The sequence below is a fragment of the Glaciecola sp. HA4-3 genome, assembly GCF_055693685.1.
The window spans coordinates 2,915,857-2,973,527 of sequence record NZ_CM146340.1; the positions used below are offsets into that span (position 1 = coordinate 2,915,857).

Consider the following 57,671-nt stretch of genomic DNA (forward strand, 5'->3'; position numbering starts at 1 on the left):
GTAATTCGGGATCAATATTCACTATCTTGTTCGGCGTATTCTCAATCTTAATATGTATTCGATTTCGAATATTTGGCAAGAATGCTGCCTGAGGTTCAGGTACTAATTGAGCTTTTTCTTGCTGTTTACGCTCGAGCTTGAGTGACAAACTTTCTAAGCGTCGACGAAAATTATCATTAATTCCATCTACCGCTACTTTTGATAGTGTTTTTGTTTTAGCGCTAATCTCTTCATTGACTTGTGATCTGACTTGTTCAATTAAAAGGAACTGAACACCGCTAATCAACACGATGAAACATGTTATTAGTAAAAATAAGTATTTTTTTAGTGACATTTTTTCCCCATATCATCAGCGCTTTAGCATTTTTGCTTTTAACTGCTGTTAATATAATCGCTTATCAATACAAGCTTTTTACATAACGAGTATCAAGTTTCAAGCCAATATTTGCATACCGCTAAACCCATCAATTTATTATGTTTTTATGTCGGTACTGTAGCGTAAATCGTTTGTTAATTCCTCAAATGAGGAATCTTCTTCCTGATATAGGGAAAACCAACTGAGCAAAAACAAAATGATATTCACTCCTTTAGTAATTAATCAGTTGTTTTTATTGATATTTATAGAAGTGGTATGAAGATTGTAATAGAGCCTGTCAAAAGCGCAATTATTAGTGCGTTCATTACTCAATACGACTTAGTTATTACAATTATCATGGAGCAAGTATGAAAATCACCAACACAATCGTCTCAAGTGTACTAACGGCAGGAGTTTTGTTTACCTCTTCTTTTCACATTAGTGCATTAGAAGAAAAGCAAGATGCGATCAAAAAAGAGCTTGAACATCGAATTATCGAGATTCAAAGGAAATCCAACGAACCAACCGTTATTGAAATTGAAAACAACGGAGAAGTCCAAATTGTTGAACTTCTCCCTAGTGATATCGAGGACATAACTGTTTTGCGCAGCAAACTTGAAGAATTAGATGAAACATCAAAAGACTTGGTGATTAACATCATGCAAGATAGCGAATTTATGACTGAGCGCTTATCGATTGAATCTGAACGCTTATCAAAAACACTTGAGAGTCTAAATTTAGAAAACCTTAGAGCGCTTGAAGAACTTGAAGAGCTCAAAGTTTTACAAGAACTAGAAGGTATGGAAGGGCTAGAACAAATCGAAAGGGAAATCGCAATACACATCGAAGGAACTGAAAATGCCAGATTTTTTGACGGCAATAAAAAGGTCGTTATTATCAATGATGGCGAAGAAATGCGCTTCACTGGTGCATTAGCAGGGCACCATAAAAGTATCATCAAGCTCATCGAAAAAGGTAAATTTACACGAGAAGAGCTAGTCGAGATTCAAAAAGCATTGGACGCTAAATTCTAAACACTCAACTTTTATGGCCAACTATGCCTGCCCAAAAGATTTCCCTTTCGCATAGTTGGTCTTTTTATTTCAGCTCAAACAAAAAAGCCCTCTTAATTAGAGGGCTTATACACTTTACATTACTAGGCTATATTTCTATGCGGTCTAGAATGGAATATCGTCATCAAATCCTGAAATATCAGGTTCATTCATTTGTGCTGGTGCTTGCTGCTGAGGTGGTGCAGAAGGTTGGCCTTGGTTAAACCCGCCTTGCTGCTGATTATTTTGATAACCACCTTGTTGACTGCCACCTTGAGCTTGATTGTTCTGATATCCGCCTTGCTGTGAACCACCTTGACGCTCGTTACGACCACCAAGCATTTGCATGTTGTCACAAATCACTTCGGTGGTATAACGGTCGTTGCCGCTTTGGTCTTGCCATTTACGGGTTTGCAGTTTGCCTTCTAGATACACCTGTGAGCCTTTTTTAAGATACTCACCAGCTACCTCTGCTAAACGTCGATACATCGTTACTTTATGCCATTCGGTACGCTCTTGCTGTTGACCTTGTTGATCTTTCCAGCTTTCACTAGTGGCGATGCTTAAATTTGCAACCGCATTGCCATTTGGCATATATCTAACTTCAGGATCATTACCCAAATTACCTACTAAAATGACTTTGTTTACACCTTTTGAGGCCATTGTCTTTCCTTTAAAATCTTATTATTGGTTTCAATATTTATACATTTAAGCGGTCTTTAGCATCTTCTAAATTGAAGGTTTTAGCATCAACCTTTAAGTATACAGCTTTGTCAATCTGATCTGTTACCACTTCAACCACGCCTGCAACAGCCTGAAGTTGTGAGCGAATAAGGCGTAATTGCTGTTCAGTAGCTTCACGCATAGGCAATGGTAAGGTCACTCTTTTTATTCTTTGTGCACCTGCCAAGCCTCTTGTTGTAAAGCTTAACAAAAAGATGACTATTACACACATAATAAACACATATTCTTTCGAAAAATAACTGTTCAAGATACCTGATAGTAAACCACCAAGAAACGCACCAAAAAACTGGTGGCTTGCATAAATCCCCATAGCAGACCCTTTGCTACCCGCAGGCGCAATCGAAGACAACATAGACGGCATTTTAGCTTCCAAAAAATTAAACCCAGCGAAGAATAGAATACCGGCGCCTATTAAATGCCAATAAACAAGACCTTGTTGACTGAGTATTACCAAGCTAATCGCCATCAATAAATAGGCAATTTTAAAACTAATGCCCGCCGGCATGTTATCAGCAAGTTTAATCATCCCAACTAAGCAGATGACAGAGCTCACTAGAATAATTGAGTACGCTTGCCAATGTTGCCCCAAGGCAACATCCATTGAGATTAGCATCACTGGTATTTGGACAAAGAAACACGTAATTAACATATGTATGCTAAGCACTGAAACATTTAAACGCCAAAGGTGGGGGTGTTTGTATAATTGTCTAAGTTGCTTGACTCTAGGTAATGCATCGCCTGAGGCTTGACGATGGTATTGCGATGGCATTGCGATACCAAATTTAACAAGTGGTAAACATAATACGGCCAACAAGGCCGTCATTAGGAAAATACCACTGAGCCCAAAGGAGTTAGCAACTAATGGCCCTATCAGCAAGGCTAGATAAAATGAAAATCCAATTGAAACGCCAATTAAGGCCATAATTTTGGTGCGTTGAGATTCGCGAGTAACGTCTGTGGCTAGCGCCATAATTGCCCCGGCAATAGCGCCAGCACCTTGCATGATCCTACCAATAGTAAGCAAGTACATACTATCTGCCAACCCTGCTATTAAAGAACCTGCGGCAAAAAGTATCAAGCCTAAATAAATAACAGGTTTACGGCCCCAACGATCTGATAATAAACCCATAGGAATCTGAAAAATGGCTTGTGTTAATCCATATCCGCCCACAGCAAGACCTACCCAAAGGGGTGAATAATCTGGGTATTCTAGTGCCGCAACCGCTATAACCGGTATGACCATAAACAAACCAAGCATGCGCAATACATAGATACTTGCTAAGCTAATCCCAGAGCGCCATTCAGAAGAGTTTAGGGAATCCTTACTCATGTTTACCTCAATTAAAAACAGGCGCGTAGTGTAAACCCTCGACACAATTATTAATAGTATGATTTGTTTGTTAGATACCGATTGATGATCTGCACAGGTTTGTGCACGTAAATATTCCTTTACTTAGTGCTAAATCATGTCAGATTATGGCATACTAACCGATTACTTTGACGGGATACATTTAAGCCAAATATGGATAATATAGAAGTCCGCGGCGCTCGCACGCACAATCTTAAAAACATCGATATCACCTTACCAAGAGACAAACTAGTGGTCATCACAGGCCTATCGGGGTCTGGAAAATCATCTTTAGCGTTTGATACCTTATACGCAGAAGGCCAGCGCAGATATGTTGAGAGTTTGTCTGCCTACGCTCGCCAATTTTTGTCAATGATGGAAAAACCAGATGTTGACCATATAGAAGGCTTATCACCCGCTATTTCTATCGAACAAAAATCTACGTCACATAATCCTAGATCAACCGTTGGCACAATTACCGAGATATATGATTATTTAAGGCTGTTATTTGCACGAGTTGGCACACCTACTTGTCCAGAGCATAAAGTACCTTTGGATGCGCAGACCATAAGTCAAATGGTCGATAAAGTACTTACTTTCCCTCAAGGCACCAAACTCATGTTGCTGGCGCCTGTCGTGCAAGAGCGAAAAGGAGAGCATATAAAAACGCTCGAGAGCCTTTCAGCACAAGGGTTTATAAGAGCGCGCATAGATGGTGAAGTTTGCGACCTATCTGACCCTCCAGATTTAGACCTTCGCAAAAAGCACACTATTGAAGTTGTCGTAGACCGCTTTAAAGTCCGTGATGACTTACAACTTCGCTTGTCTGAATCTTTTGAGACCGCTCTGGCCTTATCATCAGGCACAGCGAAAGTCGCATATATGGACGAAGATAGAGACGAAATCGTATTTTCTGCTAATTTTGCTTGTCCACATTGTGGCTATAGTATTACCGAATTAGAACCACGCATATTCTCGTTTAACAACCCTGCTGGCGCATGTCAAACATGTGACGGCCTAGGTACTAGGCAATTCTTCGACCCACATAGAGTTATCGGTAACGAAGAGTTGAGTTTATCTGGCGGCGCCATCAGAGGGTGGGATAAACGTAGCTATTATTATTTTCAAATGTTGATGTCAGTGGCTGATCATTATGGTTTTGATTTAACGATACCTTTTCAAGAGCTGGACGAGAAGGCCAAAAAAATCGTATTACATGGTTCCAATGGTGAATCCGTCAAATTTAGATACATCAACGAACGTGGCGATATCATGGAACGCAAGCACGCGTTTGAGGGAATTATTCCCAATATGGAAAGGCGTTATAAAGAGACAGAATCTAATACGGTGAGAGAAGAGCTTGGGAAGTATCTTAGCCATCAGCCCTGTCAAACCTGTTCTGGCTCGCGCTTACGACTTGAAGCACGTAATGTATTTATACAAGAAACGAACCTGCCTGACATTGCAAATATGTCAATTGCCGGCGCCCATGAATTCTTTACCCAGTTATCACTAACGGGTCAAAAAGCAGCAATCGCGGACAAAATCCTAAAAGAAATAATGGATAGACTCCAATTTTTAGTTAATGTTGGTCTTAACTATCTTTCACTCGAACGCAGTGCAGATACGTTATCTGGTGGAGAAGCGCAACGAATCCGTCTGGCAAGCCAAATTGGTGCTGGTCTAGTAGGAGTGATGTACGTATTGGATGAGCCATCCATTGGTCTTCACCAAAGAGATAATGAACGTTTGTTAAAGACCTTACGACATTTGCGTGATTTGGGTAACACCGTCATTGTTGTTGAACACGATGAAGATGCAATTCGAGAAGCCGATTATATTGTTGATATAGGTCCAGGCGCTGGCGTACATGGCGGCCAAATAATTGCTCAAGGTTCACTAGAGGATATCACTGGATGTGAAGACTCACTGACTGGAAAGTATTTGTCTGGAAAAGAATCAATTGAAGTTCCGAAAAAGCCAAACCCAACCAAAGGCAAACCATGGTTGGAACTAAAAGGCGCTAGTGGGAATAACTTAAAAAATGTCAATTTGCGTATTCCTACGAGTTTAATGACCTGTATAACGGGTGTATCGGGCTCAGGCAAATCCACCCTAATTAATGACACTTTTTACAAAATAGCACAGCGCGAACTTAATCGAGCGACCGTTAATGAGCCTGCGCCCTATGTATCAATGACAGGATTAGATAAGCTCGACAAGGTAGTCGACATTGATCAAAGTCCAATCGGCCGAACCCCTCGCTCAAACCCCGCGACATATGCTGGTATTTTTACACCTATACGCGAGATTTTCTCTGGTACGCAAGAAGCTCGCTCAAGAGGCTATAAACCTGGTAGATTTAGCTTTAATGTAAAAGGGGGACGATGCGAAGCTTGCCAAGGCGATGGTGTCATTAAGGTAGAGATGCACTTCTTACCGGATGTTTACGTGCCATGTGATGTGTGTGCGGGTAAACGTTACAATCGTGAAACATTAGAGATTAGATTCAAAGATAAAAATATCCACGAAGTGTTAGAAATGACGGTTGAAGACGCCAGAGAATTTTTTGATGCTATCCCATCAATATCTCGCAAGCTTCAAACACTAATGGATGTAGGTTTGTCTTATATTAGATTAGGACAGTCTGCTACTACATTATCAGGTGGCGAAGCTCAGCGAGTCAAACTAGCAAAAGAGCTCTCTAAACGAGATACTGGTCAAACACTCTATATCTTAGATGAGCCTACCACCGGCCTACACTTTCACGACATCAAACAACTTTTGCAAGTCTTACACAGGCTTCGTGACCATGGTAATACTGTGGTGGTAATAGAACACAACTTAGATGTTGTAAAAACTGCTGATTGGATCATTGACTTGGGACCTGAAGGGGGCTCTGGCGGTGGTATGATAGTTGCGCAAGGAACGCCAGAACAAGTATCGAAAAATCTTGACTCGCATACAGGTAGCTTCTTGGCCCCGATGATAGGTGTAGAACGATAACAAGGAACAATCATGTTAACTGAACAATTTAAGGTACGCTTTTACGAAACTGACGCCTTACAACATGTGAGCAATACAGTGCTGGTCGCGTGGTTCGAGTCGGCGCGTATGCCAATTTTCAAAATGTTTACGCCAGAGCTGGATTTACAAAATTGGCCATTGATCTTAGCTAATTATAATGTTGATTTTCTCAAGCAGATATTTATGCAAAGCCCTGTCACCATTAAAACCGGTATCAGCAAGGTTGGACGAAGTTCTTTTGTTGTTTACCAAGAGTGTTGGCAAGATGATGAATTAAAAGCTAAAGGCACAACCACCTTGGTGCACTTTGATTATCAAACTCAAGCGTCCAAGCCCATTGGAGAAGAAATTCGAAAAGCGTTTGACGAAATGATGGTGCCTGAGCCTTTATAAAGTAAAGGTCTATTTATTTTTATATTCAGTCATTTCTAGAATAAACTGACAGTAAGGGAAACTTAGATTTACCAAAATTAATGGTAAGGGTTAAGGTTTCCCCGCCTTTAAAATTGTGCGATGCACTAATAGGGCGAATTCTTGCTCCAGATGCGGTTAAGGCCATGAGCTGAGATGCCGCTAATACTCTGTTACCTCCAGATGTATTTTTAATTGTACATACGGCCCATCTCTCGCCTTTTTCATTACTCATCAGTATTGTATACAACACTTCAAAATCGCTTTCTTGTGGCTGTATATCCTGCTCATTCGGGAACAGTAATTCAACGTCATTAGGAATCGTGCGATCAAGAGTAAGAGCGTCTTGATTAGCAAACGCAAATGGTGAAATCAATAAACATAAAACAATCCTTATTAACATAGCTTTCATTCCTTTAAGCAAGCAAATAAGCACTATAACGCATCAGGTAGATAGTGAGAATAGCAGATAGTGAGAATAGTAAATATCTCAATTAACTCTTACCACTGATAATTCTTATGCTATGGACCACTAGTTTGTTTGCGTGGCGCGTTTATCACCCAGCTCAATTTCAATTTTATCCATTAACTTTTTATCTAGCTTATAGAACAGTAGCAGTAATCCGCCCACAATAAAGAAACCAGCAGGGATTAATGTCGCCATTACTCTAATGCCCATAATGGCAGTATCCGTTTGTACTTCGTTTGCTACAAACCCAACTGCCGCTAGTATAAACCCAGAGCAATGCACCACCAAGTGCCGCACCAAATTTCAAAGCAAACATAGATGCAGAAACGGTTAAGCCAGATGCTCGTCTACCTGTTTTCCACTCACCAAACTCTGCACAATCCGTAAACATCGCAAATAACAAAGTAATTTGTATTCCAAATGCCGTTATACCCAAGAAATGAAGCGCAACACTTGTCCAGTAAAACTCTGGCGGTATAAAAAAACTAATGATTAAAAACAATGCATGCATCAAGCTTGCGACAAGAACAGTGGTGTGTTTGTTGAATCTAGAGGTCAAATAAGGCGTACTTAACGCACCGACAACCTGACCAAATAAACCAATCGCCATAAACAAAGCTGGGCGATCAAAAATCAGGAAAATCGGCAAACCTTCATCTTGCATATAATATTTAATATAAAAAATGATGGAGCCGAAACGAGTAACCAAGCCGACCAATAAAACGACACATGCAATCCCTAGGACCACCCATGAGGTATTTTTAAGTAGTAGTGTAAAATCAACCGACACTCTAGTGTTATGCGGTTTAAGCTTTATTCGTTCTTTTGTAGACCAAAACGTAAACCAAAACAAAGCAATCGATAAAACGGCAAAAATAGCCATGGTTAATCTAAAGCCAAGAACATCGTCTCCGCCACCTAAAATGTTTTTCAATGGTGTGGCCAGCGCTGCCACTAATATACCGCCTAAACCAGCGCACACAAAACGATACATGGTCGCCTTATTTCGCTCTTCGGCTACTGGGGATATTACCGCTAGTAAAGCTGAATACGGAACATTCATAGCGGTAAACGCAAGCATGACGCCAATGTAAGTTACATATGCATAAATAAGCTTTCCGGTATTGGAAAAGTCCGGCCCAAAGAAAATTGCAAATCCTAACAAGCCGTAGGGAATCGCTCCCCATAACAAGTAAGGGCGATAGCGTCCCCATCTAGATTCTGTCCGATCAGCTATCGCTCCCATTGCCGGATCGCTAACTGCATCTACAATTTTAGATATTAACATCATCGCGCCAACCGCCGCCGGCGCTATTCCATAAATATCAGTATAATAATAAAGTAAAAAAAGACCGAAAAAACCAAGGTAAAAATTGGAGGCCATGTCTCCAACGCCGTAACCGACTTTTTCTTTAAATGATAAGGGGGCATTATCTGCAGTATTTGACATTATTTATTGATCACTATTAGGTCTTATATTGAAAAGACATTGACTAAAACGAGCTGTTAACATTACGTTAACTTAAACGTTTAAGTAGCATAAAGCAAGTAAAGAAATAACTCTGCATAAAAAAGGCCAATGTAATAGTTTACATTGGCCTAAAAACACGTCTATAGACTAAATCTTTGCTTAATATTTAAACTGGCGCATAATCCGACTGAAATCTTCAGATAAGCTCTCTAGTTCGGTGCTAACCGACGTTAGTTGCTCTGAACTTGACGCGGTGTCTTCGGTTCTTGCATTGATATCATCCACATTATTTGAAATAGACATTGCAACGCTTTGTTGTTGGCCAGTAGACTGCGCTATTTGATCATTCATTTGCGTAATTCTGGCAATTGTCTCAGTAATCGCGCCTAAACTTCCGCCGGCTTTATTTGCCTCTTCGACACTTAAGGAAGCCTGCTCGGTGCCTTTCGCCATTGCGCTTACTGCTGAATTAGCCGCATTTTGCAATGATTCAATCGTCGCTTGAATTTCTTCTGTTGATTGCTGAGTGCGTGACGCAAGCGTTCTTACTTCATCAGCAACAACGGCAAACCCTCTGCCCTGTTCACCTGCTCTTGCAGCTTCAATAGCTGCATTAAGTGCAAGCAAGTTAGTTTGTTCAGCAATGCCTTTAATAACATCAAGCACGACACCTACTTGATTAGAATCTTCCTCTAACTTTTTAATCACTAATGCTGTTTCATCTACGCGTGATGCTAGATTCTGAATACTGCTAACAGTATCGTTAACAACGCGTTGACCTTCATTTGCAGCACTAGATGCCTCACCTGCTGCTTGCGCTGCTTCTGATGCGCTTTTTGCTACCTCATCAACGCTTTGTGTCATATTATCGACCGCATCTTTTGCATCTGCTGCTGACAATTGCTGGGCACTAATTGTTTCCCGTGCACCATTAGATACCTGATGTAAATTATCTGCCAGCATTGCCAATGGTTTGCTAGAGTTGCCAATGTCTGTCACTACGCCTTGTAGTTTTTCAACAAACTGATTAAACCAATAGACCAAATCACCTACTTCGTCGCGATTACGGGTTCTGATTCTTTTAGTCAAATCACCATCTTCTTGCGCCATTTCTTTTAATGAATTAACCACATCGACAACTGATTTACGCAAACTATGAACAATTGGGAACGCCGCTGCAAACAGTATAATGGCAGTAATAATGCCCATTAATATTCCAGTCCAGCTCAAGTTCTTAGCATTATCGTTAGCACTTTGGATAGCGTTTTCGAATACCGCGAGCTGATTGGCGTTAAACTCACTTAGTCTTGACACGGCCTCATCAAAGTCATTGTTCATCGTTTCATTGACGCGACCTATTTTTTCAAAATCAGGTGAATTATTGACAAACGATTCGCTGATTTCAAACGCCATTTCATAATAACCGTCGAACTTGTCTTTTATGGGATTAATCTCGCCGGCAAGCTCGCTATTGAGCGCAACAATAGCGCTTAGGTTTTCGTCAGCTTTTTGCGCTTCAGAAGCTGCTAACTTTAATGATTCCTCATCGCCTGTTGTAACCGCAGAGCTCAAGTTAGAGCGCGTATTTTCCATGCTTACAAGTGCATTTTTTGAAGCCATTAAAGCAGGAAATTGCATTGAACGAGCAGATTCAAGCAAAGCAACGTTATTGCTTGCCGTTAAAACCGTAATAGTCACATAAATGACAAAGCTTGCAACAGCAATGAAGGGTATCAAAAATAATTTTTGCGCGATTGACAACCTTGATAGAAATTTCATAGTCCACCTAAACTCTAAATAATATAAGTTTAAGCCCACTATCATCCTAAAATGCGCTTAAACTAACTCCTGAAAGACTATATCCAACTGATGCGATATCACCTTCCCAGCGGTTTGTAGATAAAGTTCCCGTAACCCAAACCGCGTCGTATAGGTTTTCTATCGGCACGCCTTCAGAAAAGCTTACATAAACTATTTGATTTGATGGGGGTGGAGGCACGTGAATACATGCGCCAAAGAAAGGCACCAGCAAAAACTCCGTAATTGAGTCCATATCTCCTTCTAATGGCACAACAAAACCAGGGATTTTAACGAAGGTATTATTTAACTCCTCAATCACTGGCGCATTAGGAGCGACTTGTGCCATTGACGTGGTATGTTCCATCGTCACAGGCGGCATATTAAAGCCTTTAGGTGCTAAGTCTTCCCAATACAACTCCTTGGCTTCTTGCTCTTGTGCTGAAGCATTCGCAAGCCAAAAAACTAAAATAACTAGCGCAAAGGGTTTACAACTTTTTTGAAAAAACATAGTAGCTTCCTTAAAAAAACAAAAAGCTCGCATCGCGAGCTTTCAAATAGCATTAATATAATTATAACGCTAAGCTATTTAATTAGCACCTTTTTGGTAGCGCTCGGCACTTGATACGATTTCTTTTTTGGCTTCTTCGATGCCAGCCCAACCGTCAATTTTGACCCATTTGCCTTTTTCAAGGTCTTTGTAATGAGTGAAAAAATGCTCTACTTGATTTTTAGTTAGTGCTGGCACATCTTCAATGTCTTTCACATCGCTATAAATTGGTGATAACTTATCTACAGGCACTGCGATTACCTTCGCATCTTGGCCAGACTCATCTGTCATATTCAACACACCTACTGGGCGCACTTTGATTACCGAGCCTGCTAACAATGGATGTGGGGTCATCACCAATACGTCAACCGCATCTCCATCATCAGACAAGGTATTATTCACATAACCGTAATTGAGAGGATACTGCATGCAAGTGCCCATAAAGCGATCCACAAACAATGCGCCCGTATCTTTATCGACTTCGTATTTAATAGGTGATGAATATGCAGGTATCTCAATTACTACATATACTTCATCAGGCAAATTGTCACCCGCAGGTACATTACTTAAACTCATCTTATTTCCTTTCGTTAACTAATTATTAATTCTTTTGGTAGTAACTTAAACAGTTGTTGACTTCATTTTTAGAGCCTATTAACACCGGCACTCGCTGGTGAATTTCCTCTGGCATGACTTCCATTATTCTGCCTTCGCCCGTTGACGCCAATCCACCGGCTTGTTCGATTAGAAATGCCATAGGGTTTGCCTCATACAGCAATCTCAACTTACCCTTTTTCTTAGGATTACGCTTGTCAAAAGGATACATAAATATGCCACCTCGACATAATACTCTATGAATATCACCTACCATCGCGGCCACCCAACGCATGTTGTAGTCTTTTTTAAGTGGCCCTTCACTGCCTGCAATTAGGTCAGCAAAATATTGTTGCATAGGGGGTTCCCAATGACGCTGATTTGATGCGTTAATGGCAAATTCACTAGTATCAGAAGGCAAAGACAGGTTAGCTTGAGTTACCAAAAAGCCTCCGTGAGTTTTGTCTAAGGTGTATAAATGCGTGCCGCGACCTGTTGTCATGGCAAGCATGGTAGAGGGCCCATACAACACATAGCCAGCCGCTACCATTTGCGTGCCCGGTTGCAAAAATGCACTAGGGTCATCTGGCTTCATCCATTGTGGCGCGTGCGCGATTGAAAATATCGTCCCTATTAAACTATTAATTTCGGTATTTGAAGAGCCATCAAGTGGGTCAAAGCTTACTAGGTAATTGCCGTCCTCTGAGCAAGGCACAACACTTTCTTCTTCTTCTGAAGAAATCGCTTTTACGTAGCCTGATTCACGCAGCGTATCTTTAATAATTTGATTGGAAATAACATCTAATTTCTTTTGTGTCTCACCTTGAACATTTTCACTTAGTGTTGAGCCGAGTACTCCTGCTAAATCACCTTGACTGACACGAAATGATATTTCTTTGCAAGCGGCAAGTAGCGTTCTTATTAGTAAAATCAATTCAAGTGGAGCGCCATCTTGTTGCAACTGGGAGTTGAGTCGTTTCATTAAAAGCTTATTCCTTGTGAGATTGTCATAAATAGTAAGACTAAGCGCACACAAGCATACTCGCAAACCTACAGCAAGTTAAATGCCCCTTTAGTCTATCACCACTATATTGTAACTGGGTTGAAGCGGGATTAAAAACAGTTATTTACCTCAAATGTTCTGATACACTCAATTTAATAATGAATTCAAAGTTAAAACAAAATGCATGTACATATTTTAGGTATTTGTGGCACATTTATGGGTGGAATAGCCGCGATTGCGAAAAGCATGGGCCACAAAGTAACGGGTAGCGATGCAAATGTCTATCCGCCAATGAGTACGCAACTCGAAGCATTGGGGATATCGCTCACACAAGGATACGACACATCCCAATTTGAACCTTCTCCTGATATGGTCGTGATTGGCAACGCGATGGCCAGAGGCAACCCTGCGGTAGAATATGTACTAGACCGTAATTTACCGTATACCAGTGGGCCTCAATGGTTGCTTGAGCATCTTCTTAAAGACCGTTGGGTGCTTGCCATCTCGGGAACACATGGTAAAACCACATCATCAAGCATGTTAGCTTGGATTTTAGAATATGCTGGCTTAGAGCCTGGTTTTTTAATTGGCGGTGTACCCGAAAATTTCGGTGTCTCTGCCCGCATCGGCCAATCCCCGTTTTTTGTGATAGAAGCAGACGAATACGACAGCGCGTTTTTCGATAAACGCTCGAAGTTTGTTCATTATCGACCAAAAACACTGGGTATAAATAATCTGGAGTTTGACCATGCTGATATTTTTGAAGACTTAGATGCTATTAAAAAACAGTTTCACCATCTCATCAGAATGGTACCTAGTAAAGGGAAAGTGATTTTCCCCATCAGTGATGACAACATATCCGGTGTTATCGAAAAGGGCCTTTGGAGCGAAAGTAGCACCCTCTCAATAGATGCCAATGCCGATAGTCAATGGCTAGCACAAAAACTTGAGCAAGATGGCAGTCGTTTTGATGTGCTTTATGAAGGCACAAAACAAGCGACGCTAACATGGGAGCTTATTGGCGACCATAATATTAGTAATGCCATGATGGCAATCGCCTGTGCGTATCATGTTGGTGTCAAACCAAATATTGCAGTGCAAGCCTTGTGTGAATTTAAAAGTGTTAAACGACGTATGGAGCTTAAAGGTGATGTGGATGGCATTAAAGTATTTGACGATTTTGCACACCACCCAACTGCTATTGCCACCACTGTAAAAAGTCTGCGCGATAGCGTGGGAGATGCAAAAATAATCGCGATACTTGAACCCCGATCAAACACAATGCGTATGGGAATACACAAAGATGCATTATCTACATCATGGGCATTGGCCGATGAAGTACATCTGTTTCATCCAACTGCATTACAATGGTCTATGCAAGAGATGATTGAAAATAGCACTGTGCCTGTCAAATCATACCAAAGCGTAGATGACATCATCAACACAGTGAGCCAAAGCGCAAGTCGCGGCGATACTATTTTAATTATGAGCAATGGTGGATTTAACGGTATTCATGACAAACTACTACGCGCATTAGCCAAGACAGGAGAGCAAACCACTTGAATGATAAGAACAGACGCAATATCAAGCCGGCAATAACATTGGCGGTGACAGGTGCTTCTGGCGCACCATATGCATTGTCACTGCTAAAACAGCTCGTGTTATCAGGGCAGGACGTTCATCTGCTAATGTCGTCAGCCGCTAGAGTTGTTTTTGCAACCGAAGAGGACTTAAAAGTTCCCGCAAATCCTGAAAGTGCCACCTCATTTTTTACTCAAATGATGAAAGCCAAGGAAGGCCAAATACGGGTTTATGGCAAAGAAGAATGGTTTTCAGTGGTCGCATCAGGCTCATCATCTCCCAATAAGATGGTCATTTGCCCATGTTCGACTGGAACGCTGAGCGCCATCGCCACAGGGGCAAGTGATAATTTAATCGAGCGTGCAGCAGATGTGATCATAAAAGAAAAAAAGCAACTTATCATTGTCCCTCGTGAAATGCCGCTTTCTAGCATCCACCTTGAAAATATGCTGAAATTGTCTAATCTTGGCGTAACGATTATGCCGGCAGCCCCGGGGTTTTATCATAATCCGAAAACAATTACTGACCTAGTTGATTTTGTTGTCGCTAGAATCCTTAATCATCTAGACATTGAACAAAATTTGGTAGAGCCATGGGGTTACACCAAATAAATACAGTAGGAATATGACCATGACCTTATTACGAACCTTAAGTTTTGCCTGCGCACTCGTTGTCAGCTGCACTGATTATGCATATGCATGGGGACAAACTGGTCATCGAGTGACAGGAGAAATTGCGCAACAATACCTTAGTGAAGAGGCAAAGCTTGCAATAGCAAACCTATTAGACAACGAAACACTTGCCGAAATCAGTACCTATGCTGATGAACAACGTTCAAACCCAGCACACTTTTGGCAAAATGTGGCCGGACCATATCACTATGTAACCGTGCCCAAAAACAAGCAATACAAAGATGTGGGTGCACCCGAGGAAGGTGATTCAGTCACCGCCATTGTTCAATTTACCGCGACATTAAAAAACCCTGATGCTAGCCGAGAAGATAAACAGTTAGCCTTGAAAATGCTTGTTCATATTATTGGCGATTTACATCAGCCATTGCATGCAGGAGACGGAACTGACAGAGGTGGTAACGATTTTAGAATTGAATTTTTCAGGGAAGACTCTAATTTACATCGTATCTGGGATTCAGGTCTTATCGACCGCCGAGGCCTATCATATACAGAATGGACTGCGTTTTTGGGTAGCAAAATTACGCCAGAACAAGTTAAAGCGTGGCAAACAACCGACCCGTTAGTTTATATACAAGAAAGCGCACAAATAAGAGATACAATATATCCTAAAGAAGACACTGAATACTTATCATGGCAATACCTTTATGATCATATACCCACTGTGCAAAGGCGATTACAGCAAGGCGGTGTAAGAATAGCAGCACACTTAAATGATATATTTGCTAAACAATAAACCGATTAACTACGTTTGTTAGGCGATAAACACTATCGCCTAAATTAGATGTTGTTTGGTCGAGCTAATTAAATATCTAAGGCTTCTGGCGACAGCACAATTCCTGTGTTATCAGCATAGATATGATCTTCAGGTAAAAATGTCACACCTGCAAAATTGATTGCTAAGTCAAGTTCACCCACCTCTTTACTTTCAGCTGACACGGGGATGCAGTTGACAGCGAATATAGCCATATCAAACTCAACAAGTAAATCTACGTCTCTTACTGCGCCAAAACATATAATCCCTTCCCAATTATTATCAATGGCTAGTTGTATATTTTCTGCATCAATCAGCGCTCTTCGGTGTGAGCCTCCGCCATCAATAAGCAAGACCTTACCTAAACCATTTGACGCAAGAACTTTATCGACTAGGCCCCGGTCTTCAAAGCATTTTACCGTTGTAACTTCACCGCAAAAACTGTCTCCTGCACCATAATTAGTGAAGATTGGTTCAAGAACATCAACGCTTTGAGCAAACATATCGCAAATTTCAGAAGTGTTAACGTGCATAGTCATACCTTAATTTAATTGCAGTAGGCTAACATTAGCAACAAAAGCCGCGCAAAACACTAGTTTTTATAACGCTGTCATAAACTCTTCGTATTTATGAAATAAATCATTCATACACATTACCTACCATTTGGCTAAATACTTCCTTAACTATCGAGCCAAACATATGAAACGTATTACTAGCATCGATGAAAGAATATTTACATGGGTCGCAAGTAGACCACAAAGCCAGTCAACTAGCAGATGCACACACGTGTTTAGGCTTATTTCTAAAACGGGTGATGGCCACTTATATATTTGCCTAGCATTCATTCTTTTTTATTTTGATACCGAGCATGGCGCGTTGTTTTTTGCTGTCGCACTAATGGCATATGCCTTTGAAATTCCAATTTATTTGTTGCTTAAACATATATTTAAACGTAAACGTCCGTGCGACCTCATTTCGCACATGCAGGCCTATATTGTGCCTGCTGACAAATTCAGTTTACCTTCTGGGCATACTGCTGCGGCATTTCTAATGGCAAGTTTAATTGGCCATTTTTACCCGCCTCTTTGCGTTATTGTTTATATTTGGGCAACGCTTATTGGCCTTTCTAGAGTAATACTTCGTGTTCACTTTCCACTTGATGTCTGCATTGGCGCGATACTAGGTATGGCAGTCGCATTTGCAAGCATCAAGATACTGGGATAACAAAATACTGGGATAACAAAATGAGAATTTTATACGGTGTGCAAGGAACAGGAAATGGCCACATAACTCGAGCGCGTCATATGGCTAGGGATTTTGCTAATTTTGATAATGTCCATGTTGATTACTTGTTTTCAGGACGGGACAAGCAAGGTTACTTTGATATGCAATTATTTGAGGAATTTGATACACGACGAGGCCTAACATTTGTTACTGAAAAAGGACAAATAAATAGATGGAAAACGCTTTGTCAAAACAATGTTATTCAAGCCATTAGAGATATTAAAAATCTTAATATCAAGCAATATGACTTGGTCCTTAATGATTTTGAGCCTATAAGCGCTTGGGCAGCAAAAATTCATAATATCCCTTCGCTATCGTTAAGCCATCAAGCGGCATTTTTACACAATGTCCCGACAAAGGAACAAGGTGTCGGTGACAAACTCATTACTCGATACTTTGCGCCAACTCAATATCAGCTTGGTACTCACTGGTATCATTTTGGACATCACATTATTCCGCCTGTAGTGAAACTGCACTCACAAAATGGTCGCTTAGAAAAAGTGCTGGGTTCATTTAACAATCGTCCTGTTTTAATTTATCTTCCTTTTGAAACCTTACAAGATATTATTGAGCAGTTTTCTGTACTTGGCGAAGAATCATTTGTTTGTTTTCACCCAGCAATCAAGTCTTATACTAAGATAAACAATATTCATTTCTATCCTCTATCGCTTAGCAATTTTGCTGATCATTTACATATTTGCGCTGGAGTGGTCTGCAACAGTGGCTTTGAATTAGCAACAGAGTGCTTAAGTTTAGGTAAACCTTTGCTCGTTAAACCTTTACTAAAACAGTATGAACAAATATCAAATGCTTTCACGCTGCAGCAAATGGGACTTTGCCAAGTGATGTCATCACTCAATGCAGAAGATTTAGACGAATGGTTACAGGCTAAAACCAGTATAAAAATAGAGTATCCTGAAGATTGTAATGCCTTTATTAATTGGATTATTGATGGTCGATGGGATACACAAGCGTCAATTTGTCAAACTTTATGGCAAAAAGTAAAATTTCCAAAACATTTAGAAGCAACACTGGCATCGCTTGAGACAGCATAAACCTTAAATTAGATGTTGCTTTTTCTATCGCCACAGGGCAAGGTTAGGCAAATATTGTTGAATAAATAAGAATGCTATGCGCCAGTTTAAAAAAGTCGCTTTTCTCAGCGTCCTTTTGTTGATCGTCACCGCCTGTGGACAGCGCGGTCCCTTGTACTTACCTGAAGAACCTGCACAACCTGCTAAGCCAGACAAACCCTCCGAACAATCATTAAAATTGATGAAAAAGGAGGGATAAAACAAATGGATTATTTTAACTTTAAAAATGGTCAATTATTTGCCGAAGACTTAGCCGTTGCTGATATCGCTAAAATCTATGGTACACCAAGCTATATTTATTCACGCGCAACATTAGAAAGGCACTGGCACGCATTTAACAACGCAGTAAGTACTCACAATCATTTAATTTGTTATGCGGTGAAAGCAAATTCTAACTTGGGCGTATTATCAATATTGGCACAGCTAGGGTCTGGATTTGATATTGTTTCTGGTGGCGAGCTTGCGCGTGTTATTGAAGCTGGCGGAGAGCCAAGTAAAGTCGTGTTTTCTGGAGTAGCAAAAACGCAACAAGAGATCGCGTTTGCCTTAGAAAAAGGAATAAAGTGTTTTAATGTTGAATCAATTCCTGAACTAGACCGCATCAATAGCGTAGCACAAACGCTCAACATCAAGGCCCCCATCTCATTGCGTATTAATCCTGATGTGGACGCTAATACCCACCCTTATATTTCAACTGGTCTTAAGGCGAATAAGTTTGGCATTGCACGCGATGAAGCAATTAGTGCTTATCAATATGCCAATCAATTATCTCACCTTGACATTCAAGGAATGGATTGCCATATAGGGTCTCAATTAACCGATTTATCACCTTTTGTTGATGCTTTAGAGCGTCTGCTTAATTTAATTGATGAATTGGCGGAACTTGATATTCATATATCCCATCTAGATGTTGGTGGTGGCTTGGGCGTTACTTACGACGATGAAACACCGCCACACCCTAATGATTATGCTAAAGCGATGGCAGCTAAAATGAAGGGACGTGATGATCTAATGCTGATTTTAGAGCCTTAGCAGAGCAATTGCGGCCAATGCGGGTATATTGATTACACAAGTAGAGTTCGTCAAACAGGGCGAAGAGAAGAACTTTGCCATCGTTGACGCTGCAATGAATGATCTTCTGCGCCCAGCCTTGTACTCCAGCCTGGCAAAAAATAGAGAACATCATACAAAAAGAAGGCGAAGAAAAGGTTTATGATGTTGTCGGCCCAGTTTGTGAAACGGGTGATTTTTTGGGTAAAGAGCGTAAGTTAGTGCTAACACCGGGTGATTTTTTGGCCGTTCGAAGCGCAGGTGCCTATGGGTTTGTCATGTCAAGTAATTACAATAGCAGATGCCGCTGCGCCGAAATAGTCGTTGACGCTAATCAACATTACTTAGTTCGAGAACGTGAAACACTTTCTGACCTATGGAAAGGTGAGCATGTGATGCCTTCTCAATCAACTGCAAAATCAAATGAGTCATAGCATGCAAGCTCAACACAATCATTCAAATCGGGCGAATAAAAAGGTCTTAGTAAACTTCTCTAAGATGCATGGCTTAGGGAACGATTTTGTTGTAATTGATAACCTTACGCAAAATGTGTTCTTTTCAAAAGAGAGAATTGTCGCACTTGCTGATCGTAATTTTGGTATCGGCTTTGATCAACTCTTGGTGGTTGAACCGCCTTATGATCCCGAGCAAGACTTTCATTATCGAATTTTTAATGCAGATGGAAGTGAAGTAACCCAGTGTGGCAATGGTGCAAGGTGTTTTGCTCGCTTCGTGCGAAGCAAGGGTTTGATCAATCGCAACAAAATAAATGTCAGTACAAAATCAGGCCGGATGATTTTGTACATTGAAAAAGACAACAACATTACTGTAAATATGGGAAAACCTGAATTTGAACCGCAAAAAGTTCCTTTTCAAGCAAATAAGCAAGAAAAAACCTATATTATAAGAGACAAAGAGCAAACCTTTTTTTGTGGTGTGGTATCGATGGGCAATCCGCACTGTGTTGTCGAAGTAGACGATATTGATAATATTGATATCGAAACAATTGGCCCGACATTAGGTAAGCATGAACGCTTCAGTGAAGGCGTTAATGTTGGATTCATGCAAATAGTCAATAAAAATGAAATTAAACTGCGTGTATTCGAGCGTGGCAGCGGCGAAACGCTCGCATGTGGCAGTGGCGCATGTGCCGCCGTCGCTATTGGTCAAGTTCAGGGGAAATTGAATCACGATGTAAAAGTGCATTTACCTTAGTGGTGAATTAAAAATAAAATGGCAAGGTGGCGAAAGCATGCTCAAAATGACAGGCCCCGCAGAACATGTTTATGATGGACAAATATATTTATGAGTGAATCAATTAAAGCACATAACCCAAACGATGCTATGACTAATGATGTAGACAACTTACCGCCTGCAGTCAACGCACAATCAGTGGCTGATTACTTGTTAGCTAATCCAAGCTTTTTAATTGAGAATCCCGACCTACTGACACAAATACAAGTTAACTTAACTGAAAATGGCGTTGTATCCTTAACTCAGATACAAAGCGATCAATTCAGAGACAAAATAAAACAACTAAAGCATCAACTTGATAAGCTATTGGTCAATGCAAGAAAAAATGAGCTCATTTATAAAAGTTATGCACAGTTAAACATTGATATTTCGGTGTGTAATGATGGGAAAGGTCTACAAAAGGCACTCGACAAAAACCTTGTTGAATCTCTAAACCTAGATAGCGCTAGCTTATTATTAATTGAAAAGCGCGCCGATATTCCTCAATTGGTGCTATCAGAAATCGAACATCACGCTATTTTTGATAAAAAGCTTGGTCGTCAACCTTTCTTCTTAGGGCGCTTGAGTAAACTCGAAAAGCAAGCTTTGTTTCCGAAACGTGATGTAGCGTCAGTGCTGTTGATTAAAATCGGTGAATATTCGCCATTGGGGCTTTTGGCCGTATCAAGTCAAGATCCTATGCACTTCACGCCAGACATGGATACCATGTTGTTAGAGTACTTACGTTTGGCATTAAACGCGCATGTAAGTAGGCTTAGTTAGCAAAAATGCTACCGATCCGCGCACTTTTGCCCATGATTGACCGCTACATACAAGAGTGTGAAATCGAAAGGCAATTATCGCCACACACTATCAAAAATTACAAGCGACAACTTGAAACCGTCGCCGGCGATATTGAAATAAAACGTTGGGAAGACCTAGATACTACAAGTGCAAAACGTGTACTACAAAAAGCTCATCGCAGAAAATTATCGTCTCGTTCAATAAACCTGCGCTTAACTGTTTTTAGAAATTTTTGCCGATTTCTAGTTACACAAAAAATACTAAAGCACAATCCATTGAACGCAATCCATTCGGTTAAACAGAATACACCCTTACCAAAACACTTAAATGTAGACGAAATCACAGCATTATTAAACTTCGAAGGTGACGATTTTTTATCGCTCAGAGACAAATGTATATTTGAACTGCTATATGGTAGTGGACTGCGCTTATCAGAACTGACAAACCTCAATTATATAGACATCCTTGACGAAGGCAGTAGCTTAAAGGTGACCGGTAAAGGTAATAAACAACGCATATTACCAATAGGAAGCCAGTCACAACAAGCGATAGCTTGTTATTTACCATTTCGTGAGGATTTATTAAGTTTTGAACAGGAGCCTGCCTTATTTATATCCATTCGTAGGCGACGATTATCAAATAGGCAAGTAGCTACGCGTCTTCAAAAGTGGGCTCAAAGCCAAACGCTATTTCAAAAAATAAGTCCGCACACACTGCGCCATTCTTTTGCGACACACGTATTGGAGTCTAGCAACGATTTACGCGGAGTACAGGAATTGTTAGGACATGCAAACTTATCTACCACACAAGTCTATACGCACTTGAATTTTGAGCACTTAAGCGATGTGTACGATAAAGCACACCCAAGAGCAAAAAAGAAGTGATTCATTACAGAGCATTGGGTCCTATCAAAGCAATGAGTTTTGATTTGGATGACACACTTTATGACAATATGCCTTACATATATGCTGCTGAAAAAGCATTGTCGGAATACATGCATACCCGATATCCTGAGTCACAATCTATTACCAATTATCAATGGCGTGAAATTAGACAGTCGCTCTTGATAAACAAACCTGAATTAAAAGACGACATCGGCCAGTTAAGAGTGTTAACACTTAATAAAGGATTTATTAGTGTTGGCTTTACGGTACGACGCGCTGAGGATGCCGCAAACGATTGCTTTGCCTACTTTTATCAAAAACGAAGCGATTTTAGCTTAGATAAGAATGTTCATACCACCTTGAAGGCTTTGTCACAAAAAATGCCGATAGCCGCAATTACAAATGGTAATGTTGACTTGTCGTCGATTGGCATTGAAGACTATTTTACTAGTGTTATTCACGCTAGCTCCGCTTATAAAATGAAACCCGCACTTGATATGTTTGCGCATACCAGCAAAGTGCTAAAAATCGACCCTCGGCACATTTTGCATGTGGGAGATGATTTAGAAAAAGATATTTTTGGCGCCATTCGCGCCGGATACAAAAGCGCATGGCTGGCTGTGAATCGCAAAATGCATATCGATGATGAGGATGTGAGTGTATTGCCTCACGTCCAGTTGACTAAGCTCGAGGATTTACTACTTCTATAAAATAATTTGTTGCTTTATCTATAATAATACTTTGCTTGATACTCGATTACGGCCTTCATTTTTTGAACGGTACAGTAAGTCATCTACTGCTTTCAAAATAAATTCTAATGGCTTATTTCTCTTACCGTTGATGGTTAAACAACCGATACTAATAGTGACCACCTTTGCAGCGTCAGAAAACTCATGTCTAATACCTAAAGCCTCAACTTTCGCCCTGATAGATTCTGCTAATTGCTGTGCTCCATCAGATTGTGTATTTGGTAGTAGACAGATAAACTCTTCTCCTCCAAAGCGCGCAACTGCATCTGATGGCCTTGCAAGTTGAGACGAGATAGCCTCAGCAATAGCTTGTAGACATTCATCACCTTTCAAATGGCTATAATGGTCGTTGTATTCTTTAAAAAAGTCGACATCTATCATCAAAATTGACAAGTCCTCAAATGCAAGCTTCGCTTTAGCCCATTCGATAGCAAACTTTTCGTCAAACCAACGTCTATTTGCTAGTCCGGTTAAACTGTCTTTTTCTGAGATACCTTTTAGTACTTTGTTCTGATCTTCTGAATACTTGATTCTTTCCATCATATAGTTTATTTCTGTGCTTAATAATGCGAGCTCGTCATCGCCCGAAACCATTATCTGCTCACCCTTAACACCACTATTTTTTCTTATCTGTGATAGCAGATCTTCAAATCGATTAATAATCAGCTTTTGATTTACAATGCGTAAAACAAAAAAGGTCAAAAGGCCTATCAAAATAGTGATGATAAGCAGTGATAATTGCACTTTCAGCTTAGTTTTATCAAGTAAACTATCATCAAATATAACCTGTAAATAGGCTTGTAAACCTGCTTTTTGGTAACTTTCCAACTCGACCAAAGTCAATATGCTATTAGGGTTGTGGCTTGGGTCATACTGGCCATTAAATAACTGAGTGACTAAGGTATCGTCGATAAGATTACCTGGATTGAATAGAGACCAATGGTCTGCTTTACTCACAATGAACAAATCAATTTCTTTGATATTAGGGTACTTGGCTTCTAACTTAGATACATAATCTCCAAAGAGATAATCAGCTAGTTCGTTACTATCCTCTTGCATTAAACGCGTTTTTACATCAATGTCCGCATTAATAATAATATCGCTACCATAGGCACTGTAATACGCATATTTTTTCACTTCTCCGCTAACGGTTGACAATGAAGATCCATGGGTAAAAAACTTATCTTGACCAATAAGTGAATAAAGATTTTTTGAATAGTCTGCACTAAAACCAGACATATCTAGACCAACTTCTGAGGCTGAGGTACTAGCGTAAAGCAAGAGATCTTTATTAATAAGATGTAAATCTGATATTTGATGCTGATCTCGCCAAGAGCGCAAAACGTCATCAGAAATAGCTTCACTTTGACTAATTGAAGAGGCTATTTGCTGGGAAATACTTTTAAGAGAAAGGGCTAATTCTTCATCCCATTGCTGCTCTACCATCTTCTGCAATCGCTCAAACACCACAATATCCTGCATAATACTGTCGGTCAGCGCTTGTTTTTGCGTATCGTTGGCTTTCTCTAAGTAGTCATTTAACACCAATAGAATTACGGTGTATGTGATAATAGCGGTTACTATACCAATCGACGACATTAACAAATTAATTTTTTGTCGAAGTAGCATCGTAGTATCGCCTCCATAATCAACGGTCTGAAAGAATAGCGCAAAACCCACTTAGACAAAAGTATAATTTTTGGGCGCAACTTGTAAGCGTCAGTTTGTATTTCAATTTTACCATTTTGACTTGCCTGCTTAGTCAGTAGCAAAATTGAGTGAAATCGACTACAGTGAAAATATATAATGTTTTTGAATGTTTATAGGGCCTTGCACGGTCTACATGTCTATATGTCATCATTGTAATAATAGGAATTGTGAATGAGCAAAAATCAATACGTCCCACCAAAGGTGTGGACATGGGACAAAGCTTCAGGGGGCAAGTTTGCAAACATTAATCGCCCCATCTCAGGCAGTACGCACGATAAAGAGCTCCCAATCGGTGAACATGCATTACAGTTGCACTCACTAGCCACACCCAATGGGGTAAAAGTGACTATCATGCTTGAAGAGCTATTGGCAATTGGGGTGCAAGAGGCCGAATATGATGCCTTTATTGTCAATATTCAAGAAGGTGATCAGTTTGGAAGTGATTTTGTCGCCATTAATCCTAATTCGAAAATACCTGCATTGTTAGATAGGAACACTTTTCCAGAACCTATCCGGATTTTTGAATCAGGCGCTATTTTAATTTATTTAGCTGAAAAGTTTGGTCACTTTTTACCGCAAGAACCTGCACAGCGAGCCGAAGTAATGAGTTGGCTTATGTGGCAAATGGGAAGCGCTCCGTTTTTAGGTGGTGGTTTTGGCCATTTTTATGCCTATGCACCAGAAAAATTTGAATACCCAATCAATCGTTATGCAATGGAAGTCAAACGCCAATTGGACGTGTTAGATAAACAGCTTGCCAAAACACAATTTGTTGCCGGTGAGGAATATACGATTGCTGATATGGCTATTTGGCCTTGGTATGGCGTGTTAGTCCAGGGTTTACTATATGAAGCTAAGGATTTTCTAGATGTGAGTTCATATAAAAATGTTCTTAGATGGGCGAATCAACTAAGCGAGCGTGAAGGCGTTAAGCGAGGCCGGATTGTTAACCGAGTCTGGGGAGAAGAGAATGAAAAGCTCCCTAATAGGCATAGCGCTGCGGATATAGACGCTGTGTTTGCAAAATAAGTAAGTCACCATCAAGTCTTAAGCTAGAAGCTTAAGACTTGTTCACAATCCATATCATTTTTTGGTAATGCTTGAGCTGATAATAAACCGTAGCTTTGTGAAAACGATGCATCATCAGAATGCCATGTCGCTTGCTCGTTATTTAAAGAAAAACTAAACGTACCATAAAGCTCATTTGGCATGCGTTGAAGAGCCGGAACTTGTTGCTCACTGGGTATATCAGCGCCAATAGTCTCGCCTAATACCTTCATGCTGATAACAAAACCTTCCGCCGACAACAAAATAGTGTTTTGATTGTTTGGATTTGAAACTGACCACCATCCCTCAAAGCGCTTACTGTCTATATTATCAGTCGTGTCTTGTGGATTTTGATAAGCAACACACATAATTAATGGCCCTTCTGTTTGCATTTGTTGCGTGCCATCAAAAAATACAACAACTTGCCCCTGTTCATTGCCATCAATTCTTCCCGATAAGCTTAAACGGTTTCCTAGCCAAAGATTTTGTTGCTCAGCGCTCCCTAAATCTGCACTTTGCGGCACATCCAAATCTCGTATCGCTTGATTTAATTGCTCGGTATCCTCTACTTGCTCAATAAGCCTAGTTAGATCATTTACTAAACCAAGTAAATCAATGGCAGATTGCCCGTTAGACCCGCCATCACGACTTGCGTTTGTGTCAGTAATTAACATCACAATTTCGTTTGCCTGCTGTGCAAGCGTGCTTGATAACCTTTTTTGCAAGGCTTTTTGTTCGTTACTCACACCTGAAAAAGCATCTAATTGGTTAATGATATTAAGTGTTTGAAACAATGAAATGGGATCATTTTGACTCTCAATTTGATTACTTATCGTGGTATTTTGATCATTCAAAAACGCTTTGAAACTTTGATCAGTATTTAAGTTACTTAAGCGCACAGTACTAATATTGCCAAGCACGACTTGCAGGTCACTTAGCTGTAATATAAACCGTTGTATTGCAGCATCCAAAATACTATCACTGTTAAAAACAACATTGCCGCCTTGCTTACTATTTTGCTTAAAAGAATGTTCGAAATTTGTCGCGGTGACGCTTTGTGCAAATAACGCCAAGGCGATTGATTCATATACAACATCTGCTGAACTCAAGGCTAAGCCGTCTTTTCCTAAATCCAAGAACATTTGCTCTAGTAAGACCTCGTCCATGTTAATACTCAAGGTGTCCGCCAGTGCACTGATTCCCACCGAAGCCCTAAATAATTCACTTGAAAGGGCCTGCGTTTGGTCATTTTCACTGGTTAAACCCGCAATATAGTCGGTATTTAATATACGGCTTTGTGGTGTATCGACACCAAAGGTAAAACCTGCTGAAGCTAATACCGACAATACATCGGTCTGAACAGGTAAATAATAATCAATCGTGGATAAGGGCGAAATTTTAGGCATGATGCTATCAAGTTGCGACTGCCACAAGTCAGTATTTCCAGTAGGAGCTACTCCGATAGCACTGAGCTCGTTCATTTGTTGTTTAGCTTGTGCAATACTCGTTTTTGACGTAAAGACCGATTGACTTCCCTCGCCTGTTAACAGCTCAAAGCCATTGGCCGCCTTGATGATAAGCTCACCACTAGGCAAACCCGTTGATAAACAGAACCTAGCTAGTTCAGCTTGGTCTGCCTGACAATAATTAACACCGGTATTAGGGTTGTAAGTGACATAACCTTCACTATCACTATAAGCAAATGCTTCAAAGCCATCGATGGCGTTATTTGGCCTTGTATCAATCCATACTAGCGCGTTAGCTACATAACCATTCATCACTAGTGCGGGTATAGGAGTCTGTTGACTATTTGGCGCTTGCCCACGTTCATCAGACACAAAAGAAGATGTATCCTAGGATTCATCTCCTCCACAGGCTTGCAGTAATAAACAACACATTAAATAACAGAAGGTTTGCGTCTTAAATGACATAGAGAAGTGGCCTTTTTCGAAGCTTGAAAGTTAAATTTCAATTGGTTCAATACAGTTGTAATTACTATCGGCTTATAAGAATAAAGCTATAGGAAGACCGCCCTCTCAATACATCATATTTGGAAATATAAATCATATATTTATATAATTATTTTTATTGATTTACTAGCGCTATAGTTATCATATCGAAGCAAACATTAGCGGATACATAGCCATGAAACTTTACCTTTTTTCAAAAACAGCCAAAGAAATTATTATATCAAGCATTGCTGCACTTCTTTTATTTAGTCTACTTGCCGTTAGCCAAGCAGTAAGCGCTCAAACAAGCGCTAATGACTTATCTTTGGAAGCAAATCAGCAAACTCAGATATCAAAGAGTATTGCCTTGTTAAGTCACTTAGAAGATAACTTACAAGTTAGTCGCGCACATTTGAACACACTTGAAAATCAATATGATTCAGGTGCAATTACTAGTGAGACATTATTTGTCGCAAACGTGAAATATTTCGAGATAGAAGCCGCTTACATAGAAGCGCAGAAGCAGCTTCTTGCGTCAATCTCTGAATTTGAAACATCAAGCAACAATCAATTAATTGCGCAAAATTAGTACGCTCATATCTACGGTTATACATACACCCTCCCTAGTGTATTCCCTTAATCCCCTTGCACATTTGACTCGTGTTGGGGGATTTTTTTGCATAGGGCTCGTTTAGTTGTTAGCAAAGTATGGGGCAATTACATGAAATTCAAACTTAGTAACACCATTTCTCAACAAGCTACTGTATTGTTTGTATTCTGGCATAGCTTGCAATTTTGCTAAGCCATCTTCTTCATCCCACTCCACAAAGGTAATTTGGTTAGGCGCAAGATTATTAGACGCATGGGTCTCTATCGATGGCTCATACATTTTTAAAATAAACCGAGCACCTACTTTTTCAAGTAATGGCGCTACCTTTGTCAAATACGTGCGATAGTCTTCAGGGGATTCTGGATTGAACCACGCAAAAGCAGCTGTATAAGTTTTGTCTTGAGAAAACCGTACGCTTTGCTTAAGGTCTGCTTCATCGTTAAAGAGAGTTAGCTCTTCCCAACCATCAGCGCGCGACTGTTTTAAGGCAGGCCAACTAGGATGACTTTCAAATCCCTTTAGCGCTTTTATAGAGGGCCATTTTGCTAAAATGAATGCTGTTGGCTTATTATCACCCACTAAAGTTCGCTCTATATTGAGTTGACCAATATTGTTAAAACCATATTCCTGGGCTAGTGGTATTGCAGTGCGATAATAGTGTTCACGCTCCTTTTGTTTCTCAGGTATCGATAACGGTACGATGAGTTGCACTACTTCGCCAGGCGCCAGATTTAAGGCGATTTCATTCACTTTTTCAGCGCCTTTTTGATAGGCTACTGCATCATTAGGCAAACACAAAATTGCTATAATAAGTCCAATAAAGCAAAGTAAAAAAGCCCATATTCTTGTCATTGTATTCATCTTTATCTCATTAATTTACTAGTGAGACACAACTTTATAAGAGCAAGGTAGTCAATTCGAGGCTTGATTTTTATTTGTAATGGTGCAAAATCGTTCCAATGGAAGATTGGAATGAATATCAATTAATACTCGCTTTACATCGAGCTAAAACGCTTCGAGGCGCGGCAGCTATGCTCGCAACTACGCACACCACAGTATCACGCCGTTTAGAATTATTGCATCACCGCCGTAAGAGCGCAGTATTTGAAAAGATCATTGGCGCATATCGCATCACTAAGGCAGGCGAGCCTCTTCTTGCACTCGCTCGTCGCATGGAGCAGCTTGTTATCACGGCAGACCGCAGTCAAGTACACTTTGGTGGCGAACAATTTGCAGGCCCTATAACGCTTTCACTTGGTGAACCTATGGCCCAGTTCTTGTTACTAGAGGAACTGGTCGAATTTACTCGCTTGTATCCGGACATCACGCTAACAGTGAATTGTTCAACCACATTCGCCAATTTAGATAAATCTGAAGCAGATGTCGTAATACGACTAGCTAATACCCTACCAGAACACCTTGTCGGACATCGCCTATTTCCGTATAGCTTGTGCTATTATTCTGATCGTGAATATTTAGCCAATACCGCGACAGATGCCCTACGTTGGATTGCACCAGCTAAAACAGAACAATGGGATGATTTAATCGATGGGTCTCCTTTTCCAAATGTACCTATTGGTATCACCTTTGACGATATTGTTACGCGCTTTAGAGCTTTATCATCTGGTCTTGGTTTGGGGCGCGCAGCTTGTTTTATGGCAGATAACGTGGATAACTTAACGCGTTTGGACAATAGTAAACCGCTTCCACAAACCGATATATGGGTCCTTACTCATCCTGATTTGCGACACACTGCTCGAATAAAACTACTAATGCAGTATTTAGTTGATTGTATCCGAGATAAACGTGAACTGATTCAAGGCCTTTCGTAGTCGCATACGTGATATATTTTACACAATAAACAACTAACGAATTTTGGTACTTTATGCAATACAACACAGTCACGTCTTTGTTTAATGACTTAAGCAATGCACAACTATATAAAAGCCTTAAACTACGTAGCGATGTTTTTGTGGTAGAGCAAAATTGCGTTTATCCTGATTTAGATGACAAAGACCGCCTAGCTGAAACTCGACATATATTAGTAATTGATAACACCAGCAACGATACTCCATTAGTTGCTTATGCCCGCTGCTTGGCGCCTGGAGTATCGTTTGATCAAAGCGCAAGTATTGGTCGCGTGGCAGTTAACCAAGCCTATAGAGGAAAAGGCTTGGCAAAACAAATTATGCATAATGCAATTCGTTGTTGTCATCAATACTGGCCCAAATACACCATTACTATTGGCGCTCAAGTTTATCTAATCGATTTTTATCAACAACTAGGCTTTGTTTGTATTGGCGAGCCTTATGACGAAGATGGCATTATGCATATCGACATGAGACTTAGAAATTAGGACGGTAGTCATAATTATCAAGCGTGCCTGATTGATGAAAGTTTTCAAGCTTATCTTTGCGCGTAAAAAGCTTATTTACAATGTTAAATGGCACCATTTCTATAGAGTTATTAAAGTGTTCAACCGCACGATTAAATAAGGTTATCGCGGCTGCCACATTTTCGTTTTTGTCGCTTATTTGTTCCATCAGCTCTTGTACTAATTTCATCGCACCTAACTCAGGGTAGCTTTCTGCCGTTGCTTTGAACGATGAAAATACGGCGTTTGACTGCTCTTCAACTTTGCCAAGCGCTTCAACATCAATGTTGTCGTTATCAAGCAGATTAATAGATTCGCGAAGTGCCGTTACTCGCTGCACAAAGTCACTCTCAAATTCAGTAAACTTGTCGCTCAATTCATTTAATTGAGGAATAAGCTCGTGTTTGAGTTTTTCATAAGTGATGACATCTGACCAAGCGCGTTTCGCACGATTAAGGTTAGCTATTATCTTGTTATAAATAACGATAATGCCAACTAGCATTAGCACAGTAATGGTGATAGTAATCATATAGAATCCTTATTTGTTGTCATTAATGAAGCGGATTAGTTCTTTTGCTCTATCTAAATAAGGCAAGTCGCTTGGAGACTGTAATTGCTCAATATAATCTTCGCTTTGACGCAATGATGGCGTGCGTACTTTAGTCGGAAATACATCTTTTGGTAACTCAAAACAGGCAACAGAATTAGCCATTACATCCATCGATTTGATCAAACTAAACTTATCAACAAATGCCAGAACCGCTTTAGGGTCGAAAAACTTCGCAGTTTTTATCTCGTCGGCGCATCTGACTTTAAAAAGTCGGTTGAATTCGGCGCTTGACGCGTCCCACTTCGAAGAAAAACGGCGGGTGTTTAGTGAGAAATAATTAAAATCGCTGAACTGAACCAACATGGCATATTTATATTTTGTCTGTCGTGTTTTGCGCTGTTTACCATTAGAAAAATGACGCGAAACCACCACATATTTAAACTCAATCAAAGTAAAAGGTGTTGGTGTACCATTATCATCACCTTAGCACACCGCCTAAATAGCGAACACTGATTTCTTGACCTTCATCTCCATCATCAAACATCAAAAAAAGATTACGTAATTCACGCCAATATGCTTTACCATTAAAATCATAATCTCTTACTACACCCGCATTAATCGCGACTGAGCGAATGTATAGCGCATCACCTATTTTTTTAACGTGAGAATAGCGTAGATATAAAAAACCTGCGCAGCAAATCGCAACAATCGCACCGCCAATTCGCATATTCATCCGCAAGTCATAACTAATGTGAGCAGGTCCACCGAAAGACATCGCTACAGCGAGTAAAGACAATACTACTGAGATCCATAAAAAAGTGTTGTTATGCAAAAAGCGATGCTGTTTGGCATAGTCTTTGATAAGCGCTGCGGCTTTGTCGATATCGGCCCTTGTTTTAGACGTTATAGCAAAAGCCTGTAAGTTATCAAGATGCTGTTTGATTAGCTTGTTTTTAGCCATCAGAGGCGCTACCTTGCTGGCTATCCACTAACACGTTTTGTTGCATCGATTCACATGGCATGTTGCAATCTGGCTTGCCGACGATTTTAGCTGGCACCCCAACAACAGTCACACAGCAAGGCACCGAATCAAGTACAACACTGCCTGCACCAATCTTTGAGCCCTCACCCACTTCAATGTTGCCTAATACTTTTGCACCAGAGCCAATCATTACGCCGCGACGTATTTTGGGGTGTCGATCACCTTGTTCATTGCCTGTGCCGCCAAGAGTGACTTCTTGTAAAATAGATACATCATCTTCCACCACGGCCGTTTCACCGATGACTATGCCGGTTGCATGATCTAGCATTACTCCCTTACCAATTTGCGCGGCAGGGTGTATATCAACTGAAAATACTTCGGAATTGCGGCTTTGAATAAACAGGGCAAGTTCCTTGCGTCCTTTATGCCATAAATAATTTGCTAAACGATGTACTTGAAGTGCTTGAAACCCTTTAAAATGTATCAACACCGTTAACAACGATGACACTGCTGGATCGCGCGCGGTAACCGCTTGAATATCATCAATTGCGGCATCTAGCATTACTGGGTTAAGTAAATATGCTTCATCAAACATTTCTCGAACAGATATCGCGGGCATTACCTCATCACTGACTTTATTTGATAAAATAAAGCTCAACGAGGTTTCAAAATTATGGTGATTCAGCACGCAGGCGTGCAAATAACTCGATAGCAATGGCTCTTCATTAGAGACAGCTTGGGCTTCTTGCTTTAAGCGTAACCAAAAATTTTGTGCACATAACTTAGTCATCATTTTTCCTTTAGTAATCAACTTGACAACTTTTAATATTAGCTTGCCATGTAATCACACATTTTTTTAACTACCGATAGACGCTCTGGCGTGTCTTTATATATATAATCAATACTTTGCACAGATTCGTTTTTTTCAACCCTATCAAGAAAGAAAATACCATCTAGATGGTCGACTTCATGCTGTATTAAGCCAGAAAACTCGCCCTGCATTTGCATGGACTTTTTAGTGCCTGTCGCATCAAGATACGTCACTTCGACTTTTTGAAAACGTTCTACCTTCGCTCGCATTTGATAAAAGCTAAAACATTCTTCATCGAACATAAATGCATCTTCAGACAAGGGACGTAAACGAGGATTGATAAAAGCCTCAAAGACACCATTAATTCTAAGGACAACCAGTCTAATCGCGACCCCTACTTGAGGTGCACTTAATGCATTTCCATTTTCATCTGAAATAGCTTTAATGCCGTTGAGAATATCTTGCATCATTTGGATTGTATTGTTCACGGTGCCATTAGAGAAATCGATTTGCTCGACGTCCTTAGAACGTTGCCGCAAAATAGGATGTCCAACTTGCTTAATTTTCATGCTCTTTATCTCTGTACTGTATCCAAGTTTATATAGAATAATGGCTTGCCAGCGGCGGCGCAAATACAGATTGTAAATTATCCAATATTTGGCATAATTTTCGTCTTTAACATTAAGCAAACCATCAAACTATGAATATTAAACATTACAAAAAACCAATGTATATCATCTTACTCGCTTTATCGGTTGCAAGCATAAGCGCATGTGCTCCTGAAGTTGGTAGTGTTAAATGGTGTAATGCAATGGATGAAAAACCCAAGGGTGATTGGAGTGCTAATGAACTTGGTGATTACACTAAACACTGTCTTTTGAAAGACCGTGACGAAAACTGATTGCATTTAAGCGCACTGGATTTTGGTATATATGCTGTATAAATAGACAGCTTTTTTAGTGGTATCCTGATAGAATCCTTTACTAATACTCAGTTTTGGGACTAAACAAAACCTATAAACTGCAAGCAACCACTCTATTTTCGCTTAAAGGTTTTTAAATGGATGTATCAGTACTTCTTGATGAACTAAACGACAAACAACGTGAAGCTGTTGGAGCGCCTAATCAAAACATGTTGGTATTAGCAGGCGCTGGTAGTGGTAAAACACGTGTTTTAGTCCATCGAATTTGTTGGTTGGCGGAAGTAGAAAAACTGTCTCCATTTAGTATTTTAGCCGTTACATTCACCAATAAAGCAGCCAAAGAAATGCGCTCTCGTGTTGAGAGCCTTATGCGTAATTCTATATTTAATATGTGGATTGGCACCTTTCATGGACTGGCGCATCGCTTATTACGCCTGCATTATGAAGAAGCAAACTTACCGCAAAATTTTACTATTTTAGATTCAGACGACCAACACCGCTTAATCAAGCGGCTAATAAAAGCACTTAATCTTGATGAAAAACACTGGCCACCTAAACAAGTTCAGTGGTACATCAATGGTAACAAAGATGAAGGTTTACGAGCAGCGCAAGTCGAAACGCACGATGACCCGAATCAAAAAAAGATGCGCGATATTTACAAAGCTTACGAAGAAACCTGCAACCGGTCGGGTCTTGTTGATTTCGCAGAGCTATTGCTAAGATGCTACGAAACCATCAGAGACAACGAGTCACTAAAAAAGCATTATCAGCAACGATTCAAAGCGATTTTGGTAGACGAATTCCAAGATACCAACAACATACAATATGCTTGGCTAAAGCTCTTATCCACCAAACAAAACAACATGATGATTGTCGGCGATGATGACCAATCTATTTATGGCTGGCGCGGCGCTAATGTTGCCAATATTTCACATTTTCTCAAAGATTTTCCCAACTCGCAAACTATACGACTGGAACAAAACTACCGCTCTACAGGTAATATACTCAAAGCGGCCAACGCGGTCATTGACCATAACAGAGGTCGATTAGGCAAAGATCTATGGACAGATGGGGAAGATGGTAACAAAATCGCCTTATATGCGGGTTTTAATGAAATCGATGAAGCGCGGTTTATCGTTTCGCGCATAAAAGACTTTTTTGATGACGGTGCAAGTTTATCAGACTGCGCAATTTTATATCGTAATAATGCCCAATCTCGAGTGCTCGAAGAAGCACTATTACATCAACGACTACCCTATCGCATATATGGTGGTTTGCGCTTTTTTGAACGTCAAGAAATCAAAGATGCATTAAGCTACCTACGTTTGATAAGCAATCCTATAGATGATGCAGCATTTGAACGAGTAGTGAACACGCCCGCGCGTGGGTTGGGCGACAAAACATTGAGTAATATAAGAGCGTATGCGCGTGAAAACCAGCTATCAATGTGGCAGGCTGGCCGCAACATGCTCAACGAGAAACGCTTGTCAGGGCGTGCAGCAAATGCTTTAGCTAGCTTCTTTGATATTATCGATAACATGACAAAAGATACACATGACATGTCTTTGCATGAACAAGCCGACGCTGTGATTAAGTCTTCAGGCTTATTTGCCATGTATCAAAGTGAAAAAAGTGATAAAGCTCAAGCTAGAATTGAAAACTTGCAAGAGTTAGTCACTGCTGTTAAACAATTTGAAATCCCTGAAGATGCTGAAGAAATGTCACCTTTGGCTGCTTTTCTGGCACATGCAAGCCTGGAGGCAGGCGAAGCTCAAGCAGACGAAGATCAAGATGCCGTGCAGTTAATGACCATCCATACTGCGAAAGGCTTAGAGTTCCCATTAGTGGTATTAGCCGGTGTCGAAGAAGGCATGTTTCCTAGTCAAATGAGCAATGAAGAACCCGATCGTTTAGAAGAAGAGCGCAGGCTTGCATATGTGGGTATGACCCGCGCAAAAAAACAGTTAGTCATTACTTATGCCGAGACACGTCGATTGTACGGCCAAGACAAATATCACACGATATCTCGTTTTGTAAGAGAAATCCCAAGCGACTATATCGAAGAAATACGTTTACGCTCACAAGTAACGCAACCCATACACAACCGATTTAGCAAGCAAGCTACGCACAGCGCTTTTGTCGATAGTGGTTTTGCACTAGGACAAAGGGTTACACACGTAAAGTTTGGTGAAGGCACCGTTCTTAATTACGAAGGTAGTGGCGAGCATGGCAGGGTACAAGTACATTTTGATGATGTGGGCCCAAAATGGCTAATGCTCGCCTATGCTAAATTAGAAAAGTGCTAATACTAATAGGTAGATAGAGCTTGCGAGGTAAACAACAAAAGTACCGAGCATACCAATGGGTCGTGCGATAAACGGCCCCATTTTACTTAAGCCTAAGTAATGCAATAAACGTGAAATTACCAGCGCGGCACCAATAACGTGCAAAGCCCAAGGTTGAGCACCTATTAACTCGAGACATATAAGCATAATTGCCGCTAGTGGCACCGTCTCGATAAAGTTAGCTTGGCTGCGAATAAGACGAATCATTCGTTTATCACCACCGTCGCCAATATCAATCTTGTTTCGAACGCGATATAAACCAACAACCAAGGTCATTGGCACAAATAACAGGCCTAACAGACCAATATACAAAGCTGAAACACCTAAAGTGTTAGTTAAGTCAAAATCCACAATTATCCTTACTTTTATTATTTTTAGACGATTTACAGTTAAGCACAGTCTGTGTGAAATGAATACCGGATTTGTTACAAATTTTACAGCAATTGCTCAGAAACAAACTAAACTTTATTTAACCAAACTTTTTCTCCCCTACGACAGTAAAACTAGCTGTTCACATCGATTCACAAGGAATTTATCATGTTGCTGTTCAAGCGCTGGCTCATCACCATATTTACTCTTTTGGCATTAATTGCGGGACTGGGTTATGTCAAGTTTAACCAAGTGATGGCAGCAATCGCCTTTGGGGAATCTTTTCCTGAGCCTAGCGAAACGGTTGAAGCGGTTAATGTTTCATGGAGTACTTATCAGCCTAAAGTAAGCCTTGTAGGCCAAGTGCGCGCACAACAAGTCGTCGAATTACGAAATGAAATTGAGGGTGTTTTAACGCAAGTAAATTTTCAATCAGGAGACCTTGTAGAGTCAGGTCAGGTGTTAGCACAATTAAATGTTGATGTTGAACAGGCTCAATTAGAAGCCATTGAAGCTGAAATTGCGCTATCGGCTCTTGACGTAAAACGATTTACCGATTTACTTGATGTAAGGGCATCATCAAAGGAACAACTAGATCGCGCTAAAGCGCAATTAGCGATTAACAAAGCAAGAGCAAAAGCTTTAGAAGCAACGATTGCGCGCAAGACCGTTCTAGCTCCGTTCACCGGTAACGTAGGCATTCATGATTGGCAAGTAGGCACTTACTTATCTGCAAACACTCTAATAACCAATATCACGGGCACACTTGATGAAGTATGGGTAGATTTCAATTTACCGCAAGCATATGCAAATATAGCACTAAATACTCCCGTAACGATCGTAACGCTTAATAATGACAATAAAATCCGGGCCGAAATTGTCGCGATTAATCAACAGTTTAATGTGAGCTCTCGTACTTTGCAGGCGCGAGCAACGTTAGTAAATCCAGAATTAGCACTTATACCAGGGGCGGTAGTCTCTGTTTTACTTCCGCAAGGTCAAGCAATCGATGTTGTCCCATTGCCAAATCAAGCGATTAGATATGACGCATTTGGCAGTTACGTCTTTGTTTTATCACCCGATGACAAAGGTGATATTCGAGCAAAGCGTAGACCGGTTAAAGTGCAGACCAAAGAGCAAGAGCTAAGTTACGTGTTGATGGGCTTACAAGAGGGTGAAACGGTTGCCAGTGTTGGCTCTTCAAAACTGATTGACGGTATGTTAGCAAATATTGCTCAATCAAATTCTTCGCCGCAACAGCCATAAGGAATAAGTATGTCTAACAAACACCACTTAGACGCCGCTGAGGCAAATGCAGGGATACTTAATAGACCTTCAATAATGGACATTTTTTCAAAACGTCCTGTGATCGCAATCGTCATTTCTATTGCGATTGTCATTATTGGTATTCGAGCGGCGATTAACATCCCGGTGCTACAATTTCCCAAATTAAGTAGCGCATCTATTCAAATTACAACACCCTATGTGGGCGCTTCTGCTGAAGTAGTGCAAGGCTTCATTACCGAGCCAATCGAGCGCGCAGCATCTGCCGTTCCCGGCGTAGACTATGTTGATTCCAATACCACCCTAGGCCTGTCAACGGTAACGGTTTGGTTGCGATTAAATGAAGATATTGGCAGTGCTTTAGCGGAGTTATCGACACGTATCGATCAAATTCGTTTTGAGCTACCAGAAGCTGCCGAAGATCCAGCTATTCAAGTTGTTAGAGCAGATAGACCGTTTGCCATATTTTATCTGACGGTTAATTTTGATGAAGATCTTGCCGATATGTCGCGTCTTGAGGTTACTGACTATTTGTCGCGTAATGTGTCGCCAGCACTAGCGTCTATACCGGGTGTTCAGCGCATTGGTTTAGAAGGCGCGCGTTCGCCATCTATGCGAATTTGGTTAGACCCAAAAAAAATGGCATCTTTGAATATTGCTGCTGATGATGTTTCAAGAGCACTTCGAGCAAATAACCTAATTGCAACAATCGGTAACGCTGAAAATACCCAACAACGAGTTTCGCTATTAACAGATACTAGCTTAACTACAGTAAGCGAGTTTGAAGACTTAGTAGTAAGGGATGACGGCAGTAGTCAAATTCGTATCAGTGATATTGCTACCGTTGCCTTAGACGAGGAAGAAGGCGTAACCACCTCTCGTTTAGACAAAGAAGTGGTGTTATATATCTCGGTTTGGCCTTTGCCTTGGTGCTAACGAAATCGAAATTGGCGATCGTCTTTATGTCATGATTGACGAGATAAACGCTACCCTACCAAAAGGCCTTAGTATTACTGATGGGTTTGATGGCACGCTGTACATGCGAGATTCTTTGCGCGAAATATTTATTACCTTAGGCGAAACGGTGTTGCTTGTTGGTATTGTTGTATTAGCGATGATGGGTTCGTTTAGAAGTGCATTGGTGCCGCTAGTCACCATTCCCATTTCGATTTTGGGCGCTATTGCCGCTATGTCTTTGGTAGGATTTTCACTGAATCTATTAACAGTATTGGCCATTGTCTTATCTGTGGGCCTTGTTGTTGATGATGCCATTATCGTGGTCGAAAATGTGGCTCGTTACATGCGCTCTGGCATGGGTAAGATGCAAGCAGCATTAGCGAGCTCTCGACAACTATTGTCCCCTATTGTCAGCACAACTATCACGCTAGCTGCTGTTTATGCGCCTATCGGCTTGCTCACCGGATTAACCGGAGCATTGTTTAAGGAGTTTGCGTTTACTTTAGCAATTGCGGTCATTATTTCGTGCGTGGTAGCAGTGACCTTATCGCCTATTATGAGCGCATATGCGAGTCCTGAGGGAGGTAAAGAAGGTAGAATCACACAAAAGGTCAACGGATTTTTTGACCGATTACAAGAACGCTATGGCAAAGTCGTTGAAAAAACGGTCGAACTTCGCCATCAAGTATTATTTTCAGCCATCATATTGTCTTTATTAAGTGTACCTTTTTACTTTGGTTCACTTAAAGAGCTAGCTCCTACCGAAGATCAATCTAGTGTAACGGTTATCATTGAATCAGCCCCTGAAGCGTCAATTGACTATACCTTAAAGCACATGGATGATGTGGTAGATTCGATGAAAGAAATGGATGGTGCTCAATTCATGTGGCAGATTATTAATCCATCAGCAGGATTTTCAGGCATCGAATTTGTCCCTGTAGATGAGCGTGAGCAATCTGTTCAAGACATGTATTGGGAGATATTTGGTAAGCTTTCACAAGTACCTGGTTTAAAAGCGCTTCCAGTTTTAGATTCAGCTTTACCTACCGCAGGAAACTTTGCGGTAGAACTTGTCGTACTTAGCACAGCCCCCTATGATGAAATGAAAGTATATGCGGATAAAATGGTGCAAGCTGCCAATCAAAGCGGCAAGTTCATTTTTGCTGACACCGACTTAAAAATAGACTTACCCCAATATCGCTTTGTGCTGGATAGGCAGCGCATTGCAGATGTCGGTTTGGATTTAGCCGCTGTCAACCAACAACTCTCGACAATGCTATCTGGAAATTTTGTAAATAGATATAATCAAGACGGCCGAGCCTATCGTGTGATTCCAATGCTATCTCCCGACAAGCGACAAAATGCACATGCCATCCTTGATTTACAAATCCGTATTCCTGATGGCTCGCTCATTCCTTTTAGCGCTATAGCAGACATTGAAACTGAAACTGCGCCGCGCTTATTGGCCAAATTTGACCAACGAAATGCATTTAGGATATTTGGCGGCTTGATTCCAGGAACGACCAAGGAACAAGGTCTGCAAGCACTGGAACAAGCAGCACGTGACATTTTACCGCCTCAGTATGATATTGATTATGCTGGGGAGTCTAGACAGATACGTCTAGAAGGAAATACATTGGAAGGTGTACTGTTAGTTGCGATGATTTTTGTTTACTTAGTACTGGCCATTCAATTTAACAGTTTTAAAGATCCACTAGTTGTCTTGTTAGGGTCAGTGCCTTTAGCATTAGCTGGGGGACTGATGTTTGCGTTTTTAGATTTCACAACCATCAATATATATTCCCAAGTTGGATTTATCACCTTAGTTGGCTTGGTTGCCAAAAATGGCATATTGATTGTGGAATTCGCTAATCATATGCAAAGGCAAGGCTTAGATAAACTCGCGGCAATTAAACGAGCAGCTCAAATTCGATTGCGTCCGGTATTAATGACAACCGCTGCGACAGTCTTAGGTCACTTCCCATTAGTGTTAGTCACAGGAGCAGGCGCCGAGGCAAGGAACAGTATCGGGATTATTTTGGTTGCAGGGATGTTAGTGGGGACCTTATTTACCTTACTTGTATTACCAAGCGTTTATATGGCTCTAGCGTCGGATCATAGCGATGACCTAGCACGCGAAGCTAAAGCCAATGAAGCCTTGGTCATGAATCCTGGCGAAGTAAATACTTAGTCAATATCAATGCTAAACAACGGGTGGTGGCTTTTTCATTTTTCGGTAGGCTTTTACCGAATCGTAAGTAAACAATGCAAGTGCTGACCATACACAAATGAAGGTCAGCAAACGAGCTTGTGACAATGGTTCATGGTAAACAGTGGTTGCAATAATAAACATCAAACTTGGCCCAATATATTGAAAGAATCCCAATGTGGAGTAGCGAATTCGTCTTGCAGCAGCAGTAAAGCATAGCAAGGGAGCTACAGTAAGTGCACCAGCACTAAGAATAAGTAAGTTCATTGTTGTCGTATTGACACTTGCGTCAGTGCTTACGGTATCAAAGACAAAGAAATATATCAGTGCCGCTGGCAACATCATCATTGTTTCGATGAATAAGCCTGGCATAGAGTCAACTGCAACCTGCTTTCTAAGCAAACCATAAATACTAAAAGATACTGCAAGTGTTAAAGCAATAATAGGTAAACGGCCATAGTTGATAAGTGTTAATACTACCCCTATAACCACTATCCCTACTGCAACTTTCTGCAATGGCCGAAGAACTTCACCCAAAAAACACGCCCCAAAAAGACATTAATCAGCGGGTTTATATAATAGCCAAGACTGGCCTCTAATAACTGGTCGTGATTTACCGCCCAAATAAATAACAACCAATTCCCAGCCAATAATAAGCCTGCTGCAAAGAGTATTTTTAATACTTTAGGGGAGGCCATTGCTAATTTTACTTTATTAAAATGCCTAAGACCGGCAATCAACACAGCTAACACAATTACCGACCAAATTACGCGATGCATGAGAATTTCAGCAGCGGGGATTGCAGTAAGCTGCTTAAAGTAGATAGGCATTACGCCCCACATTGTATATGCCGCAATGGCAAATAATATACCTGCTTTATTGGGAGATAAGGTAGACATCTAGATGATTTCTTAGCGATGTTAAAGGCGGGCATTGTCGAAGATCATTGGACAAAAAGCAACCGGTTAAATACATTCAAAAGTACACTGTATAGATGCATCAAAAAAACGTACAATATAAAGATAAATAACTAAGATATTAACAAGCACTGTGACCTTTGCCGCAAGCCCCCAAACACCCTCGTCGGACTTATCATTAACAACCTTACAGCAGGTTTTTGGTTATGATAACTTCAGAGCAGGACAATCAGATGTAATTGATAATGTCTTAGCTGGTAAAGATACCTTAGTACTTATGCCAACGGGCGGTGGCAAGTCACTTTGCTATCAAATCCCTGCTATATTGCTCGAGGGCATCACCATTGTTGTATCACCATTAATTTCATTGATGCAAGATCAAGTACAACAGTTGACCAGTCAAGGTGTAAAGGCCGCATATTTAAATTCTAGTTTGTCATCTGAGGTCGCCAGCGACGTCCAAGAAAAACTTGAAAATAATGAGCTTGATATACTTTACGTATCGCCAGAGCGACTTTTGCAACACTACTTTTTAAATAGTATTCGCCGATTGCCAATTAGTCTTATTGCAGTAGATGAGGCCCATTGTGTTAGCCAGTGGGGGCACGATTTTAGACAAGACTATAAAAGACTGGGACATTTAAAGAGCGTATTTCCTAACATTCCAATTCTCGCATTAACAGCCACAGCAGATGACGCCACTCAAACCGATATTGTTGAACAACTAAAACTACTTAACCCTTTTATATTTAAAGGCGGTTTTGATCGACCTAACATTCGCTACAACCTGTTGGCCAAATATAAAGGCGTTGATCAAGTCATTGATTTTATCAAACAGCAAAAGTTCACTAGTGGCATTGTATATTGCAACAGCCGGGCAAAAGTTGATGAACTTGCGCAAAAACTTGGCAGTAGCGGCATCAGTTGCGGTGCGTATCATGCGGGTAAAACAAACGAAGAACGCGAACGCGTGCAATCTTTGTTTTTAGCTGATGACATGCAAGTCGTAGTAGCGACGGTTGCATTTGGTATGGGTATCAACAAATCCAATGTCAGATTTGTAGTACATCATGACGTTCCTCGAAGCATTGAGTCATTTTACCAAGAAACGGGACGAGCGGGCCGCGATGGCATGCCTGCAGAAGCCCTTCTATTGTACGATGATCGTGATGCGGCAAAAATTAAAAAGTGGATTGCCGATGGAGCGATTCCTGAACGCTTTGAAATTGAAATGCATAAGTTTGAAGCGATGCAATCTTTTGCAGAAGCACAAACCTGTAGACGACAAGTGTTGCTTAACTATTTTGGAGACAACAAACATGAAAGCTGTGGTAATTGTGATATCTGCCAATCGCCGCCTAAGATGTTTGATGGCACCGAAGTCGCGCAAAAATTTATCTCATGTGTTCTGCGCATATTAAAATCTAAACATCATGCGCCAGTACAGTATGTTATCGATATTTTACGAGGTAAGTCGCATCGCAAAATTCTTGACGCAAAACATAATGAGTTAAGCACACATGGTATCGGCAAAGATCAACCAGAAAAATATTGGCACAATATAGCGCAGCAGTTGCTCCACAAAGGTTTATTACGTATCGATATGAACTGGGGTGGCAGCTTAATTACGACGCCTTCTGCTTATCAAGTCTTGCGAAGTGAACAAACCATCTCCTTAGCAGTGCCAAAGTTCGCAGTAAGCTCTACGACTAAGAATAAGTATGAGCCTAGCAATATAGACAATAAATTATTTGCCAAACTTAAGCATTTAAGAAAACAGTTAGCCGACGAAAGCGCTACGCCAGCTTATACTGTCTTTAGTGACGCAAGTCTTTCTGATATGACATCAAGAATGCCGGTAACCTCTTCTGAATTTTTAGAGGTTACCGGAGTAGGACACGTTAAGCTTGAAAAATATGGTGAGGCTTTCACCAGCTTAATAGCAGACTATCTTGCTGCAAAGCACTAGCTGCAATAGTTTTCTATGACTTCGCAATTTTTTCAGCGGCCGCCATTTTATCCATTGCACGCTTATATATCGGATCGGATTGAAGTCGCTCAACATATGCAAGCATATTGGGAAACTGATCCATACGTCCCGACTTTTTGACAGCCTCTAGTGGGAAGCTCATTTGTACGTCTGCTAGCGTGATTTGGTCTGACACTAACCACGTTCGGGATGATAGGTGTTGCTCCACAAACGTAAAGTTTCTTTCAATTACTTTACCAAAATAGGCATTCATCACTGCATCCACAAATTTTGAAACCACAAATTTGATGAAAAATGGACTTGCCTTTTCCTTACCCTTGTTTAATACCATCGCGGTGATTAGAGGTGGTAAAAAACTACCTTCACTGTAATGATTCCAAAATTGTACATCAGCGTAGTCTTGATGGCTGCGCTCAGGTAGTAACTGAGTATTACCTGCTTGTTGCACAAGATACTCACAAATTGCACCTGTCTCGGCAATGACTTTATCTTGGTGGGTCAAAATAGGTGCCGTACCTAAGGGATGGATATCTTTTAGCGATTGAGGCGCCAAGTTTGTCGTTGCATCCCTAAAATATACCTTTATTTCATAATCAAGTCCCAGTAATTCAAGCAACCAAACAATGCGCTGAGAGCGTGACTCATTAAGGTGGTGTAAAGTAAACATTGGCAGTCCTTTATAAAAAGTTATAGGTCTTATACCACTAAGCAAGCTATTCGGATTACCCTGACTAGAATTAGTTTATCACTGTTTAGCTAAGGCTAAGCATTTGAAATATATTATTTTATTTATTGAAGTACCCAAGAAAGTTAATTTTATTCTTGCCCCGCTGATGTTTCGCTTTTTTTACCATCAGCAGACATTTGCGCATAATACGCTGATAAATCCGCAATATCTTGATCGCTTAGGCGTTTTGCATGAGGCGTCATTGCTGCATTTATTCGCTGTCCTGAGCGAAACGCTTTTAATTGCAACTCCATATAACCTTGCTTTTGTCCCGCTAGGTTAGGATAAATAGGAATAATTGAAATACCATCTACACCATGACATTGCGCACAAATAGTTGCCTTTGCTTTACCCTGTTTAGCATCTGCTACAATCGAGTTGTCTGCGCAAGCCGATAAGCTCATTAGCGTCAGCGAAAAAAGTAAGGTGGAGCTCAGACTACATCGCGCCTGAATATTTTTTTGTTTATTTTGCATCTTTTATCCGTAGAGTAAGTCTAGATATTAGCTATCTACGTATACGTTACGGTAATTTAATCATCAATACTAGTGACTATTTTTATGCCAATTAGCCATCATTATGCGCACGAGTTGTCGGCGCTTAGTTCCCCTGTTAAGCCTTTTCCTGTCACGCAAGCAAAGCTTGTAATGACAAATGCAAAATTGGCACAAGCGTTAAATGTTAGCGAGTATTTTAGTGACGACACTGCACTATTAAAAAGCCTCTTTATGGATGATGGTGAATTGCAAGCAAATTCAGTTGCACAAAAATATGGAGGCCACCAATTTGGCCAGTGGAATCCCCATTTAGGTGACGGGCGTGGCTTGTTGCTTGGTGAAACTAGGGACTCACAAGGCAAATTATATGACTTGCATCTGAAGGGTGCCGGCCCAACTCCGTATTCAAGACATGCCGATGGTAGAGCGGTATTGCGCTCCACTATACGAGAATATTTAGGCGGTGAAGCACTTTATCATTTGGGAATCCCCAGCTCTCGCTCACTAGCATTGATTAGCTCAAAAGAACCTGTGATGCGAGAGCAAATGGAACTAGGCGCGATGATGATTAGAACCTGCCCTAGCCATATTCGTTTTGGTCATTTTGAATATTTTTTTCACGCCCAACAGTACGACAAGCTCGATGCTTTATTTGAGTTTTGTTTTTCACATCATTTTACGAAAGCCGCTAGCAGCCAAAACCCTTATTTAAGTATGTTTATTGAAGTGACTAAGAAAACCGCCACAATGGTTGCGTTATGGCAAGCATATGGTTTCAACCATGGGGTTATGAATACCGATAATATGTCCATTCATGGCATTACCTTTGATTATGGGCCCTATGCTTTTTTAGATGATTTCATTCCCCAATACATTTGCAATAAATCCGACCATCAAGGTCGTTATGCCTTTAATCAGCAACCTAGTATCGCGTTATGGAATCTTAATGCGCTTGCCCAAGCTTTCACTCACAAACTGTCTATTGCACAACTTAAACAGGGATTGGCTCATTTTGAACCAATGTTCTTAAAAACTTACTCACAAGCCATTAATGCTAGGCTTGGAATAGATCCACCTAAAGCTTCACCTTTAGTGGAACCCAATAAACAAAAAGGCTTAGCAAGTGAGTTGTTGTCAATCATGGCGGATGAATTTGCCGATTTTCATATAAATTTACGGCGTATTAGCGAGGCAATACCCGATATTGCTAATGGTAAGTTTACAGACATTCGTTCTATGTTTAGGCAGCAAGATAAAATTGAACATTGGTTAAAGCAATATCAAACGGCCTTAATGTCCATTGACGTCCAACGTGCACAAGCTAATGCCCTATTACTCAATCCTAAATTCGTTTTGCGTAATCATCATATGCAAAATGCCATCGCGCTTGCCAATGATGGAAATTTTACGGGAGTTGAAGATTTATTACGCGTCATCAACCGTCCTTTTGATGAACATGAGGACTTAGCGCATTTAGCATTGCCGCCATCACAGGCAGAAAAAGGGATTGCGCTGTCGTGCAGTAGCTAAAGTATTATTGGCACTTATGGTAAATATTGGTTTTCCATTGATATTTATTTTAGCTAAGCAATGACAAATGAGGTCCTGTTAGCTAATCTATAGATACTCTCAACATTAAAGTAACTAGCTTACTTTGCAAAGATAAGTGAATGACAATACAACGATTTTTCATTTTTTTGTTATTTAGTTTGGTTTTATTGTGTTCACTAAGCATCAAAGCACAAACAGACGAAATTAAAGCACAAGTAGACACTCAATTTGATGATGTGGTGAACTTGCAAGCTTATAGTGAATTTCACCTTACCAGTGAGGGACTATTGCTGTCAGATGTGCAACAACTGACACAATGGCAAGACTATCAGGACTATACGTACATTCCAAAGGGCCAAGTATTATGGGCTCGGTTCTCCATCAAAAACGACTCATCAGCAAATAAACTCTTAACCCTAATTGCTGGAAGTGTTTTTGTAGATCAAGTCGACACATTTTTACTAGACGAACAAGGGCGAATCGTACAAAGTGGTCGCTCGCAAGTCGCATCCTCTGATTCATTGGATATTAGTCATAAGGGTTTTAAGTTAGATGTCCTTTCGCGCAGTGAATCGACTTACACGGTATATATAAGAATACAAGACGATGGCTACACGATTGTGCCAATCGAAATATGGCAAGCCGATGCATTATCGCAAGCTATTTCAATTCGGCTAATACTATTAGGCGCAATGAGTGGCGGTCTCGCATTGCTAGCGACCTATTTTTTGTTTACGTATATCTTACGAAATGCGCCCGCAAGATTCTGGTTTTGTGTATTGGCAACCGGCGCAATGACTACAATGTTAAGTGCCGAGGGTATATTATCGACAATCATGCGATTGCCTTCATTAAGCGCAGAATTAGCCGCCATCAGTTTGACAATTACACTATTTGCTGCGGTAAAAATCACTCGAAATATTTTTGAACCTATCCCCAAGCTTTGGCTGGGCACTCACTATGTATGTTTATTGCTTCCAATCGCTGGTGTTTTTATTCTTCAAGACTTTTATCAATTGATACTGTTAATAACTCTTTCGTTTGTCTTTTTTGGCAGTAATATCATTGCTACTTTGCTATACAGGCGTGGTATGGATATGCGAAGTGTCAGTATATATCTTTGTGGTTGGGTAATACTCGGCGGTGTGGTTTCCTTAGAAATCATTAATTTCTTTAGTAGCACCGGTCACTTGCATGTTACTGCACCTCTTCCTTTTGCACTAACGTGTATTGGCGTAATGGTCATTGGCGTTGCGATTATCAGCCGAGAACAGTCCGTACAAAGTGCACAACTTCAAGATAAACTAATCCAAGTCAAAGACTTACAAAAATTTGATGATTTATTTGAGCATTCAGCAGAAGGCTTGTTTATTGCTAAACCCAATGGCGACCTGCTGAATGTAAATCCGGCTATTATCGAATTATTTGCTTATCACTCACAAGACGCCTTTTTGAGTGATAACCCTAATATATCTCGTCTTTTTGCAAGAGCTCGAGATGCCGAAATTTTATTAGGTGAATTGAGTATTCAAAAAACGGTGTTAGGAAAAGAGCTCAAGGGTAAGAAACACGATGGTAGTGAATTCTGGTTCTCAATTTCAAGTCAAATGAAACAGATTGGACAAGACACTTTTCAATATGGGTCTTTATTTGATGTTACCCAGCGACGCTTGCAGCAAACCAACCTTCAGTATCTAAACACGCATGATGCACTCACGGGTTTATATAACCGAAGGCATTTTCTTCAAGAAAGTAATAAACGCATTAAACAGCATGGTGAGCATGCCGATAATCAAGATACTTTTGCTTTGATGTTTTTAGATATTGATCAGTTTAAAATAATCAATGACACATGCGGGCATCATGCAGGTGACATGTTTATCAAAGATGTCTCCCTCGCCCTATTTGATGTCATTAAAGAGCAATATGCGTTTGCAAGGCTTAGTGCCGATCAATTTGGTTTGGTAATCAACTTCGAACGGCAAGAGGACCTAAATACACTAGCAAAGGATATTTTAGAAAAAGTACGAGAGTTTACGTTTAAATGGGATCGGCATATATTTTCACAAAGCGTCAGTATTGGTATTGCTGTTTATGAGCATGCAATGGGTGATGCTGAAGAGTTATTAAGCGCCGCCAATACCGCCTGCCAAATTGCCAAAAATAGCGGTCGGGACCAAATCTATTACTTTGAAGACAAAGAAGGTAAACACCTTGAATATAAACACGAACTCTATTGGGTAAATGAAGTTAAAACCGCTATTAAAAATCGTTCTTTTGAGCTTTTTTATCAGCATTACAGACCGCTTAACTCGGTTGATGATGACGACTATTTTGAAATCCTAGTCAGACTTAGAACACCAGATAATGATTTAATTGCGCCAGATTTCTTTATGCCAAGCGCAGATAAAGCCAACATTAGTCACAAAATAGACAAAAACGTCGTTGAACTCGCTTTTTCTTGGTTGCAAGCAAACAAAGAAAAGTTAGCGCACATCGCATTAATCAATATCAATTTATCGGGGCCTTCTTTATCTGATAGCGAGTTTAAGTATTTTCTACTCAATGCCTTCACTAAGTATGACGTGCCTTATGAAAAAATCTGCTTTGAGATCACCGAAACAATGGCCATTATCAGAATGAAAGACGCCGTAGATTTTATTGGCGAATTTAAAAAGCTAGGCTGTAACTTTGCCTTAGATGACTTTGGTAGTGGATTTTCAAGCTATAGTTACTTAAAACACTTACCCGTCGACTTTGTCAAAATTGATGGCAATTTTATTCGCGATATCTTGCACGATACCATTGATTTGGCCATGGTCACTTCAATAAAAGATGTTGCAGAAGCAATGCAGATCAAAACAGTTGCAGAATTCGTAGAAACACAAGAAATAATGGTACAAGTAGGTAAATTAGGCGTAGACTTTGCTCAAGGGTTTTGTATTGCCAAACCCGAGCCTTTACATAGCTATGAGCGATATTCAAAATAAAGATGCATACACATGCCGTTTATCGTAGTCATAAACATTGAATTTTTCCAAAAAGGCCCAACCTTTGCATCAGCAATGCGAAGTTAATAAAGCAGACATGAATGAATATAAAGAGCATTAAGCCACAACGTTATGAATTTATCAGTAAAGCAAAATTACCGACTCGTTTTGGTGATTTTGTTATACATGGCTTCTTAGATTCCGAAACAAACCAAGAACATATTGCTTTGTCGTATGGGACATGGGAAGAAGATGAAACTATTACCATCCGAATTCATTCTGAATGCTTAACGGGTGATGCCTTATTTAGCACTCGTTGCGACTGTGGATTTCAGCTTGAGCGTGCCCTTGAAAATATAATCAACGATGGCAAAGGCGTTTTATTGTATTTGCGCCAAGAAGGCAGAGGTATTGGCTTATTAAATAAAATCCGCGCCTACAACTTACAAGACCAAGGCATGGATACGGTTGAAGCAAACGAGCACCTTGGGTTTGACGCTGACCTGCGCGATTACTCAATATGCCAATTAATGCTTGAGCAACTTGGGGTAAATCACGTTGAGTTAATGACAAATAACCCAAAAAAACTCAAAGCGCTTAAAGACATGGGTGTTGATGTAAAATCACGTAAAGCTATTGATCATGGCGTAACAGACGAAAATAAACACTACTTACGCACCAAAAAGAATAAACTTGGCCACCAATTTAAGGCTGATGACTTAGACTAAAAAAAGGATATCTATGCGCTACTCACCATTGGGTTCATCTAATTTGTCTGTATCACGTGTTTGCCTTGGCAGCATGACTTGGGGTTTGCAAAATACGCAAGCAGAAGCGAATGAGCAAATCGATTATGCAATTGGCCAAGGGGTTAACTTTATTGATACCGCAGAAATGTATCCGGTGCCTCCTAGTGGCGATAAATACGGTGATACTGAGCGTTTCATTGGTAACTATTTAGGTCAAAACCAAGAGAAACGCAAAGATATTATATTGGCTACCAAGATTGCGGGCCATGGCTTTCCTTATGTAAGAAACAATGCCCCTATTACAGGCAAAAACGTATCACTGGCGTTAACCGACTCTTTAGAGCGTCTGCAAACTGACTATATTGACGTGTATCAGTTACATTGGCCAAATCGTGTAACAGCACATTTTAACAAACATTGGCCCAATCAAACAAAACCCAGCTCACTTAATGTTGAACAAGAAAAAGCCAATATGCGTGATATTCTATCTGGTATCAAAAAAGCGCTCGATGAAGGTAAAATAAGGCACTGGGGCTTATCAGATGATACTACTTGGGGTATTCATACTTATCTTAACCTTGCAAATGAGCTTGGTATGCCTGCACCAGTGTCGATCCAAAATGAATTTAGCTTGTTGCATATCAAAGATTGGCCCTTTTTGATTGAGTCTTGTGTGTGGGAAGATATTGCTTACCTTCCTTGGTCACCACTTGCTGGTGGTGTGCTGTCAGGAAAGTACTTAAATGGCCAATTGCCCAAAGGGAGTCGCTGGACCTTTGAACAGCGAAACGGTATTTTCAGAGACCAACCGAGGGTTCATGAAGCGACGCAAGCTTATGTTGATATCGCCAAGAAATATAATGTTACACCATCTCAACTAGCGTTAATTTGGTGCGATCAAGTCGACGGCGTTACATCATCAATTATTGGCGCAACATCAATGCCTCAACTTAAAGAGAATATTGATGCATTTGATATGAGCTTACCAGACGAAGCTCTTGATGAGATAGATAGTGTTCTGCGCGCATACCCTGCGCCTTTTTAGGCGCTATTTGACCAACCTACATGCAAACAAGACTGCAAAGCAAGCAAAAAATACTACCAACCACTGACGGGCGTAATAACGGTTACTACCTTATCATCGTCGAGTAAAAAGTACTCATCAAATTGAGCAGCGGTAGAACAGGCATGATTAGGTAAAATACGAACAAGCTGACCAAGATGGAAGCACTGACGAATAACATCATGATCAATATCGTTTGTGTTATTTGTAGTAGTGTTTGAAGGTCTAAACGCAATAATCCCATGCTCTTGATTTGCTGACTCGATAATAGCTTCATTTGTATTTGTTGGGTCGGTGATTGGCACTGATTGTACGTCACACACGATACCGTAGCCTTGGTCAACATGATGAGAGGCAGTGCCTCTATCGCGAGACATTGCCATCCAACCAGCATCACTTAATACTTTGTTGTCATTGTTCTTATAACCAATAATAGAGCCTAATACACTCACTGCAATATCCTGTTTATTGCACACACCTAAGCCGGCCATCACTAAATCAAACAGCACATATACCCCAGCTCGTACTTCAGTGATACCGCTGAGTTCTTCGTATGCAAATAAAGCTGGAGTTGAACCAATGGAAACCGTGTGACAATCAATATTGTGTGCTTTGAGTTGTTCTACTGCATAAAGAGTCAAACGACACTCTTGTTGTGCCAAATGCCTTTGAGAGGCTTTGTCAAAACAGTTATATGTACCACCAGAATGTGACATTAAGCCCTTAAAATTGAGTGACGTTGAGGCATCGATTTGTTTAGCTAATGAGACCACTGATTCATCTTTTGGATCTATCCCTGCGCGTTGTCTATCAATATCAAGTTCGATTAGAACATCAAACACGACTTGTGCTTGCTGTGCAAAATCTGCCAGAGCCTGGGCGATTTCCTCACTGTCTAAGATAAGCGTTAATTGGCATCCCCGACGCACTAATTGGGCAGCACGTTCAAATTTATTCGGAACTATTCCCACTGCATACAAGATATCAATATGCTTGGCTTCAAAAAATACTTCAGCCTCTTTTAGGGTTGAGACTGTGATGCCCTTAGTATGCCCTTTGTCGATAATTTGCTGGGTAATCTCAAGAGACTTGTGGGTCTTGACGTGAGGTCTTAGCAAACACCCTAGGGATGATACTCTAGTAGCCATTTTGTTGATGTTAGCTTGCATTTTACCTTGATCAATTAACAAACAAGGTGTGGTAAGGTCTTTTATTCTCATATCAATAAGCCGCTAGCCTTCGGCCGCATGACGTTTAGTTAAAATATAAAAATATAAACCATGTTTATCATTATTAGCAGAACTTGAATGAGTAGACGTGAATGTCCACCAAGGTTCCCGGGCTATATCACTCATCACTTGATGAACACTTTGCGAAGTATCTTGAAAACCTCTAATTTCACAAATGCTAGCTTTGCACAAAACCGACTGAATTCGAATTTCACTTGCGACATCATGGACGATAAAAAAATCAGCAATACGCTGCTGCATCAGTTGTGCCCAATCATAGTCTTCTTTTTCACTTTGTAGGTGTTTAAAATCTTCAACCATTGTGCCTGAGGTACTAGCAATCACACTTGCAAAAGGTTCGGGTAGAATAAGCAAAGCTTCGGCTTTAGAAATAGTCTCTTGCACTAGCCCTTGTTGTTCTAGCGTCTCTCTTGCTTGATTATACTTTGATTGCAAATCTGCATATTGCGCAGAATGAAATAGTTGTTCTGCAACCATTCGTTGTTCAAGTGCTTTGTATTGTGCTTGTAATACCTGAATATCTTTTTTAGCCTGTTGCTCAAGTAAGCTGATATCGCTAGCCACAGTTAATTCGCTTTCTGGCTCATTAACGACAATAGCAGGAACATCAGGTGTGACAGGCACAGCGGTGTAGGCGTCTTTAACTAAATCAACCGTAGATTCGTCTTGAGTGAAATAAAGAGCAGAATGCCAGCCCACATAGAAAGAGAGAATAACCGCCACGATGATTGAAATAACGACGGAATATCGCATACATAATCCCTTATATTGATAACTAAAGAAGTAAGTTATGCGATCACATTAGCAATTACAAGTACTTGCTAATGTGATTCCAATTCGTCACATTTATATTGCGCTTAATTGCCTTTTCGTTTTCGCAGATAAATCGCACCTGCCAAAAATAATACGGCCAAGGCTAGGGAGTAAACCGAGACACTGTTTAGGTACATATTTGATGTTGACTCAATAAAGTCAGCTCCACTGCCATTGAGCGTAAAATAGTCTCGCAATTGGTCAAATACATAAAATTGAGGAAGGATACCTGATGTTACCAACAGCATCTCTACCAACAATAATACCCCGATAGGAAATATCGCCGTTAAAAATGGGGCGCGCTTTGCTAATAAAGAAGCCAGCATTAGATACGCTAAAATAGGTAGCATAAATAATATACTGCTAAACACCATCCCATATAATCTTAATAATTGACTACTAAAACTGAATTGCCCCCATGCTGTTAGCATTGGTAAATCTTGCCCATTGTAAATGCTGAAACTAAATAGATAAAAAGCAATACTAAAAAGCAAATATAGTACCGTTGCAACGCCAACGAACACCATAGGAATCACTACCGTCGCGATACATATTTTATATAAAATAGTCTGCCAATCTGCGACCGGCATAGAACGCCAAAAAATAACAGATGAGTCTCTTCTTTCGTCATATAGGCACGATAGACTGTAGTGAATACTTACCAACAGACTTAGACCGATAAATGGCTGAAAGATCGATTGTAGCGCATTCATTTGCGTTGCGTTCACTAGCTGGGCGTCACCGTTTCCTATGGCGATAAAAAACTCTTTTACGCCACCAAATCGTCCAAGACTTACTTCACCGTATAAAAAGGCCAATAAAGCGATAACAAAAATGACTGTTGCAAAAATCACTGGGGTCCAGATGATGGTGCGTTTGAACTCCCAAAGCTCCTTTCTTAAATTAGCATTAACACTATTGATTAGCATATTCATACATTTCCCTCTTTTTTGCCCATCAAGCCAACAAATACATCTTCTAAGCTCGCACTTTTAGTCTTTCCTAACCCAGACAATGATTTATTTGCCGCATCGTCAAATAACATGCTCGTCATACCCATCATAGAATGACTTGAAATTGGATTTTGCTGCATCGCAGTGTCTACCTCGTCATTACTCACTACCACAAGTTGATAGTTTTGTTTAATATCTTCCACACTTGCGTCTAAGACAATTTCCCCTTTCGCAAAAACGCAACATGCGTCAGGATATTTTCTATCTCGTCAACTTGGTGTGTTGTAATTAAGATGCACTTTTCTTGCGTATAAAATTCTTCTAATAAATGCTGATAAAACTCTCTGCGAGTAAGGATATCTAGCCCTAATGTCGGTTCATCTAAAACTAATACTTTTGCATCAATAGCGAGTATCAACGCTAGATGTACTTGCGCCACCATCCCTTTTGAAAGCTCAGAGACTTTTGAGCTTAATCGGATATTGGTTTTTGCGATAAAACTCAAGGCCTTTGATTTATTAAAGTTAGGATGAACACCATCTACATATTCGATGGCTTGCTTGACCTTAAGCCATTTTGGAAGGGTTGCGACGTCAGATATATAAGCAACATCCTCTAGCATCTTTTCTCGCTTTGCACTTACACAGTGCCCAGCTACTGTTATTTCCCCAGTAAAAGACGTAAGACCTAACATTGCTTGTAAGCATGTTGATTTGCCCGCACCATTAGGACCAATTAATCCATAAATCTGTCCACTTTTTATTTCTAAGTCAATGTGCTTGGCAACGACATCTTTGCCATATGCTTTATAGAGCCCTTTGATATTAATAAGTGAGGTCATTATTCTTTCTCCTCAAGTGAAATAAGTAACTCATTTGGCTTTATATCCAAACGCTTCATTTGCTCAACAAATGCTGGCCAATGAATCTCCATAAAATGCTTTCGTTCGCGCGCTAATAATGCTGAGCGCGCACCTAATAAAACAAATAGTCCTTTACCTCTTTGTTTCTCAACAATGTTTTGGTCTTGCAACATTTGATAAGCCTTTGACACAGTAATTGGGTTAATTTGATATTGAGCTGCTACCACCCGAACAGAGGGTAAGGCTTCACCTTCTTTGATATTGAAATCCAAAATACGCTCTACAATTTGTTGGTAGAGTTGAACATATATCGGAGAATCTTGGTCCCAGTCTTTCATCATGATCTTATAAGTAATGACAATTGTTAATTAGTGTTATACATCACCAGCACACCATAACGCAAGTGTTTTTTTACTTAAGCAAATTTCTAAGTACCGATATATAATATTGAATACACTATTATCGCTGTTTGACTGTAAACAAAGGAATCTGATTTGAAACCTCGCTCATTAACTGTATTAAGCTTATTACTACTGACCTTGTCTAGCTTTAGTTGGGCTCAAAGTGAACAAGAAAGTGTTATTGAGCAGCTTGAAGAGGCAGTTGAGGAGAACATAAATACAAACCCTGACTCTAAGTCCCTGTTAGACGACAAGGAAAAAGCAGACAGTCAAGCCAATCACAACCCATTTGCCATTACACAACATCGGTTTAACTACATTTTACCTGTCAGCTATACCACTTCACCTAATGCGATTACCGTAGAAGGTTTAAATAACGCGAATGTCGATCGCTACGAAGCGAAATTTCAAATTAGTGTACAGCTGCCATTGTATCTTCCCGATGAGAGTAACACCGGTGTGTTCTTTGGGTTTACCAGCACATCCTTTTGGCAGGTCTATAACTCCGAAGCATCAAAGCCATTTAGAGAAACAAACTACGAGCCAGAAATATTCTACCAATGGGCACCAAGGTGGGACGTATTTGGGGTCCGTTTCAATGGTGCACAAATTGGCTTTAACCATATGTCTAATGGCCAAGATCAATTTAAATCTAGAAGTTGGAATAGAATAATTGCCACTGCACTTTTTAGCAGTGAAGATGCCGCCTATTACTTAAAAACTTGGTATCGCATTCCTGAAGATAAAAAAATCGACGCCTTGGATCCAACCGGTGATGACAACCCAGATATTTTAGATTTCTACGGCAGAGTTGAGCTGGGTTTTGCCTATAAAGTAGGTAACATCGACTTATTCGCCAAAATCAGAAACAACTTATCATTTAGCGACAACAGAAGTGGAGTAGAACTTAATTTCACCTATCCTATAAATGAACGCTTCGATTATATGTTCCAATACTTTAATGGCTATGGTGATTCGCTTATCGACTACGACCGACATGTACAACGAGTTAGCTTTGGAATAATGCTCAGGTTTTTATAGAAAACGGCGCAAAATCTAAAGACATTGCGCCGTTATGGTTTAATCGAGATACATAATACTTAGATAGATTGGTAAGCGGTTTCACCCCACCCAATTAATTCATTATTTTTAAAAACCAATGGCGTGCATTCATCTTTGGTCGTGACACCATCACCGTCAGTTCGTTGTGTACGGTAAAAAAGTACAACAACTTGGTCATCACCACGCTGATACGATTCACTAAAATCGGCCGTTCCCAACTCATCCTTAATACTTTGCATCGATATCTTTGGGCTTAAATCAGCGATGAATTCTCGATTTTCTCTTTCACGCTTTTCCCAACTACTATAGCTTGAATAGTCGTCGCTATCTCCATCGATTGATATTACGCAACCGCTTAACAAAATAGGTAAAGCGACAACTGATGCTAGTAATATTTTTTTCATGATCGTTCCTTTGTATATTGGTGTTAATGATAATTAGGCTCTTGGAGCTGCTACCCAACAGTATACAAGAACAATACCAATCTATAAGCCCTTGTAATTTATAAGATTCGTAACAAAATGTGATTATGTGTCATAAAAAACATAGTTAAACTCGCTAATTATTAGTCAATAATTACATGGTAAAATGTTTAATATATTCCGACACGCCATTTAAAAACATCTGGATAGCAATCATGATTAATATCATGCCCATCAGGCGTTCAATTGCTCGCAAGCCCTTATCTTGCAACAAGCGATGGAAAAACCCCGACATCAATAAAATAAGCGCACTTAAACCCCAAGCCAGTAGTAAGGCAATGCTCCAATCAAGCATACGGTTA

General features: G+C 40.4%; 54 protein-coding genes and 5 pseudogenes (2 of these 59 only partly in view). 28 read left to right on the forward strand and 31 right to left on the reverse strand.

Annotated elements, in window-relative coordinates; translation table 11 throughout:
• Positions 1-334 carry the 5' portion of an ATP-binding protein gene (locus tag ACZ1G6_RS14035; RefSeq protein WP_472616849.1) on the reverse strand. The gene continues 1,172 nt to the left of window position 1, outside the view, so 334 of the gene's 1,506 nt are visible here — the first part of the coding sequence; its start codon is at positions 332-334; its stop codon lies off the left edge, out of view.
• Between the two features lie 389 nt (positions 335-723).
• Here ACZ1G6_RS14035 and ACZ1G6_RS14040 point away from each other — a divergent pair, with 389 nt between their 5' ends.
• Positions 724-1,389 (forward strand): hypothetical protein, encoded by a 666-nt coding sequence (locus ACZ1G6_RS14040; protein ID WP_472616850.1) that lies wholly within the window; start codon positions 724-726, stop codon positions 1,387-1,389.
• 144 nt (positions 1,390-1,533) lie between these two features.
• Here ACZ1G6_RS14040 and ssb read toward each other — a convergent pair whose 3' ends face one another.
• Entirely contained in the window at positions 1,534-2,070 is a 537-nt protein-coding gene (gene ssb / locus ACZ1G6_RS14045; RefSeq protein WP_472616851.1) for a single-stranded DNA-binding protein, read from the reverse strand.
• 37 nt (positions 2,071-2,107) lie between these two features.
• Entirely contained in the window at positions 2,108-3,481 is a 1,374-nt protein-coding gene (locus ACZ1G6_RS14050) for an MFS transporter (RefSeq protein ID WP_472616852.1), read from the reverse strand.
• 192 nt (positions 3,482-3,673) lie between these two features.
• On the opposite strand from ACZ1G6_RS14050, the gene uvrA reads away from it, so the two are divergent.
• On the forward strand, positions 3,674-6,505 hold the full coding sequence (uvrA, locus tag ACZ1G6_RS14055; RefSeq protein WP_472616853.1) for an excinuclease ABC subunit UvrA: 2,832 nt from the start codon (positions 3,674-3,676) through the stop codon (positions 6,503-6,505).
• 12 nt (positions 6,506-6,517) lie between these two features.
• Positions 6,518-6,919, forward strand: coding sequence for an acyl-CoA thioesterase (locus ACZ1G6_RS14060; RefSeq protein WP_472616854.1), 402 nt, complete (start codon positions 6,518-6,520; stop codon positions 6,917-6,919).
• Between the two features lie 25 nt (positions 6,920-6,944).
• On the opposite strand, the gene ACZ1G6_RS14065 is transcribed toward ACZ1G6_RS14060, so the two are convergent.
• From ACZ1G6_RS14065 to ACZ1G6_RS14095, 7 genes are all read right to left on the reverse strand, one after another.
• The gene (locus tag ACZ1G6_RS14065) at positions 6,945-7,340 is read right to left on the reverse strand and encodes a hypothetical protein (RefSeq protein WP_472616855.1); all 396 of its coding nucleotides are present in this window, start codon (positions 7,338-7,340) and stop codon (positions 6,945-6,947) included.
• Between the two features lie 129 nt (positions 7,341-7,469).
• Positions 7,470-7,616 (reverse strand): hypothetical protein, encoded by a 147-nt coding sequence (locus ACZ1G6_RS14070; RefSeq protein WP_472616856.1) that lies wholly within the window; start codon positions 7,614-7,616, stop codon positions 7,470-7,472.
• On the reverse strand, positions 7,606-8,856 hold the full coding sequence (locus tag ACZ1G6_RS14075) for an MFS transporter (RefSeq protein ID WP_472616857.1): 1,251 nt from the start codon (positions 8,854-8,856) through the stop codon (positions 7,606-7,608). Before ACZ1G6_RS14075 ends, ACZ1G6_RS14070 begins: the two co-directional genes overlap by 11 nt.
• Positions 8,857-9,036: 180 nt before the next feature.
• Entirely contained in the window at positions 9,037-10,656 is a 1,620-nt protein-coding gene (locus ACZ1G6_RS14080; protein WP_472616858.1) for a methyl-accepting chemotaxis protein, read from the reverse strand.
• A gap of 46 nt (positions 10,657-10,702) precedes the next feature.
• Positions 10,703-11,185: a DUF3299 domain-containing protein gene (locus ACZ1G6_RS14085; protein ID WP_472616859.1), complete on the reverse strand. Its 483-nt coding sequence runs from the start codon at positions 11,183-11,185 to the stop codon at positions 10,703-10,705.
• 78 nt (positions 11,186-11,263) lie between these two features.
• Entirely contained in the window at positions 11,264-11,800 is a 537-nt protein-coding gene (gene ppa / locus ACZ1G6_RS14090; RefSeq protein ID WP_472616860.1) for an inorganic diphosphatase, read from the reverse strand.
• Between the two features lie 25 nt (positions 11,801-11,825).
• A complete protein-coding gene (locus tag ACZ1G6_RS14095; RefSeq protein WP_472616861.1) occupies positions 11,826-12,800 on the reverse strand; it encodes a class 1 fructose-bisphosphatase in 975 nt (324 codons plus the stop codon).
• A gap of 201 nt (positions 12,801-13,001) precedes the next feature.
• On the opposite strand from ACZ1G6_RS14095, the gene mpl reads away from it, so the two are divergent.
• Genes mpl through ACZ1G6_RS14110 form a run of 3 tightly spaced genes read left to right on the forward strand, consistent with a single transcriptional unit; the run spans position 13,002 to position 15,827 of the window.
• On the forward strand, positions 13,002-14,384 hold the full coding sequence (mpl, locus tag ACZ1G6_RS14100) for a UDP-N-acetylmuramate:L-alanyl-gamma-D-glutamyl-meso-diaminopimelate ligase (protein WP_472616862.1): 1,383 nt from the start codon (positions 13,002-13,004) through the stop codon (positions 14,382-14,384).
• Complete coding sequence (locus ACZ1G6_RS14105; protein ID WP_472616863.1) at positions 14,381-15,013, forward strand: flavin prenyltransferase UbiX; 633 nt, start codon at positions 14,381-14,383, stop codon at positions 15,011-15,013. Before mpl ends, ACZ1G6_RS14105 begins: the two co-directional genes overlap by 4 nt.
• 19 nt (positions 15,014-15,032) lie before the next feature.
• A complete protein-coding gene (locus ACZ1G6_RS14110) occupies positions 15,033-15,827 on the forward strand; it encodes a S1/P1 nuclease (RefSeq protein ID WP_472616864.1) in 795 nt (264 codons plus the stop codon).
• Between the two features lie 68 nt (positions 15,828-15,895).
• Here the strand turns inward: ACZ1G6_RS14110 and rraA are convergent, their stop codons facing one another.
• Positions 15,896-16,378, reverse strand: coding sequence for a ribonuclease E activity regulator RraA (gene rraA / locus ACZ1G6_RS14115; protein WP_472616865.1), 483 nt, complete (start codon positions 16,376-16,378; stop codon positions 15,896-15,898).
• 166 nt (positions 16,379-16,544) lie between these two features.
• Between rraA and ACZ1G6_RS14120 the strand changes: the two genes are divergently transcribed.
• The 8 genes and pseudogenes from ACZ1G6_RS14120 (at position 16,545) to ACZ1G6_RS14155 (ending at position 22,904) form a co-directional block, all read left to right on the forward strand.
• Entirely contained in the window at positions 16,545-17,069 is a 525-nt protein-coding gene (locus ACZ1G6_RS14120) for a phosphatase PAP2 family protein (protein WP_472616866.1), read from the forward strand.
• A 20-nt stretch (positions 17,070-17,089) separates the two neighbouring features.
• Complete coding sequence (locus ACZ1G6_RS14125; protein ID WP_472616867.1) at positions 17,090-18,184, forward strand: MJ1255/VC2487 family glycosyltransferase; 1,095 nt, start codon at positions 17,090-17,092, stop codon at positions 18,182-18,184.
• A gap of 76 nt (positions 18,185-18,260) precedes the next feature.
• Positions 18,261-18,422, forward strand: coding sequence for an LPS translocon maturation chaperone LptM (lptM, locus tag ACZ1G6_RS14130; RefSeq protein ID WP_472616868.1), 162 nt, complete (start codon positions 18,261-18,263; stop codon positions 18,420-18,422).
• A 5-nt stretch (positions 18,423-18,427) separates the two neighbouring features.
• Positions 18,428-19,707 (forward strand): annotated as a pseudogene (gene lysA, locus ACZ1G6_RS14135) (diaminopimelate decarboxylase).
• 1 nt (position 19,708) lies between these two features.
• Positions 19,709-20,582: pseudogene (gene dapF / locus ACZ1G6_RS14140) on the forward strand (diaminopimelate epimerase).
• Complete coding sequence (locus ACZ1G6_RS14145; RefSeq protein ID WP_472616869.1) at positions 20,579-21,289, forward strand: DUF484 family protein; 711 nt, start codon at positions 20,579-20,581, stop codon at positions 21,287-21,289. The pseudogene dapF and the gene ACZ1G6_RS14145 overlap by 4 nt, the downstream one beginning before the upstream one ends.
• Positions 21,290-21,294: 5 nt before the next feature.
• Complete coding sequence (locus ACZ1G6_RS14150) at positions 21,295-22,194, forward strand: tyrosine recombinase XerC (RefSeq protein ID WP_472616870.1); 900 nt, start codon at positions 21,295-21,297, stop codon at positions 22,192-22,194.
• On the forward strand, positions 22,191-22,904 hold the full coding sequence (locus tag ACZ1G6_RS14155; protein WP_472616871.1) for an HAD-IA family hydrolase: 714 nt from the start codon (positions 22,191-22,193) through the stop codon (positions 22,902-22,904). Before ACZ1G6_RS14150 ends, ACZ1G6_RS14155 begins: the two co-directional genes overlap by 4 nt.
• An 18-nt stretch (positions 22,905-22,922) precedes the next feature.
• Here the strand turns inward: ACZ1G6_RS14155 and ACZ1G6_RS14160 are convergent, their stop codons facing one another.
• Positions 22,923-24,572, reverse strand: a complete 1,650-nt coding sequence (locus ACZ1G6_RS14160; RefSeq protein WP_472616872.1) for a diguanylate cyclase — start codon at positions 24,570-24,572, stop codon at positions 22,923-22,925.
• Positions 24,573-24,824: 252 nt separating this feature from the next.
• On the opposite strand from ACZ1G6_RS14160, the gene yghU reads away from it, so the two are divergent.
• Entirely contained in the window at positions 24,825-25,682 is an 858-nt protein-coding gene (gene yghU, locus ACZ1G6_RS14165; protein ID WP_472616873.1) for a glutathione-dependent disulfide-bond oxidoreductase, read from the forward strand.
• Positions 25,683-25,705: 23 nt separating this feature from the next.
• Here yghU and ACZ1G6_RS14170 read toward each other — a convergent pair whose 3' ends face one another.
• Positions 25,706-27,538, reverse strand: a complete 1,833-nt coding sequence (locus tag ACZ1G6_RS14170; protein WP_472616874.1) for a hypothetical protein — start codon at positions 27,536-27,538, stop codon at positions 25,706-25,708.
• Between the two features lie 307 nt (positions 27,539-27,845).
• Between ACZ1G6_RS14170 and ACZ1G6_RS14175 the strand changes: the two genes are divergently transcribed.
• Positions 27,846-28,238 carry a hypothetical protein gene (locus ACZ1G6_RS14175; RefSeq protein ID WP_472616875.1) on the forward strand — a complete coding sequence of 131 codons (393 nt, stop codon included), beginning with the start codon at positions 27,846-27,848 and terminating at the stop codon, positions 28,236-28,238.
• 102 nt (positions 28,239-28,340) lie between these two features.
• Here ACZ1G6_RS14175 and ACZ1G6_RS14180 read toward each other — a convergent pair whose 3' ends face one another.
• Positions 28,341-29,120, reverse strand: a complete 780-nt coding sequence (locus tag ACZ1G6_RS14180) for a hypothetical protein (RefSeq protein WP_472616876.1) — start codon at positions 29,118-29,120, stop codon at positions 28,341-28,343.
• A 98-nt stretch (positions 29,121-29,218) separates the two neighbouring features.
• On the opposite strand from ACZ1G6_RS14180, the gene ACZ1G6_RS14185 reads away from it, so the two are divergent.
• Complete coding sequence (locus ACZ1G6_RS14185; protein ID WP_472616877.1) at positions 29,219-30,091, forward strand: LysR family transcriptional regulator; 873 nt, start codon at positions 29,219-29,221, stop codon at positions 30,089-30,091.
• A gap of 53 nt (positions 30,092-30,144) precedes the next feature.
• On the forward strand, positions 30,145-30,615 hold the full coding sequence (locus tag ACZ1G6_RS14190) for a GNAT family N-acetyltransferase (RefSeq protein WP_472616878.1): 471 nt from the start codon (positions 30,145-30,147) through the stop codon (positions 30,613-30,615).
• Here ACZ1G6_RS14190 and ACZ1G6_RS14195 read toward each other — a convergent pair.
• Genes ACZ1G6_RS14195 through ACZ1G6_RS14215 form a run of 5 tightly spaced genes read right to left on the reverse strand, consistent with a single transcriptional unit; the run spans position 30,605 to position 33,545 of the window.
• Positions 30,605-31,162, reverse strand: coding sequence for a LemA family protein (locus tag ACZ1G6_RS14195; protein ID WP_472616879.1), 558 nt, complete (start codon positions 31,160-31,162; stop codon positions 30,605-30,607). The two genes, ACZ1G6_RS14190 and ACZ1G6_RS14195, sit on opposite strands and share 11 nt — an antisense overlap.
• A gap of 9 nt (positions 31,163-31,171) precedes the next feature.
• Positions 31,172-31,633, reverse strand: a complete 462-nt coding sequence (locus tag ACZ1G6_RS14200) for a hypothetical protein (RefSeq protein WP_472616880.1) — start codon at positions 31,631-31,633, stop codon at positions 31,172-31,174.
• A 28-nt stretch (positions 31,634-31,661) separates the two neighbouring features.
• Positions 31,662-32,144, reverse strand: coding sequence for a hypothetical protein (locus tag ACZ1G6_RS14205; RefSeq protein WP_472616881.1), 483 nt, complete (start codon positions 32,142-32,144; stop codon positions 31,662-31,664).
• The gene (gene cysE / locus ACZ1G6_RS14210; RefSeq protein ID WP_472616882.1) at positions 32,137-32,955 is read right to left on the reverse strand and encodes a serine O-acetyltransferase; all 819 of its coding nucleotides are present in this window, start codon (positions 32,953-32,955) and stop codon (positions 32,137-32,139) included. The genes ACZ1G6_RS14205 and cysE overlap by 8 nt, the downstream gene beginning before the upstream one ends.
• A 38-nt stretch (positions 32,956-32,993) precedes the next feature.
• Entirely contained in the window at positions 32,994-33,545 is a 552-nt protein-coding gene (locus ACZ1G6_RS14215) for a peptide deformylase (protein ID WP_472616883.1), read from the reverse strand.
• A gap of 131 nt (positions 33,546-33,676) precedes the next feature.
• Here ACZ1G6_RS14215 and ACZ1G6_RS14220 point away from each other — a divergent pair, with 131 nt between their 5' ends.
• Together ACZ1G6_RS14220 and uvrD are read left to right on the forward strand one after the other, a co-directional pair.
• On the forward strand, positions 33,677-33,877 hold the full coding sequence (locus tag ACZ1G6_RS14220) for a DUF3012 domain-containing protein (RefSeq protein WP_472616884.1): 201 nt from the start codon (positions 33,677-33,679) through the stop codon (positions 33,875-33,877).
• A 158-nt stretch (positions 33,878-34,035) separates the two neighbouring features.
• The gene (gene uvrD / locus ACZ1G6_RS14225; protein ID WP_472616885.1) at positions 34,036-36,204 is read left to right on the forward strand and encodes a DNA helicase II; all 2,169 of its coding nucleotides are present in this window, start codon (positions 34,036-34,038) and stop codon (positions 36,202-36,204) included.
• On the opposite strand, the gene ACZ1G6_RS14230 is transcribed toward uvrD, so the two are convergent.
• A complete protein-coding gene (locus ACZ1G6_RS14230) occupies positions 36,190-36,594 on the reverse strand; it encodes an MAPEG family protein (protein WP_472616886.1) in 405 nt (134 codons plus the stop codon). The genes uvrD and ACZ1G6_RS14230 overlap by 15 nt on opposite strands.
• A gap of 186 nt (positions 36,595-36,780) precedes the next feature.
• Here ACZ1G6_RS14230 and ACZ1G6_RS14235 point away from each other — a divergent pair, with 186 nt between their 5' ends.
• Together ACZ1G6_RS14235 and ACZ1G6_RS14240 are read left to right on the forward strand one after the other, a co-directional pair.
• The gene (locus ACZ1G6_RS14235; protein ID WP_472616887.1) at positions 36,781-37,878 is read left to right on the forward strand and encodes an efflux RND transporter periplasmic adaptor subunit; all 1,098 of its coding nucleotides are present in this window, start codon (positions 36,781-36,783) and stop codon (positions 37,876-37,878) included.
• 9 nt (positions 37,879-37,887) lie between these two features.
• A pseudogene (locus tag ACZ1G6_RS14240) lies at positions 37,888-41,044 on the forward strand (efflux RND transporter permease subunit).
• 12 nt (positions 41,045-41,056) lie between these two features.
• On the opposite strand, the pseudogene rarD reads toward ACZ1G6_RS14240, so the two are convergent.
• A pseudogene (gene rarD, locus ACZ1G6_RS14245) lies at positions 41,057-41,961 on the reverse strand (EamA family transporter RarD).
• A 136-nt stretch (positions 41,962-42,097) separates the two neighbouring features.
• On the opposite strand from rarD, the gene recQ reads away from it, so the two are divergent.
• Positions 42,098-43,948, forward strand: a complete 1,851-nt coding sequence (gene recQ / locus ACZ1G6_RS14250; RefSeq protein WP_472618993.1) for a DNA helicase RecQ — start codon at positions 42,098-42,100, stop codon at positions 43,946-43,948.
• A gap of 13 nt (positions 43,949-43,961) precedes the next feature.
• Here recQ and ACZ1G6_RS14255 read toward each other — a convergent pair whose 3' ends face one another.
• Positions 43,962-44,636 carry a glutathione S-transferase family protein gene (locus tag ACZ1G6_RS14255; RefSeq protein WP_472616888.1) on the reverse strand — a complete coding sequence of 225 codons (675 nt, stop codon included), beginning with the start codon at positions 44,634-44,636 and terminating at the stop codon, positions 43,962-43,964.
• Positions 44,637-44,785: 149 nt separating this feature from the next.
• Entirely contained in the window at positions 44,786-45,172 is a 387-nt protein-coding gene (locus ACZ1G6_RS14260) for a c-type cytochrome (protein ID WP_472616889.1), read from the reverse strand.
• An 84-nt stretch (positions 45,173-45,256) separates the two neighbouring features.
• On the opposite strand from ACZ1G6_RS14260, the gene ACZ1G6_RS14265 reads away from it, so the two are divergent.
• From ACZ1G6_RS14265 to ACZ1G6_RS14280, 4 genes are all read left to right on the forward strand, one after another.
• Positions 45,257-46,723 carry a protein adenylyltransferase SelO gene (locus ACZ1G6_RS14265; RefSeq protein ID WP_472616890.1) on the forward strand — a complete coding sequence of 489 codons (1,467 nt, stop codon included), beginning with the start codon at positions 45,257-45,259 and terminating at the stop codon, positions 46,721-46,723.
• A gap of 140 nt (positions 46,724-46,863) precedes the next feature.
• Entirely contained in the window at positions 46,864-49,734 is a 2,871-nt protein-coding gene (locus ACZ1G6_RS14270) for an EAL domain-containing protein (protein ID WP_472616891.1), read from the forward strand.
• A 101-nt stretch (positions 49,735-49,835) separates the two neighbouring features.
• The gene (gene ribA / locus ACZ1G6_RS14275) at positions 49,836-50,462 is read left to right on the forward strand and encodes a GTP cyclohydrolase II (RefSeq protein WP_472616892.1); all 627 of its coding nucleotides are present in this window, start codon (positions 49,836-49,838) and stop codon (positions 50,460-50,462) included.
• A 13-nt stretch (positions 50,463-50,475) separates the two neighbouring features.
• Positions 50,476-51,528 (forward strand): aldo/keto reductase, encoded by a 1,053-nt coding sequence (locus ACZ1G6_RS14280; RefSeq protein WP_472616893.1) that lies wholly within the window; start codon positions 50,476-50,478, stop codon positions 51,526-51,528.
• Between the two features lie 53 nt (positions 51,529-51,581).
• Here the strand turns inward: ACZ1G6_RS14280 and ACZ1G6_RS14285 are convergent, their stop codons facing one another.
• From ACZ1G6_RS14285 to ACZ1G6_RS14310, 6 genes are all read right to left on the reverse strand, one after another.
• On the reverse strand, positions 51,582-52,766 hold the full coding sequence (locus tag ACZ1G6_RS14285; RefSeq protein ID WP_472616894.1) for an alanine racemase: 1,185 nt from the start codon (positions 52,764-52,766) through the stop codon (positions 51,582-51,584).
• Between the two features lie 12 nt (positions 52,767-52,778).
• Positions 52,779-53,549, reverse strand: coding sequence for a hypothetical protein (locus ACZ1G6_RS14290; RefSeq protein ID WP_472616895.1), 771 nt, complete (start codon positions 53,547-53,549; stop codon positions 52,779-52,781).
• Positions 53,550-53,653: 104 nt separating this feature from the next.
• A complete protein-coding gene (locus ACZ1G6_RS14295; RefSeq protein ID WP_472616896.1) occupies positions 53,654-54,544 on the reverse strand; it encodes a hypothetical protein in 891 nt (296 codons plus the stop codon).
• Positions 54,541-54,765 (reverse strand): hypothetical protein, encoded by a 225-nt coding sequence (locus ACZ1G6_RS14300; RefSeq protein WP_472616897.1) that lies wholly within the window; start codon positions 54,763-54,765, stop codon positions 54,541-54,543. Before ACZ1G6_RS14300 ends, ACZ1G6_RS14295 begins: the two co-directional genes overlap by 4 nt.
• A gap of 8 nt (positions 54,766-54,773) precedes the next feature.
• Positions 54,774-55,403 carry an ABC transporter ATP-binding protein gene (locus ACZ1G6_RS14305; RefSeq protein ID WP_472616898.1) on the reverse strand — a complete coding sequence of 210 codons (630 nt, stop codon included), beginning with the start codon at positions 55,401-55,403 and terminating at the stop codon, positions 54,774-54,776.
• Complete coding sequence (locus tag ACZ1G6_RS14310; protein WP_472616899.1) at positions 55,403-55,762, reverse strand: GntR family transcriptional regulator; 360 nt, start codon at positions 55,760-55,762, stop codon at positions 55,403-55,405. The genes ACZ1G6_RS14305 and ACZ1G6_RS14310 overlap by 1 nt, the downstream gene beginning before the upstream one ends.
• Positions 55,763-55,918: 156 nt before the next feature.
• On the opposite strand from ACZ1G6_RS14310, the gene ACZ1G6_RS14315 reads away from it, so the two are divergent.
• Complete coding sequence (locus ACZ1G6_RS14315) at positions 55,919-56,866, forward strand: phospholipase A (RefSeq protein ID WP_472616900.1); 948 nt, start codon at positions 55,919-55,921, stop codon at positions 56,864-56,866.
• A gap of 59 nt (positions 56,867-56,925) precedes the next feature.
• Here ACZ1G6_RS14315 and ACZ1G6_RS14320 read toward each other — a convergent pair whose 3' ends face one another.
• Positions 56,926-57,291 (reverse strand): DUF3192 domain-containing protein, encoded by a 366-nt coding sequence (locus ACZ1G6_RS14320; protein ID WP_472616901.1) that lies wholly within the window; start codon positions 57,289-57,291, stop codon positions 56,926-56,928.
• 172 nt (positions 57,292-57,463) lie between these two features.
• Positions 57,464-57,671: pseudogene (locus ACZ1G6_RS14325) on the reverse strand (YhgN family NAAT transporter) (it continues 393 nt past the right edge of the window).

Bases quoted from the DNA above. Each gene is read 5' to 3' on its own strand.
- uvrA (WP_472616853.1), top strand. From the start codon at position 3,674: ATGGATAATATAGAAGTCCGCGGCGCTCGCACGCACAATCTTAAAAAC.
- ACZ1G6_RS14125 (WP_472616867.1), top strand. From the start codon at position 17,090: ATGAGAATTTTATACGGTGTGCAAGGAACAGGAAATGGCCACATAACT.
- ribA (WP_472616892.1), top strand. From the start codon at position 49,836: ATGAATATAAAGAGCATTAAGCCACAACGTTATGAATTTATCAGTAAA.
- ACZ1G6_RS14205 (WP_472616881.1), bottom strand. From the start codon at position 32,144: ATGGCTAAAAACAAGCTAATCAAACAGCATCTTGATAACTTACAGGCT.
- ACZ1G6_RS14295 (WP_472616896.1), bottom strand. From the start codon at position 54,544: ATGAATATGCTAATCAATAGTGTTAATGCTAATTTAAGAAAGGAGCTT.
- ACZ1G6_RS14310 (WP_472616899.1), bottom strand. From the start codon at position 55,762: ATGAAAGACTGGGACCAAGATTCTCCGATATATGTTCAACTCTACCAA.
- ACZ1G6_RS14145 (WP_472616869.1), top strand. From the start codon at position 20,579: ATGAGTGAATCAATTAAAGCACATAACCCAAACGATGCTATGACTAAT.
- ACZ1G6_RS14095 (WP_472616861.1), bottom strand. From the start codon at position 12,800: ATGAAACGACTCAACTCCCAGTTGCAACAAGATGGCGCTCCACTTGAA.
- ssb (WP_472616851.1), bottom strand. From the start codon at position 2,070: ATGGCCTCAAAAGGTGTAAACAAAGTCATTTTAGTAGGTAATTTGGGT.
- ACZ1G6_RS14265 (WP_472616890.1), top strand. From the start codon at position 45,257: ATGCCAATTAGCCATCATTATGCGCACGAGTTGTCGGCGCTTAGTTCC.
- ACZ1G6_RS14195 (WP_472616879.1), bottom strand. From the start codon at position 31,162: ATGATTACTATCACCATTACTGTGCTAATGCTAGTTGGCATTATCGTT.
- ACZ1G6_RS14190 (WP_472616878.1), top strand. From the start codon at position 30,145: ATGCAATACAACACAGTCACGTCTTTGTTTAATGACTTAAGCAATGCA.
- ppa (WP_472616860.1), bottom strand. From the start codon at position 11,800: ATGAGTTTAAGTAATGTACCTGCGGGTGACAATTTGCCTGATGAAGTA.
- ACZ1G6_RS14270 (WP_472616891.1), top strand. From the start codon at position 46,864: ATGACAATACAACGATTTTTCATTTTTTTGTTATTTAGTTTGGTTTTA.
- ACZ1G6_RS14150 (WP_472616870.1), top strand. From the start codon at position 21,295: ATGCTACCGATCCGCGCACTTTTGCCCATGATTGACCGCTACATACAA.
- ACZ1G6_RS14215 (WP_472616883.1), bottom strand. From the start codon at position 33,545: ATGAAAATTAAGCAAGTTGGACATCCTATTTTGCGGCAACGTTCTAAG.
- ACZ1G6_RS14285 (WP_472616894.1), bottom strand. From the start codon at position 52,766: ATGAGAATAAAAGACCTTACCACACCTTGTTTGTTAATTGATCAAGGT.
- ACZ1G6_RS14320 (WP_472616901.1), bottom strand. From the start codon at position 57,291: ATGAAAAAAATATTACTAGCATCAGTTGTCGCTTTACCTATTTTGTTA.
- ACZ1G6_RS14120 (WP_472616866.1), top strand. From the start codon at position 16,545: ATGAAACGTATTACTAGCATCGATGAAAGAATATTTACATGGGTCGCA.
- uvrD (WP_472616885.1), top strand. From the start codon at position 34,036: ATGGATGTATCAGTACTTCTTGATGAACTAAACGACAAACAACGTGAA.
- ACZ1G6_RS14075 (WP_472616857.1), bottom strand. From the start codon at position 8,856: ATGTCAAATACTGCAGATAATGCCCCCTTATCATTTAAAGAAAAAGTC.
- ACZ1G6_RS14255 (WP_472616888.1), bottom strand. From the start codon at position 44,636: ATGTTTACTTTACACCACCTTAATGAGTCACGCTCTCAGCGCATTGTT.
- ACZ1G6_RS14065 (WP_472616855.1), bottom strand. From the start codon at position 7,340: ATGTTAATAAGGATTGTTTTATGTTTATTGATTTCACCATTTGCGTTT.
- ACZ1G6_RS14280 (WP_472616893.1), top strand. From the start codon at position 50,476: ATGCGCTACTCACCATTGGGTTCATCTAATTTGTCTGTATCACGTGTT.
- ACZ1G6_RS14180 (WP_472616876.1), bottom strand. From the start codon at position 29,120: ATGAATACAATGACAAGAATATGGGCTTTTTTACTTTGCTTTATTGGA.
- ACZ1G6_RS14070 (WP_472616856.1), bottom strand. From the start codon at position 7,616: ATGGGCATTAGAGTAATGGCGACATTAATCCCTGCTGGTTTCTTTATT.
- ACZ1G6_RS14220 (WP_472616884.1), top strand. From the start codon at position 33,677: ATGAATATTAAACATTACAAAAAACCAATGTATATCATCTTACTCGCT.
- ACZ1G6_RS14040 (WP_472616850.1), top strand. From the start codon at position 724: ATGAAAATCACCAACACAATCGTCTCAAGTGTACTAACGGCAGGAGTT.
- ACZ1G6_RS14305 (WP_472616898.1), bottom strand. From the start codon at position 55,403: ATGACCTCACTTATTAATATCAAAGGGCTCTATAAAGCATATGGCAAA.
- ACZ1G6_RS14080 (WP_472616858.1), bottom strand. From the start codon at position 10,656: ATGAAATTTCTATCAAGGTTGTCAATCGCGCAAAAATTATTTTTGATA.
- ACZ1G6_RS14160 (WP_472616872.1), bottom strand. From the start codon at position 24,572: ATGCTACTTCGACAAAAAATTAATTTGTTAATGTCGTCGATTGGTATA.
- mpl (WP_472616862.1), top strand. From the start codon at position 13,002: ATGCATGTACATATTTTAGGTATTTGTGGCACATTTATGGGTGGAATA.
- rraA (WP_472616865.1), bottom strand. From the start codon at position 16,378: ATGCACGTTAACACTTCTGAAATTTGCGATATGTTTGCTCAAAGCGTT.
- lptM (WP_472616868.1), top strand. From the start codon at position 18,261: ATGCGCCAGTTTAAAAAAGTCGCTTTTCTCAGCGTCCTTTTGTTGATC.
- ACZ1G6_RS14110 (WP_472616864.1), top strand. From the start codon at position 15,033: ATGACCTTATTACGAACCTTAAGTTTTGCCTGCGCACTCGTTGTCAGC.
- ACZ1G6_RS14175 (WP_472616875.1), top strand. From the start codon at position 27,846: ATGAAACTTTACCTTTTTTCAAAAACAGCCAAAGAAATTATTATATCA.
- ACZ1G6_RS14235 (WP_472616887.1), top strand. From the start codon at position 36,781: ATGTTGCTGTTCAAGCGCTGGCTCATCACCATATTTACTCTTTTGGCA.
- ACZ1G6_RS14290 (WP_472616895.1), bottom strand. From the start codon at position 53,549: ATGCGATATTCCGTCGTTATTTCAATCATCGTGGCGGTTATTCTCTCT.
- ACZ1G6_RS14185 (WP_472616877.1), top strand. From the start codon at position 29,219: ATGGAAGATTGGAATGAATATCAATTAATACTCGCTTTACATCGAGCT.
- cysE (WP_472616882.1), bottom strand. From the start codon at position 32,955: ATGACTAAGTTATGTGCACAAAATTTTTGGTTACGCTTAAAGCAAGAA.
- ACZ1G6_RS14050 (WP_472616852.1), bottom strand. From the start codon at position 3,481: ATGAGTAAGGATTCCCTAAACTCTTCTGAATGGCGCTCTGGGATTAGC.
- ACZ1G6_RS14085 (WP_472616859.1), bottom strand. From the start codon at position 11,185: ATGTTTTTTCAAAAAAGTTGTAAACCCTTTGCGCTAGTTATTTTAGTT.
- yghU (WP_472616873.1), top strand. From the start codon at position 24,825: ATGAGCAAAAATCAATACGTCCCACCAAAGGTGTGGACATGGGACAAA.
- ACZ1G6_RS14060 (WP_472616854.1), top strand. From the start codon at position 6,518: ATGTTAACTGAACAATTTAAGGTACGCTTTTACGAAACTGACGCCTTA.
- ACZ1G6_RS14260 (WP_472616889.1), bottom strand. From the start codon at position 45,172: ATGCAAAATAAACAAAAAAATATTCAGGCGCGATGTAGTCTGAGCTCC.